This is a genomic window from Oceanobacter antarcticus, assembly GCF_044962685.1.
Lineage (GTDB): Bacteria > Pseudomonadota > Gammaproteobacteria > Pseudomonadales > Oceanobacteraceae > Oceanobacter > Oceanobacter antarcticus.
In genome coordinates, this window is the sequence record NZ_JBBKTX010000013.1 from 57,672 (window position 1) to 115,342 (window position 57,671).

General features: G+C 54.6%; 50 protein-coding genes and 1 riboswitch (2 of these 51 cut by a window edge). Of the genes, 27 read left to right on the forward strand and 23 right to left on the reverse strand.

Annotated features, from left to right (window positions below; all coding sequences use genetic code 11):
* Window positions 1–121, forward strand: a riboswitch (molybdenum cofactor riboswitch) (it extends 52 nt beyond the left edge of the window).
* The 8 genes from moaA (at window position 109) to WG929_RS11650 (ending at window position 5,076) form a co-directional block, all read left to right on the forward strand.
* Window positions 109–1,098, forward strand: coding sequence for a GTP 3',8-cyclase MoaA (gene moaA, locus WG929_RS11615; RefSeq protein WP_369855972.1), 990 nt, complete (start codon window positions 109–111; stop codon window positions 1,096–1,098). Its footprint overlaps the riboswitch before it by 13 nt.
* Window positions 1,099–1,130: 32 nt before the next feature.
* Window positions 1,131–1,748: a molybdenum cofactor guanylyltransferase gene (locus WG929_RS11620; protein ID WP_416206139.1), complete on the forward strand. Its 618-nt coding sequence runs from the start codon at window positions 1,131–1,133 to the stop codon at window positions 1,746–1,748.
* 5 nt (window positions 1,749–1,753) lie between these two features.
* Window positions 1,754–2,299: a molybdenum cofactor biosynthesis protein B gene (gene moaB, locus WG929_RS11625; RefSeq protein ID WP_369855974.1), complete on the forward strand. Its 546-nt coding sequence runs from the start codon at window positions 1,754–1,756 to the stop codon at window positions 2,297–2,299.
* Window positions 2,300–2,443: 144 nt separating this feature from the next.
* Window positions 2,444–2,902 (forward strand): cyclic pyranopterin monophosphate synthase MoaC, encoded by a 459-nt coding sequence (gene moaC, locus WG929_RS11630; RefSeq protein ID WP_369858087.1) that lies wholly within the window; start codon window positions 2,444–2,446, stop codon window positions 2,900–2,902.
* The gene (moaD, locus tag WG929_RS11635; protein ID WP_416206140.1) at window positions 2,899–3,150 is read left to right on the forward strand and encodes a molybdopterin converting factor subunit 1; all 252 of its coding nucleotides are present in this window, start codon (window positions 2,899–2,901) and stop codon (window positions 3,148–3,150) included. Before moaC ends, moaD begins: the two co-directional genes overlap by 4 nt.
* Window positions 3,151–3,152: 2 nt before the next feature.
* Complete coding sequence (gene moaE / locus WG929_RS11640) at window positions 3,153–3,650, forward strand: molybdopterin synthase catalytic subunit MoaE (RefSeq protein WP_416206141.1); 498 nt, start codon at window positions 3,153–3,155, stop codon at window positions 3,648–3,650.
* Window positions 3,651–3,726: 76 nt separating this feature from the next.
* Window positions 3,727–4,188, forward strand: a complete 462-nt coding sequence (locus WG929_RS11645) for a methyltransferase family protein (RefSeq protein ID WP_369855977.1) — start codon at window positions 3,727–3,729, stop codon at window positions 4,186–4,188.
* A 75-nt stretch (window positions 4,189–4,263) separates the two neighbouring features.
* Entirely contained in the window at window positions 4,264–5,076 is an 813-nt protein-coding gene (locus tag WG929_RS11650; protein WP_369855978.1) for a DODA-type extradiol aromatic ring-opening family dioxygenase, read from the forward strand.
* A gap of 728 nt (window positions 5,077–5,804) precedes the next feature.
* On the opposite strand, the gene WG929_RS11655 is transcribed toward WG929_RS11650, so the two are convergent.
* On the reverse strand, window positions 5,805–6,470 hold the full coding sequence (locus WG929_RS11655) for a YiaD family glycine zipper/OmpA-like lipoprotein (protein WP_369856061.1): 666 nt from the start codon (window positions 6,468–6,470) through the stop codon (window positions 5,805–5,807).
* Between the two features lie 227 nt (window positions 6,471–6,697).
* Window positions 6,698–7,465, reverse strand: a complete 768-nt coding sequence (locus tag WG929_RS11660) for an IclR family transcriptional regulator (protein ID WP_416206143.1) — start codon at window positions 7,463–7,465, stop codon at window positions 6,698–6,700.
* Between the two features lie 193 nt (window positions 7,466–7,658).
* Between WG929_RS11660 and WG929_RS11665 the strand changes: the two genes are divergently transcribed.
* From WG929_RS11665 to WG929_RS11700, 8 genes are all read left to right on the forward strand, one after another.
* A complete protein-coding gene (locus WG929_RS11665) occupies window positions 7,659–8,693 on the forward strand; it encodes a TRAP transporter substrate-binding protein (RefSeq protein ID WP_416206144.1) in 1,035 nt (344 codons plus the stop codon).
* Between the two features lie 24 nt (window positions 8,694–8,717).
* On the forward strand, window positions 8,718–9,206 hold the full coding sequence (locus tag WG929_RS11670; protein WP_369856064.1) for a TRAP transporter small permease: 489 nt from the start codon (window positions 8,718–8,720) through the stop codon (window positions 9,204–9,206).
* Between the two features lie 15 nt (window positions 9,207–9,221).
* Window positions 9,222–10,520, forward strand: a complete 1,299-nt coding sequence (locus tag WG929_RS11675; RefSeq protein ID WP_416206145.1) for a TRAP transporter large permease — start codon at window positions 9,222–9,224, stop codon at window positions 10,518–10,520.
* A 27-nt stretch (window positions 10,521–10,547) separates the two neighbouring features.
* Window positions 10,548–10,883 (forward strand): 2Fe-2S iron-sulfur cluster-binding family protein, encoded by a 336-nt coding sequence (locus tag WG929_RS11680; RefSeq protein ID WP_416206146.1) that lies wholly within the window; start codon window positions 10,548–10,550, stop codon window positions 10,881–10,883.
* Window positions 10,880–12,160 (forward strand): NAD(P)/FAD-dependent oxidoreductase, encoded by a 1,281-nt coding sequence (locus WG929_RS11685; protein WP_416206147.1) that lies wholly within the window; start codon window positions 10,880–10,882, stop codon window positions 12,158–12,160. The genes WG929_RS11680 and WG929_RS11685 overlap by 4 nt, the downstream gene beginning before the upstream one ends.
* Window positions 12,161–12,198: 38 nt before the next feature.
* Complete coding sequence (locus tag WG929_RS11690) at window positions 12,199–13,521, forward strand: Rieske 2Fe-2S domain-containing protein (RefSeq protein ID WP_416206148.1); 1,323 nt, start codon at window positions 12,199–12,201, stop codon at window positions 13,519–13,521.
* A gap of 81 nt (window positions 13,522–13,602) precedes the next feature.
* Window positions 13,603–15,060 (forward strand): glutamine synthetase family protein, encoded by a 1,458-nt coding sequence (locus tag WG929_RS11695; protein ID WP_416206149.1) that lies wholly within the window; start codon window positions 13,603–13,605, stop codon window positions 15,058–15,060.
* Between the two features lie 44 nt (window positions 15,061–15,104).
* Window positions 15,105–15,464, forward strand: coding sequence for a 5-carboxymethyl-2-hydroxymuconate Delta-isomerase (locus WG929_RS11700; protein ID WP_416206150.1), 360 nt, complete (start codon window positions 15,105–15,107; stop codon window positions 15,462–15,464).
* A 16-nt stretch (window positions 15,465–15,480) separates the two neighbouring features.
* Here the strand turns inward: WG929_RS11700 and WG929_RS11705 are convergent, their stop codons facing one another.
* From WG929_RS11705 to ectA, 11 genes are all read right to left on the reverse strand, one after another.
* The gene (locus tag WG929_RS11705; RefSeq protein ID WP_416206151.1) at window positions 15,481–19,224 is read right to left on the reverse strand and encodes an SbcC/MukB-like Walker B domain-containing protein; all 3,744 of its coding nucleotides are present in this window, start codon (window positions 19,222–19,224) and stop codon (window positions 15,481–15,483) included.
* Window positions 19,221–20,495, reverse strand: a complete 1,275-nt coding sequence (gene sbcD, locus WG929_RS11710; RefSeq protein ID WP_416206152.1) for an exonuclease subunit SbcD — start codon at window positions 20,493–20,495, stop codon at window positions 19,221–19,223. The genes WG929_RS11705 and sbcD overlap by 4 nt, the downstream gene beginning before the upstream one ends.
* Window positions 20,496–20,725: 230 nt before the next feature.
* On the reverse strand, window positions 20,726–21,676 hold the full coding sequence (gene tal, locus WG929_RS11715) for a transaldolase (protein ID WP_416206153.1): 951 nt from the start codon (window positions 21,674–21,676) through the stop codon (window positions 20,726–20,728).
* Between the two features lie 174 nt (window positions 21,677–21,850).
* Window positions 21,851–23,158 (reverse strand): ABC transporter substrate-binding protein, encoded by a 1,308-nt coding sequence (locus tag WG929_RS11720; RefSeq protein WP_416206154.1) that lies wholly within the window; start codon window positions 23,156–23,158, stop codon window positions 21,851–21,853.
* Between the two features lie 166 nt (window positions 23,159–23,324).
* Window positions 23,325–24,419, reverse strand: coding sequence for a hypothetical protein (locus WG929_RS11725; RefSeq protein ID WP_416206155.1), 1,095 nt, complete (start codon window positions 24,417–24,419; stop codon window positions 23,325–23,327).
* Between the two features lie 117 nt (window positions 24,420–24,536).
* The gene (locus WG929_RS11730; RefSeq protein WP_416206156.1) at window positions 24,537–27,968 is read right to left on the reverse strand and encodes an autotransporter outer membrane beta-barrel domain-containing protein; all 3,432 of its coding nucleotides are present in this window, start codon (window positions 27,966–27,968) and stop codon (window positions 24,537–24,539) included.
* 171 nt (window positions 27,969–28,139) lie between these two features.
* A complete protein-coding gene (locus WG929_RS11735) occupies window positions 28,140–29,084 on the reverse strand; it encodes a TPR end-of-group domain-containing protein (RefSeq protein WP_416206157.1) in 945 nt (314 codons plus the stop codon).
* Window positions 29,060–30,520 (reverse strand): aspartate kinase, encoded by a 1,461-nt coding sequence (locus tag WG929_RS11740; protein ID WP_416206158.1) that lies wholly within the window; start codon window positions 30,518–30,520, stop codon window positions 29,060–29,062. The genes WG929_RS11735 and WG929_RS11740 overlap by 25 nt, the downstream gene beginning before the upstream one ends.
* Before the next feature lie 53 nt (window positions 30,521–30,573).
* Window positions 30,574–30,975, reverse strand: coding sequence for an ectoine synthase (locus WG929_RS11745; protein WP_416206159.1), 402 nt, complete (start codon window positions 30,973–30,975; stop codon window positions 30,574–30,576).
* Window positions 30,976–31,053: 78 nt separating this feature from the next.
* Entirely contained in the window at window positions 31,054–32,325 is a 1,272-nt protein-coding gene (gene ectB / locus WG929_RS11750; RefSeq protein ID WP_416206160.1) for a diaminobutyrate--2-oxoglutarate transaminase, read from the reverse strand.
* Between the two features lie 13 nt (window positions 32,326–32,338).
* Window positions 32,339–32,884, reverse strand: coding sequence for a diaminobutyrate acetyltransferase (ectA, locus tag WG929_RS11755; protein WP_416206207.1), 546 nt, complete (start codon window positions 32,882–32,884; stop codon window positions 32,339–32,341).
* 319 nt (window positions 32,885–33,203) lie between these two features.
* On the opposite strand from ectA, the gene WG929_RS11760 reads away from it, so the two are divergent.
* Window positions 33,204–33,716 (forward strand): MarR family winged helix-turn-helix transcriptional regulator, encoded by a 513-nt coding sequence (locus WG929_RS11760; RefSeq protein ID WP_416206161.1) that lies wholly within the window; start codon window positions 33,204–33,206, stop codon window positions 33,714–33,716.
* A 136-nt stretch (window positions 33,717–33,852) separates the two neighbouring features.
* On the forward strand, window positions 33,853–35,031 hold the full coding sequence (locus WG929_RS11765) for an acetyl-CoA C-acetyltransferase (protein ID WP_416206162.1): 1,179 nt from the start codon (window positions 33,853–33,855) through the stop codon (window positions 35,029–35,031).
* Between the two features lie 188 nt (window positions 35,032–35,219).
* On the opposite strand, the gene WG929_RS11770 is transcribed toward WG929_RS11765, so the two are convergent.
* The gene (locus tag WG929_RS11770) at window positions 35,220–36,659 is read right to left on the reverse strand and encodes a polyhydroxyalkanoate depolymerase (protein ID WP_416206163.1); all 1,440 of its coding nucleotides are present in this window, start codon (window positions 36,657–36,659) and stop codon (window positions 35,220–35,222) included.
* A gap of 286 nt (window positions 36,660–36,945) precedes the next feature.
* On the opposite strand from WG929_RS11770, the gene WG929_RS11775 reads away from it, so the two are divergent.
* Entirely contained in the window at window positions 36,946–37,161 is a 216-nt protein-coding gene (locus WG929_RS11775) for a DUF2798 domain-containing protein (RefSeq protein ID WP_494517111.1), read from the forward strand.
* 136 nt (window positions 37,162–37,297) lie between these two features.
* Window positions 37,298–38,017, forward strand: coding sequence for a DUF481 domain-containing protein (locus WG929_RS11780; protein WP_416206164.1), 720 nt, complete (start codon window positions 37,298–37,300; stop codon window positions 38,015–38,017).
* 21 nt (window positions 38,018–38,038) lie between these two features.
* Here WG929_RS11780 and WG929_RS11785 read toward each other — a convergent pair whose 3' ends face one another.
* On the reverse strand, window positions 38,039–38,827 hold the full coding sequence (locus WG929_RS11785) for a hypothetical protein (protein WP_416206165.1): 789 nt from the start codon (window positions 38,825–38,827) through the stop codon (window positions 38,039–38,041).
* Between the two features lie 201 nt (window positions 38,828–39,028).
* Here WG929_RS11785 and smrA point away from each other — a divergent pair, with 201 nt between their 5' ends.
* From smrA to WG929_RS11800, 3 genes are all read left to right on the forward strand, one after another.
* Window positions 39,029–39,613: a DNA endonuclease SmrA gene (gene smrA / locus WG929_RS11790; protein ID WP_416206166.1), complete on the forward strand. Its 585-nt coding sequence runs from the start codon at window positions 39,029–39,031 to the stop codon at window positions 39,611–39,613.
* Window positions 39,614–39,803: 190 nt separating this feature from the next.
* Complete coding sequence (locus tag WG929_RS11795; protein WP_416206167.1) at window positions 39,804–40,370, forward strand: DJ-1/PfpI family protein; 567 nt, start codon at window positions 39,804–39,806, stop codon at window positions 40,368–40,370.
* A gap of 94 nt (window positions 40,371–40,464) precedes the next feature.
* Window positions 40,465–40,779: a ribbon-helix-helix domain-containing protein gene (locus tag WG929_RS11800; RefSeq protein WP_416206168.1), complete on the forward strand. Its 315-nt coding sequence runs from the start codon at window positions 40,465–40,467 to the stop codon at window positions 40,777–40,779.
* 8 nt (window positions 40,780–40,787) lie between these two features.
* Here the strand turns inward: WG929_RS11800 and ilvA are convergent, their stop codons facing one another.
* A complete protein-coding gene (gene ilvA, locus WG929_RS11805; protein WP_416206169.1) occupies window positions 40,788–42,305 on the reverse strand; it encodes a threonine ammonia-lyase, biosynthetic in 1,518 nt (505 codons plus the stop codon).
* Window positions 42,306–42,441: 136 nt separating this feature from the next.
* Here ilvA and rpiA point away from each other — a divergent pair, with 136 nt between their 5' ends.
* The 4 genes from rpiA (at window position 42,442) to ppk1 (ending at window position 49,180) form a co-directional block, all read left to right on the forward strand.
* The gene (gene rpiA, locus WG929_RS11810) at window positions 42,442–43,116 is read left to right on the forward strand and encodes a ribose-5-phosphate isomerase RpiA (RefSeq protein ID WP_416206170.1); all 675 of its coding nucleotides are present in this window, start codon (window positions 42,442–42,444) and stop codon (window positions 43,114–43,116) included.
* Window positions 43,116–45,896 carry an intermembrane phospholipid transport YdbH family protein gene (locus tag WG929_RS11815; RefSeq protein ID WP_416206171.1) on the forward strand — a complete coding sequence of 927 codons (2,781 nt, stop codon included), beginning with the start codon at window positions 43,116–43,118 and terminating at the stop codon, window positions 45,894–45,896. The genes rpiA and WG929_RS11815 overlap by 1 nt, the downstream gene beginning before the upstream one ends.
* Before the next feature lie 164 nt (window positions 45,897–46,060).
* Window positions 46,061–47,071: a porphobilinogen synthase gene (gene hemB / locus WG929_RS11820; RefSeq protein WP_416206172.1), complete on the forward strand. Its 1,011-nt coding sequence runs from the start codon at window positions 46,061–46,063 to the stop codon at window positions 47,069–47,071.
* 9 nt (window positions 47,072–47,080) lie between these two features.
* Entirely contained in the window at window positions 47,081–49,180 is a 2,100-nt protein-coding gene (gene ppk1 / locus WG929_RS11825) for a polyphosphate kinase 1 (protein WP_416206173.1), read from the forward strand.
* A gap of 284 nt (window positions 49,181–49,464) precedes the next feature.
* Here ppk1 and WG929_RS11830 read toward each other — a convergent pair whose 3' ends face one another.
* The 7 genes from WG929_RS11830 to WG929_RS11860 all read right to left on the reverse strand — a co-directional run.
* Entirely contained in the window at window positions 49,465–50,577 is a 1,113-nt protein-coding gene (locus WG929_RS11830; protein ID WP_416206174.1) for an extracellular catalytic domain type 2 short-chain-length polyhydroxyalkanoate depolymerase, read from the reverse strand.
* Between the two features lie 85 nt (window positions 50,578–50,662).
* A complete protein-coding gene (locus tag WG929_RS11835; RefSeq protein ID WP_416206175.1) occupies window positions 50,663–51,448 on the reverse strand; it encodes a metal-dependent hydrolase in 786 nt (261 codons plus the stop codon).
* 196 nt (window positions 51,449–51,644) lie between these two features.
* Window positions 51,645–53,069, reverse strand: coding sequence for an aspartate ammonia-lyase (locus WG929_RS11840; protein ID WP_416206176.1), 1,425 nt, complete (start codon window positions 53,067–53,069; stop codon window positions 51,645–51,647).
* Window positions 53,070–53,082: 13 nt separating this feature from the next.
* On the reverse strand, window positions 53,083–54,717 hold the full coding sequence (locus WG929_RS11845; protein ID WP_416206177.1) for a thiamine pyrophosphate-binding protein: 1,635 nt from the start codon (window positions 54,715–54,717) through the stop codon (window positions 53,083–53,085).
* A gap of 34 nt (window positions 54,718–54,751) precedes the next feature.
* Complete coding sequence (locus tag WG929_RS11850; RefSeq protein WP_416206178.1) at window positions 54,752–56,230, reverse strand: aldehyde dehydrogenase; 1,479 nt, start codon at window positions 56,228–56,230, stop codon at window positions 54,752–54,754.
* 108 nt (window positions 56,231–56,338) lie between these two features.
* Window positions 56,339–57,130: an aspartate dehydrogenase gene (locus tag WG929_RS11855; RefSeq protein WP_416206179.1), complete on the reverse strand. Its 792-nt coding sequence runs from the start codon at window positions 57,128–57,130 to the stop codon at window positions 56,339–56,341.
* Between the two features lie 19 nt (window positions 57,131–57,149).
* A protein-coding gene (locus tag WG929_RS11860; RefSeq protein ID WP_416206180.1) for an SDR family oxidoreductase crosses the window boundary here: on the reverse strand, window positions 57,150–57,671 show its 3' portion. Its footprint extends 276 nt past the window's final position; 522 of the gene's 798 nt are visible here — the last part of the coding sequence; its start codon lies off the right edge, out of view; the stop codon is at window positions 57,150–57,152.

Sequence of the window (57,671 nt, forward strand, 5' to 3'; positions counted from 1 at the left end):
ATGACGCTTCAGCCGTGGCACTGATCCCACAGGATCAGCGGGCATAACGCCCCTGCCACCAGGGTTCTGTGGGAAACCACCGGGCCTCCCGTATTTGGAAAGGTGTATATGACCCACTATGAACCCGGATTGAGCGACCGCTTTGGTCGCCGTTTCAGCTATCTGCGCCTGTCGGTTACCGATGTGTGCAATTTTCGTTGTCACTACTGTTTACCCGATGGCTATCAGAAAACTGATCAGCCAGAACCGCTGACGCTGGCAGAAATCGCCCCACTGCTGCAAACATTTGCCCAACTGGGAACACGCAAAGTGCGTATTACCGGTGGCGAACCCAGTGTGCGCAAGGATCTCACCGAGATCATTGACCTCACTGCCCGCACTCCTGGCATCGAGCAGGTCGCACTCACCACCAATGGCTACCGGCTGGCAGATCAGATTGATGACTGGCACCGTGCCGGACTGCAACGGCTGAACCTCAGCATCGACAGCCTCGACCCGGAGCAGTTTGGTGCCATTACCGGCTACCACCATCTCGATCGAATTCTGGCGGGTCTTGAGCGCGCTCTGACCCTGGGGCTGGACGTCAAGATCAATGCCGTGCTGTTGCGTGGATTCAATACCGAACGCTTGCAACAGTTCCTCGACTGGATCAAAGACACGCCAGTAACCCTGCGGTTTATCGAATTAATGGAAACCGGTAACAATCCGGTATTTTTCGCCGAGCACCATGTCAGCGGCGAAGCCATTCGACAACAGCTGCAGGCTTCAGGCTGGCAGGCCAAAACACGCGCCCAGCATGACGGCCCGGCACTGGAATTCACCCACTCCGCTTATCGTGGCAAACTGGGGCTGATCATGCCCTACAGCAAAGACTTCTGTGCCAGCTGTAATCGCCTGCGCATATCGTCACTGGGGAAATTGCATCTCTGCCTGTTTGGCGAACAAGGTTATGACGTACGACCGTTACTGCAGCCCGGCATCGCACCAGCGCAACTGGTGGCCGAACTGGAACAGTTGTTAGGGCTGAAACACGAAACCCATTACCTGCAAAGTGGCAATACCGGCGCGACCCGCCATTTTGCCATGCTGGGTGGCTAACACCGGGGTAAACCCCCGACTGCGGAGGCGATATGACAGCGAGAGTAACAACCGGGGTGATTCTGGCAGGAGGCGCCTCCCGTCGAATGGGACAAGACAAGGCGATGCTACCCGCCAGGGGCCACACCAGTTTGCTACACCACCAGGTTGCCCTGATGCAGCAACTCGGGCTGGAGCAGCTGTTTATCAGCCGCCATATCACCCTGCAAACACCCGCTGACCTGCAGCATTTGGTCATTAGCGACATCAATGACGAGTATCACGATGGCCCGCTGGCGGGCATTTTCAGCATTGCCAAAGCCTGCCCGCAAGCAGAGGCCTTACTGGTCATGCCGGTCGACTTGCCACTGATGGATCTGGCCACCCTGCGCTACCTGCTGAATATTGGCGACGCCGACGATCGCGCCGTCTACTTCCTGCAGGAATATCTGCCGCTCTACCTGCCGTTATCAACCCGAATCCGGCAGTATCTGGAAGATCAACTGACACTGGCAACCGCCGATAAATCCATTCGAGGACTACTGAGCTATTGCCAGGCCTTATCGCTCCAGCCCGCCAATTCCACAGCACTGACCAATACCAATACCCATGAAGAATGGCTCGCCAGCCAGCAATCCAGTGCCAACCACCCTGTTATCGAACGCGAGTAACCCTTATGTCCAAGACCTTTACTGATCAATTTATAGCACTGAATATTGCCGTACTGACGGTTTCCGACAGCCGCACAGAAGAGAACGACACCAGCGGCCAACTGCTGGTCAGCCAACTGACCGAAGCTGGCCACCAGCTGGCGGACAAGCGTATTGTTATCGACGACAAGTACCAGCTACGAGCCACCGTCTCAGGCTGGATTGCGGATACCACGACCCAGGTGGTGCTGATAACTGGCGGCACCGGCTTCACCGAGCGCGACACCACACCAGACGCCATGATCCCGTTGTTTGACCAGACCATCGACGGCTTTGGGGAATTGTTCCGGCATATTTCCTACCAGCAAATCGGCACCTCCACGATCCAGAGCCGTGCCGTTGCCGGACTGGCCAACGGTACACTGATTTTCTGTATGCCCGGTTCCACCAACGCCTGCCGTACTGCCTGGGACGAGATCATTGCCAGCCAGTTGGACAGCCGCTTCAAGCCCTGCAATTTTGTACTGCGGCTGAAAAATACCGCCAATCAGCTGTGCGATAGTCGCGGCTGATACGTTTGAGGCCATCACTCCATGTCTAACGCTACGCCTGGGACTATGTCTGGAACTACCTCTGGAACTACGTCTGAAACAATATCTGACCCGTCGGAACACTCGGAAGAGTTTTCCCACGTTAACGCGCGCGGCGAAGCCAATATGGTCGATGTCAGCAACAAACTGCCGACCACCCGTGAAGCCCGCGCCGAGGGTTTCGTCAACATGTTGCCGGCCACCCTGGCCAAGATCCTGGCAGGAGACCACCACAAGGGCGACGTGTTCGCCGTTGCCCGTATCGCCGGGATCCAGGCAGCCAAACAAACCAGCCAGCTGATTCCCCTTTGCCACCCCTTAATGCTGAGCAAGGTCGCCGTTGAATTTGAACCACAGCCCGATCATACCCGGATTCGTATCACCAGCTACTGCAAACTCAGCGGCCAAACCGGTGTGGAAATGGAAGCCCTGACCGCCGTGACGGTAGCAGCCCTGACGCTGTTTGATATGTGTAAGGCCGTCGACCCAGGCATGACACTTGGCGGTATCCGGGTGCTGGAAAAACTTGGCGGTAAAACCGGCCACTGGCAAGCCGACACTACCGCAGCGCCGGAGGCATCATGATTCAAGTGTTGTTATTCGCCCGCTTGCGCGATCAGCTCGGCGCACCGGTCGTCAACCTGACGCTGTCAACGCCTGCCACCGTGCAGGACCTGCGACAGGCGTTGCAACAACAGTTTGCCGAGCACGCAGACTCTCTGGCAGCCGGACAGGCCCTGGTCGCCATCAATCAGTCCTTAATCAATGATGAAACCGCCGTTATTCACAACGGTGACGAAGTGGCGCTGTTTCCACCCATGACGGGAGGTTGAGCATGGACGTGATCAAGGTACAAACTGACGACTTTACCGTTGCCGAAGAATACCAGCAGCTCTGCCAGACTAATCGCAACGACGGTGCCGTGGTCTTTTTTGTTGGCCGGGTACGCGAGCTGAATCAGCACGATTCCATATCCCGCCTGTTTCTGGAGCACTATCCCGGCATGACTGAACGCGCCTTGTCCGACATCGTCAGCGCTGCCCGAGCGCGTTGGTCATTGGGGCGTGTGCGACTGATTCACCGGATTGGCGCGCTGGATATCGAAGACCAGATCGTTTTTGTCGGCGTCTCCAGTCCGCATCGTCAAAACGCCTTTGATGCTGCCGCTTTTATTATGGATTTTCTCAAAAGCCAGGCTCCCTTCTGGAAAAAGGAAACCCTCACCGCCGCAAGCGGAGCAGACGTATCGGAACGCTGGGTCGAAGCCCGCCACAGCGACACGCAAGCCCTACAGAAGTGGAATGACCTTGAGATGCCGGATTCGTTACCATAACCCGTCACGTTAATTCGTCACAATACATTGCGGTCAGCCTGACGCACCCTTGCCCTGACCAAAAGGACGACAACGCTTGAAACGACTGGAATTACTGATTCCCCCGCCACTGGTGGCCATGCTCATCGGACTGCTTATGTGGCTGATTTCCCCGAACCTGCCCACTCTGGCCCAGCTTGGCCTGATGGACAAAATTCTGGTGGGATGCTGTGTGACTGCCGGGCTGGGGTTGGATCTGATGGCACTGACCAGTTTTATCCGCCGCCGCACCACTATCAACCCGATGACGCCGGAAAAAACTTCCCGTCTGGTCAAAACCGGCATTTACCGCCATACCCGTAACCCCATGTACGTTGGTCTGCTGCTCAACCTCGCAGGCTGGGCGATTTACCTCACCCACGTACTGCCGCTGCTGCTGCTGCCGATATTTGTTTATTACCTCAATCGCTTCCAGATCGAACCGGAAGAACAGCGACTGGCAGAGCGTTTTGGAACAGAGTTCACCAGCTATCGGGATTCTGTCCCACGCTGGCTATGAGTAAACTGACAGGACTTTCGGGCCACTGCTTTCGCACTACCCGCTTTTCCTCAGAATTATTCGCTGGAGCTCAGTATGTCGCCGGTCAAAATGCCCACGGTTTTTATTCCCCATGGCGGAGGCCCATGGCCATTTGTGGATCTGCACGGGCGATTCGGCGACGATGAAATGCGCGCCCTGAGCCAGTTTCTGCGGCGCTACCCCGATACCCTGCCCCAACGGCCCAAAGCCTTGCTGGTCATTTCTGCACACTGGGAAGCACCGGTTATCACCTTGGGAACGTCACCTCATCCCCCCATGCTGTATGACTATTACAATTTTCCACCCGAATCCTACGACATCCAGTGGCCAGCCCCCGGTTATCCACAGCTCGCCCCACGGGTTGCCGAATTGCTCCATAAAGCGGGCTTTGCCACCGATGCCGACGACCAGCGCGGTTATGATCACGGTACTTTTGTACCACTGAAAGTGATGTTTCCAGATGCGGACATTCCAGTGCTGCAAATGTCGATGCTGCGTAGCATGAACCCGGCCCAGCACATTCAAATTGGCCAGGCGTTGCAGCCCTTACGAGAGGAAGGGATTCTGATCATTGGCAGCGGCATGTCGTTCCACAATCTGCGTCAGCTGCGCACACCGGCCTGCAAACAACTGTCCAAACCGTTTGACGAATGGCTGCAAGAAATCGCGCTGAAAACCCCTGAGGAACGAGAGCGCAAACTGTCAGACTGGGTCTCGGCACCCAACGCACGTCTGGTTCATCCGCGTGAAGAACACCTGATACCAATGATGGTGATTGCCGGAGCGGCGGGACAGGATCCTGGCCGTATTGTATTTAACGGCCTGTTTGGCGGTGCCTGGGTATCCGGTATCGAATACAGCCAATAATCCACACTTCTCTCCGGAACACCACGATCTATCGTGACGGCGAATGCCTTGCCTGGCGAAATTCTTCCTCCTGACAGGCCGTGGTAATCATTGAGGGCGAACGGTTGTTAAGGGACACGGAAAGTCCATGTTAGCGGTAATCGAACATCCGGAGACAAACGTCTTGGCTGCTCCCGACGACCAGCACACAATCAGTATATTGCGTTGTACTTTCCGGAAGCGCAGTCAGGAATCTCAATTTTCTCTGATGCAAACAAACTCCTGTTGAATCTGAACAGATCGCTATTATAACGATCTTGATCTGCCAGATAGGCAACCTTACGACCGGAGAGGGAGAGAGGCTTGCTTTGCCACCTGCCTTCATATCACCAGACAGCCCGGGTAAAAGAACCATCTTCGACATTTACTCGATATATTTCCTGCTGATCGCCGTCACTGCTTTCCAAACGAACGAGCAGGTCATCACCGAATATTCCGCCATCCTGAAAAAAGTTTCACATCATTGGAGTCTGACTCACTGTCAGGGTCACGCCAGAGTCATTAAGCACCGGATTAAATAGATGTTCCCTAAACATTATTGCATGGGTGATTGAGTGAAAAACGGCATCGTCACATTTCCTTATTAGTTCCCAAACAGCCCCTGGAATATAAAAAAAGCCGCCTGAATCAGGCGGCTTTTTGGTACGTCACAGCCAGTCACGGCAGTCATCACATACCGCCAGATACCACTATTTTGTGATTGGCAGCAGTGTGATCTCGACACGACGGTTCAACTCTTTGCCTGCCGCCGTGCTGTTTGTCGCAACCGGCTGACTCTCGCCAAAGCCGACCGCATCCAGACGCACGGAGTTAATCCCCTGAGATTGCAGGTAATTGGAGACCGACCTGGCACGCTGTTCCGATAAGGCCTGATTAAAGCCTTCGGAGCCATCACTGTCAGTATGGCCAGACACCACAACCAACGTTGAATCATATTCTTTCAGCACCACCACCACAGAATTCAGCACATCGTAAAAGTCGGATGCTATCGCCGCACGGCCAGAGGAGAAAGTGATATTGCCCGGCATAATCAAGTTAATGTTGTCGCCAACCCGCTCAACACTGACACCCGACCCCCGCAATTGCTTACGCAATTTCGCTTCTTGAGCATCCATGTAATACCCGATACTGCCACCGACCAGACCGCCACCAGCAGCAGCAGCCAGAATACGGCGATTACGGGTGCCGCTTTTTTCATCTTTGTTGGTCGCGTACGCAACCACAGCGCCAACACTGGCACCAATACCCGCTCCTATCGCGGTTTTGGATGTTTTTTCTTCGCCAGTGTAGGCATCAAACGTGGTACAACCGCTGGTCAACATCATTATTGAAACAACTGCAGCAATCCTTTTCATACTAACTCTAGCTCCTGAAAACATTAGCATTAAAAAACCAAAACAAGCCGCCATAGTACGGCTTTGTGCTGCTTTTTATCACATTTTCAGCAGGCACTTCGGTAAGCAATACGCCGTTCGCCTGGCAAAGCCATCCTCCAGGCTGAGTCATCAACGCCAGACGGCTGATGCTCACCACAGGGCCTGCTGGATTATTGTGATTTCAGCATACCAATCAGCGGCTGTACTCAGGCAAACACGGCGATCGACTCGGCGCATTCACGCAGCATCAGCACCCGCTCGAAGAGGGCATTGGTATCTTCAAAACGGGGGGTTGGGCCAACAATCCCCAGTGCCCCGACCAGCACCTGACCCGAGCGCATCACAGGTACTGCCAGCGATGTGACGCCCTGCTCAAATTCATTGCTCACCAGCGCATAACCGTTCATACGGGTCTTTTTCAGATCGGCACGCAGGTCATCGACACGGGTTCTGGTGGCTTCCGTATAGGCCGTACGCGGAGCCTGCTGCAACAGCTGATCTTGTCTGTCGACGGGCGAAAACGCCACCAGCACACGACCAATACCGGTCGCGTGTAATGGCAGCCGATAGCCGACGGTAAAGCCCTGGGTAATCATGCCCGGATCCCCCGGAGAATGGGCGACATAGATGGCTTCAACCCCGTCCAGCATGGCGAATGAAATACTGTCGCCCAGCGTCTGCGAGTACGATCGTAAAATCGGCGTGACATGCTTGCCAATGTCCCGGCCTTGCAGAAATTCGCCAGCCAATCCCAGAATTTTGGGCGTCAACTTGTACACCCGGTTATTGCACTCCAGATAACCCAAGTATTGCAGTGTCAGTACCAGCCTGCGCGCCACCGTTCGGTTGAGCCCGGTCTTGGTCGCAATGTCGGGAATGGTCATTGCGCGATCGCGGCCATTAAACGCAGCCAGGACTTCCAGACCTTTCACAAAGGTCATCGAGATGTCTTTTTCATTGTAGTTTTCAAACATATTGAGTCACCCGTCCCAGGCTATCCCTCACTCACGCTGCTGGCTTCCGAGCGTTGCTGATTTGTTTTCTTTGTAATTCGATCATTTGGAAAGAATTTGACTTGGCTCAAGACCAAGACCTATAAGATTTGATCGATATTCAAACATAGGTTCGATTATCGATCAAATCTTATAAGCCGCCGTGGAGCCATTGATGAAAGCCGTGAAAAAAAATCTGTCGAGATTTGCCCTGTCCAGCCTGCTGGTGATCAGTTCCGCCTCAACCTTGGCTGCCGAAGCCAATCTGCGTTTTGCCCATTTCATGCCGAAAAACAGTTGGCAAAGCGAACGCATGTTCGACTCCTGGAAAAAAGCCGTCGAAGAACAATCCGCTGGCCGTATTCAGGTCACGGTATTCCCGGCACAAACGCTCGGCAAGGCCCCTGCCGGATATGACAACGCCAAAAATGGCATTGCCGATATTGCCTGGACAGTTCAGGGCTATACCGCCGGTCGCTTCCCGCTCAGCCAGATTATGGAATTGCCGGGCCTGTTCAAAACCGGGGCGGTTGGTTCCTGTGCTTTCCAAAAACTGTATGACAGTGGCGTACTCGACAAGGAATACGAAGAAACCAAGGTGTTGTACGTCCACACCCACAGCCCCGGCCACCTGCACACCAAAGATCAGGTTGTGACCTCACTGGAGGATCTGAAGGGCCTGAAAATTCGCCGCCCAACCGATCTGATTGGCGAGCTGATTTCCGAGCTGGGTGCCGAGCCGGTCGGTATGCCGGCACCCTCGATTTATCAGAGCATGCAGCGTGGCGTAATCGACGGCTACATGTTGCCCTGGTCTGCGGTCAACAGCTTTCGGGCGTATGAAGTTTCCAAGCAACACCTCGACTTCGGTTTCTACTCTCTGGCCTTTGTCACCACCATGAACAAACGCGCTTACGACAAACTGCCCGCCGACCTGAAGAAAGTGATCGACAACAATTCCGGCATGGACTGGGCAGTTAACGCCGGTCAGGGTTATGACGATGCAGATATTGTTGGTCTCGCCAAGATCAAGGAAGAAGGCGGCACTATTAACGAACTCTCTGCCGAAGAACGCGCCCAGTGGCAAACCATTGCCGATGGCGTCACGAAGAAGTACATCGCCAAGCTGGACAGTGAAGGCCTGCCCGGTACGACGACCTACCATAGTGTGAAAGGCTATATCGGCGAGTGTGAAACCGAGCTGAATTAAAGCCGTTGAGCAGGGAGAAATAACGTGGAAGCAGTGATCCGATTTTTCGACAAAGTGGCCTTCGTCGCCCTGGTGTGCATGCTGTTTGTGGTAGTTGCCAGTGTCCTTGGACGGCTGGTGTTCGATCTCAGTGGTGGTGAACTGCAATGGGTCATACCCGGCTCGGTCGAGCTGGCCAGTTACTCCCTGCTCATGATGGTATTTGCCTCGCTGCCGCGTGCAGCGACTCACGGACTGGTGAGCGTCGAGCTGTTGATCGACAAATTTCCCGACTGCGTCAAACGCGGACTTGAGCGTGTCTGGCACCTGCTACTGGCGGCTTTCGCCGCCGTTGTTGGCTGGCTGTTTTTCGGCACCATGGAGGAAATGATCGATCGCGGCGATCGCTCCCAGGATTTGGGCATTCCGCTGTACCTGTTTTATGGCGCCCTGGCGGTATGTTGCGGTGCCATTGTGCTTACCGGACTCTGGCTCGCGCTGCGCCCGCAACGCCCTGTTTCCCATCACGACTAACCGGAAGGTAATACGATGGATCCTCTTGTAATTGGTCTGGCTGGCATGGTGGTCATTCTGCTATTGCTGGCATTGGGCTGCCCGGTCGGGCTGGCGATGATTCTGGTCGGGGCGTCAGGGTTCGCACTGATTGTCGGGGTTGAACCCGCCTTAAACGTACTGGAAACGGCCGCGTTTGAAACCGCGTCTAACTACTCGTTTACTCTTATCCCCTTGTTCCTGCTGATGGGCAGCCTGGCCGCCCGCGCCGGGTTTTCCAAAGATCTGTTTGAGTCCGCCCGCTATTTCACCAAAGGCTGGAACGGCAGCCTGGCCTTGGCGGCCGTCAGTGGCAGTGCGGCGTTCTCGGCCATTTCCGGTTCATCGCTGGCGACCGCCTCGACCATGACTCGGGTGGCCTACCCGGAAATGATGAAACAGGGTTATCACCCTCGCCTGGCGGCTGGATCGCTGGCCGCCGGTGGCACGCTGGGCATCATGATTCCGCCGTCGGTCGCGCTGTTGCTGTACGCGCTGATTACCGAACAATCGGTCGGCGATATGTTTCTGGCCGGATTCCTGCCGGGCTTGCTGGCTTATGCGCTTTATCTGGCTACCGTCACCGTGATGGTGCGGAAATGGAAACCCTCCGGTGAACAAGCACCCGACGAGAACAGTTCACTACGTAAAGCCTTGCTGCAATTTGCGCCGGTAGGATTGTTATTTGGTCTGGTGATGGGCGGTTTGTACGGCGGTTTGTTTTCCCCCACCGAAGCCGGTGGTGTTGGTGCCGGATTAGCATTGGTGTTCGCCCTGTTTCGCGGCTTGGGCTGGGATGATTTCCGCGAGGCCGTTACCGAAGCCGTGGCCGTCACATCAACCATCTTTGTGATTCTGATTGGTGCGGAGGTGTTTGGTTTTCTGTTGTCGGTCAGCCAGGTGTCGTTCGCCATGGTCGATATGATTGACGCCTACCAGCTGTCGCCCTGGATGGTGATGGCACTGATTGTCGGTTTCTACATTGTCATGGGCTGCTTCCTCGAAAGCCTGGCCATGATCCTGCTGACCGTCCCCATCTTCTACCCAGTAATTGTTGCCAGCGGCTTCGACCCGATCTGGTTCGGCATTATTGCCGTCGTCACGGTAGAAACCGGTCTGATTTCTCCACCCGTGGGCATGAACCTGTTTGTGGTACAGGGGGCGACCAAAAACCTCCATATCAACGATGTCATGGTCGGGGTCATTCCCTTCGTCCTGGCCGATTTTGTGCGGCTGGCCATTTTGATGGCTTTTCCCGCTATTTCACTTTTTTTACCCGAGCTGCTGGGCAACTGACACGCCGTTTTCACAGGGGATAACACTATGAGCAACATAACGATCAACATCGGTTTCAAACTCCCGGACGGCGACATCCAGCACATTGACGCGCCCCTGGGCCAGAGCATCATGCAGGCCGCTATTGTTAACAATATTGACGGTATCGAAGCGGAGTGTGGCGGCAGCTGTATGTGTGCCACCTGTCACCTGTATGTACCCGACAGCCTGCTGAACAGCCTGATGCCAGCCAACGATGAAGAAGCGGAAATGCTGGAAGAAACCGCCGCCGAGCGGCGGCCAAGCAGCCGTCTGGGCTGCCAACTGCTGGTCACCGACGCCATGGCGGGGCATATCTTCGAATTGCCGGAATGCCAGTCATGACTTCCGTCTCACGGCCGCCAGCCAACCGACGACAGGCCGCAGAGACAGGCACCGTGATTATTGGTGCCTCCCATGCCGGGGTACAGGTCGCGGCCTCATTACGAGACCAGGGCTACCGCTTACCGATTACCCTGCTGGAAGCCGGAGCACACCTGCCGTACCAACGCCCACCGCTGTCGAAGACATACCTGAAAGACGGTCTCGACAACAGCCAGCTGGCGTTACGGGGCGCTGCCTTCTATCAACAGAAACACATCACTTTGCTGTGTAACCACCGGGTCAGTCAGATTGACCGCGCCAACCAATTCATAACCGCACAGCATGGCAGTCGCCGCGTCACCTTCGACTACGACCGGCTGGTGATCGCCACCGGTGCTGCAGCCCGCCAACTGCCGCTGGCGTCCGGAGTAACAGGCGTCAGGGTGCTGCGAGGCATGGACGATGCCATCGCCCTTAAAGCCGATTTCGATAACGCTCAAACCGTCGTCATCATCGGCGCCGGATTTATTGGTCTGGAAGTCGCGTCAACGGCCGTCACACTGGGTAAGCAGGTGACCGTTGTCGAACACGGCGGTCGTATTCTGCAACGCCTGTTGCCCTCACAGCTGTCCGCGTTTCTGCTACAGATTCACCAGCACAACGGCGTCAATTTTTGCTTCAACACGGCGGTTGAGGCTCTCGCTCCTGCCGACAGCGGCCAGACCCATCTGCGGCTGAGTAATGGCCAAACACTCAGTGCCGACCTGGTTGTCGTCGGTATTGGTGCCACCATCAATGACCAGCTCGCGCAAGCGGCAGGAATCGTCTGTGACAACGGTATTCTGGTCGATCTGAACGGCCAAACCTCAGATCCGGCGGTGTACGCCTGCGGTGACTGCACCACCACTATTGCCCCAGACCCAACAGAGAGCCAGCGTCACCCGCCAAGCCATATCGAATCGATACAAAACGCCGTAGACCAAGCCAAAACCGTCGCCGCCGTCATTACCGGCCAACCGGCTCCCGCACGTGTCGCACCCTGGTTCTGGTCAGACCAGCAAGGCATCAAGCTGCAAATGGTCGGCACAGCACTGGATTACGACGACCTGATTGTTCGTGGCGAGCTGGAGACCGGCAAATTCTCGCTGCTGTATTACCAGCACAACCGCTTGTGCCGGGTGGATTCAGTGAATTCACCCGCCGACCACCTTGCGGCGCGCAAGCTGGTCAGCCAACGCTACCCATTGCCCAAAGATGCTGCCGCCGACACCACGGTGCGTCTGAAAAGCTTTACCTAATTCGCTGATGACTGCCTGACAGCAGGAGATACTTACTAATGATGAGCCAGGAAAAAAACGACGAACTCAGCCTTGTAAAGGCATCCGACCCGGCGGGCAAACTGTTGCGCCAATACTGGATGCCTGCCGCCTTGTCGGAAGAACTGGAAAGCGATCGCCCGGTGGTGCCGGTCAACCTGTTGGGCGAAGAACTGGCGCTCTTCCGCAACGAAAACAACGAGCTGGTGCTGATGGATCGTCATTGCCCGCACCGGGGTGCCGACATGTGTTTTGGCCGCAAAGAAGACGGCGGTATTCGCTGCCCATTCCATGGCTGGAAGTTCGACTCCAGCGGCCAATGCCTGGATCAGCCAGCCGAGCCGGAAGGCTCAAAATTCCACGAAAAAATCCGTATCAACACCTACCCGTTGCACGAAGTGAACGGCATTATTTTCGCCTTTATGGGCAGCGGAGAGCCACCCGCCTTCCCGGACTTCGACTGCTTCAAGGCACCGGACAGCCATGTCTTTGCCTTTAAAGGCCTGTGGGAATGCAACTGGCTGCAAGCGCTGGAAGTCGGTATCGATCCGGCCCACGCCTCGTTCCTGCACCGCTTTCTGCTGGACGAAGACCCTGAAGACAGCTACGGCAAGCAGTTCCGCGATACCGCCGCCGATACCAACATCCCCATGACCCAGGTATTACGCGAGTTTGATCGCCCCGATATTATCGTCAAGGACACCGACTACGGCCTGCGCATCATCGCCCTGCGCGACCTGCAAAACGGCACCAGCCATGTACGCCTGACCAACCAGGTTTTCCCTTGCGCCATTACGATTCCGATGTCGAACGAAATGACCATCACCCAATGGCACGTCCCTATCGACGACGAAAACTGCTACTGGTTCTCGATGTTCACCAGCTTCGGCAAACCAGTCGACAAAGCCACCATGCGTGCACAACGACTGCTGGAACACACCCTGCCCGACTACGCCCCGATCCGTAACAAACGCAACCACTATGGTTATAACCGGGAAGAACAGGAAACCCTGACCTGGACCGGCATGGGACTGGATATCAACGTCCACGACCAGTGGGCGTGTGAATCCATGGGCAAGATTCAGGATCGCACCAACGAACATCTGGGCACCACCGACAAAGCCATCATCCAGCATCGGCGCAAACTGCGTAAGGCCATCAAGATTGTCAGCGAAGGCGGCGACCTGAGCGAGTTGCCACTGCAAGTTAACGCGGCCCAGGCACGCGACATCAAAGGCCCTGTCGCCATTGACGCCATCGCCCCGACCCAGGACTGGGAAACCGTATGGCGAACCAGTGACCAGCAGCGCCGTGCCGCCTGCGACTGGGATGCTGAACGGTAAGCGCAAACTCACTTTAACGCGTCAGGATCCACGCCTTGCCCATTACTAACGGCTGGCAGACAGACCTGCGAGGAGAACACCATGACTGCGGTATTCGACCATGAGAACAGCTTTTCCGGTAAACACAGCCTCTGGAGCGCGGAGCAGGTATCGGCCTGCACAACCCTGCTCGGCACCATGCAAACCAACAACCTCGAAGTAATCCGGGTGTCATTTGTTGACCAGCACGGCGTGCTGCGTGGCAAGACCATCGTTGCCAGCGGCCTGGCTTCAGCCTTGAACAAAGGCATCACCATGAGCTCGACCATGCTGCTGAAAGACACCTCACACCGCACCGTGTTTTCCGTCTGGCAAGACGATGCCGGGTTTGGTGAAGGGCAAATGACCGGAGCCAGCGACGTGCTGATGTTGCCCGACCCTACCACCTTCAAGATATTGCCGTGGTCTCCTCACACCGGCTGGATACTGGCCGATCTGTATCAAACCGATGGCACACCGGTTGAACTGTCGACCCGCGCCATGCTGAAACAAGCCCAGCAACAGCTCAACGCCACGGGTTATGAATTTATTGCCGGGCTGGAAGTGGAATTTCATGTTTTTCGCACCCTCGACAAACCACGGAACCACAATGATGCCGGTCAGCCAGGAACACCGCCCACCACCGAACTGCTGAATCAGGGTTACCAATATCTGACCGAAGAACGTTACGACGAAATGGAAGACGTCTTCGACCTGATCCGCCGTAACGCCCAGGGTCTGGATTTACCGGTACGCTCACTGGAAGTGGAATTTGGCCCCAGCCAGTTCGAAGTCACCTTTGACCCGGCTCCGGCGCTGCAACAAGCCGACAACATGGTGCTGTTCCGCTCCATGGTCAAACAGGTGTGCCAGCGCAACGGCCTGCATGCCACTTTTATGTGTCGGCCACGCTTTGAAGACTCCATGGCCAGTGGCTGGCACCTGCATCAGTCCATTGTGGCGCTGGACAGCGGCAAAAACTGCTTTGAACCCGCCGTGGGCGAACCCATATCCCGCCTCGGCCAACACTGGATTGCCGGTATTCTGGCCCACGCCAAAGCCAGCTGTGTGTTATCCACGCCGACCATTAACGGCTACAAACGCTATCGACCGTTTACCCTGGCACCGGATCGTATTCAATGGGGCAAAGACAATCGCGGCGCCATGGTACGTTGCCTCGCCAACCCCGGAGACAACGCCAGCCGCATTGAAAACCGCGTCGGCGAACCGGCCGCCAACCCTTACCTGTATCTCGCCTCCCAGATCATCAGTGGTATGGATGGCGTCAAGCGCCAACTGGAACCACCGGAGCCGGTTTCCAATCCCTACGACAGCAGTGCCGAAACCCTGCCGCAATGCCTGATGGATGCCGTGACACTGTTCGAAACCAGCGAGCTGTACCGCCAGTCATTCGGCACCACTTTCGTGAATTATTACAGCCGTATCAAAAAAGCAGAATGGAACCGCTATCTGACGACCGTTTCAGAGTGGGAAGAGCGGGAATACTTTAATTTGTTCTAACCGGCAATGAATACCGCATAATACATACACAGGCAGAGGTCTATATGCCCCATCTGGTCATTGAATACGCTCGTAAAATAGAGCATCAAACAGCGCTCCAGCCACTGCTGCAACAGCTGTTCGAGGCCGCCTGCAAGGGTGGCATTATCCAGCCGCAAGACCTCAAGCTACGGGCGCTACCCTACGACCAGTTTTTGCTGCGAACACCGGACGAAACCTTCCTGCACATCACCCTGTCGCTCCTGGAAGGACGCACCGACACACAAAAAGAACAACTCGCCATCAGCCTCCGGCAGGTGCTGACAGAGCAATTACCCAACGTCACCAGTCTGAGTATCGACATTCGGGATATGAATGCCATCGCCTACAAAAAACGGCTGCTACCGTTACATAACCCGGAATAATTACCCGGTTGCTCACTCATCCAGACACGCGATAGCCTGAGTCCAGCTCGCTGATTCCCAGTCCGCTCTTTTTGATCACCCGAAGCTGGGTTGGAATACGTTCTTTCATGGCTTCAATATGGCTGATCACGCCAATCATTTTGCCGGAGGCGTTGAGGTTATCCAACGCGTCGAGGGCGATATCCAGCGTTTCGCTGTCCAGCGTGCCAAAGCCTTCATCCAGAAACAGCGAGTCGATGCTGGTTTTGTGGCTCACCAGATCAGCAAGCGCCAGTGCCAGTGCCAGACTCACCAAAAAGCTTTCGCCGCCAGACAGGGTCTTGGTGTCCCGTTCGCTATCTCCCTGCCAGGTGTCCAGTACGGCTAGTTCCAGACTGGCGTTTTGCTTGCGCCGCAGCAGGTAACGACCGTGCAGCCGTTGCAGCTGTTGGTTCGCCAGATAAACCAGATTATCCAGTGTGAGCCCTTGGGCAAACTTGCGGAATTTATCGCCGTTTTGCGAACCAATCAGCGAATGCAGCGAGTGAATATCATCGTAGTGGCGGGTGTATTCGGCAATTTTTTCGAACAGCGCTTGCTGGCCCAGGCGGCGGGACTGATCCGAAGTGAGTTCGTGACTGATTTCGCCATCGCGTTTGGCCAGCTGCTCGGACACCCCGTTCAGCGCTGTCAGTTGCGCTTCAACGTCTGCTGGCGGCATTGACTGGTAGTCAGCGGCCCGTGGGTTTTCCAGAACTGCCTTCAACGCTTGTTCAGCATGATCGAGCAAGGCCTTGGCGCGTTCGAGTTCGCTGTCCAGTTGCTGCTTTTGTGCCGTCAGTAACTGGCGTTCCAGTTCAGACAACAGTGCTTGCTGAAAAGCCGCTTCGTTATCAAACGGGCTGGCCGTCAACAGCGACAGCCAGTTCGCTTGCTGTGCTTGCAGCCGGATTTGCAACCCATTGAGGCTGTGTTGCTGGTTGTTCAACTCAGCCACCAGCGCTTGATGGTGGCTGGATAATGCGTGGTGCTTACTCTGTGCGGTGTTGTAGTCGGACTCGGTTCCCTGAAGGCGTTGCAGGCTCTTTTCCCGCTCTTCCCGCACAATGTTGTCGCCAAACAGGTCATGACGTCGAGCTCGAAGTAACTGCAACGACTGGCTCAGCTGCGTCTGCTCTTGCTGCAGCTGAGCCAGTTGCTGGCTGCCTTCATTCAGCTGCTGCTGGCTGTGCTTCTGATCAGTGTCCAGACGGTTCAGACTGACCTTGAGCTGTTCTTTTTCCTGGCTATAAGCATCCCATTGCCCGGCATCCTGCTGCCTGGCGGCCAGCCACGACTGTAACGGTTCCGGCCCGGATTCTGGCGCTAATACCAACGGCGGCAGCTGATAACCCTGCTCTCTCAGTTGCGCGGTAAAGGTCTGCCGCAGCGAGGTCAGTTGCTCTGTTGTCTTGGCCTGTTGCTGCTGGCTGTCGGCCAGATTCTGGCGGGTGTTAGCAATAGATTGTTCGGTCAGTTTCAGCGCTGCACGCCATTGTTCCGCCTGCCGTTGTGCAGTATCACGTTGCTGTTTGCTGTCATCGTACTGCTGGCGCAGGGCTTTCAGTTGCTGAATGGCGTTGGTGTAGTATTGCTGCTTGGCTTTTTCGTTGTCTTCGTACTGCTGCAATGCCACGGCATCGGTAATGGAGCCGTCGAAATTCAGGCTTGCCGCCCCCTGTAACCATTGTTGTTCCAAACTGGCGTGCTCGGTCTGGATCGTCGTCAGGCGTTGTGTCACGTCTTGCAGATAACGCTCGATGGACTTGAGCGCCTCTTTGGCTTCCAGCCCCTGCTCTCTGATCACGCTGAGCGCTTGTTCGGCGGCCTCTTTGTTTTGGATGTTGTGCGACGCGCTGTTTTGCCCGCCGGTTAACCCATCGGTGGGCAGCCTTGGATGCAACGTTAGATGCAACGCTGGATGCTCATGGGAGCCACATAAAGGACATGCCTCTCCTGCCTGTAACGCCGTTCGGTAATGAGCCAACTGTTCATCCTGAGTCACCAGCTTGCTCAATGCCTTTACCAGCTGTTCTTGCTGTTGAAACCGTTGTAGCAGCTGGGTACGCGTCTGCTCAACCATGGCGTAACGGCCCCGTTCGACTTGTTCCGTTGTTTGCTTGTCTTGCCGCTCCTTTGCAAGCTGTTGCCACTGACGGCGGATTTGCTGCATTTTCAACAGCACCGCATAGTGAGCCGTCAGCTGATCACGCTGTTGCTCCAGTGCATCCAGATGGCCATGTTCACTGGTGGCACCCATCAGCCGGTGATTGGCCTGTTGCCAGGCCTGTTCTTTATTCAGTGCGTCGGCCTGAGCCGCCAGATAGTGCTGTTCGTCCTGAGCCTGTGTGTTTTGCTGTTGGGCCAGCTGTTGCAGCACGCTGGATTCTTTTTCGGCCAACTGACTCAGCAGCTGCTGTGCGTCCTGAATCTGTCGCGCCTGCAACTGCCATTGGCCCAGATGCTGTTTTAACGACTGGTCAGCCGGATGCTGCTGTAAATAGTGTTCAACGGTTTTGAGCTGCTGCGTCTGGCGCTGAATCTGCTCATGCAGTAATGCCAGTTGCTGTTGGCACGTCTCTTTTTTATCACTGAACGCTTTGATACGACTGTTTCTGTCGTGCAGTTTTTCCTGCTCGGCAGCGATCTGCTGATCCAGCGGCACAACGTGATCATTTAGCAGTCGCTCTTGCTGTTCATGGCGCGCTTTTGCCGCCTGCAGCAGCACGCTCTGCTGCGCAAACTGCGCCGCTGCGGTTGTCATTTGCGTTGTCAGGGTTTGTTCTTGTGCCTGTTTTTCACGGCAGAGTGCCTGACTCTGCTCGGCTTGCTCGCGAGTGGCGCTTAACAGAGTGAACGGGGTATTCAACTGCACCGCCGGTTCACTTTGCTGCAAGCGTTGCATCTCTGGCTCAGCGGCAGCCTGTTGGGCTTTCGCGGCCTGCAAGCGTTCGGTATTGGTGGTTTTATGCTGTTGGGCCAAATCGTGCTGTTGCCACCAGTCACGGTGAGCGGTCGCAGCAACCAGCTTGCGTTGGTGCTCCTCTTGTTGTTGCTGCAGCCGGATTAACTCCTCCTGTAACTGCTGTTGCTGGTCTGCGGTCAGCAGTTGCACACCGTTGGCTTGTGACTCCAACTCGGCCAGTGTTTGCCTGGCCTGTGAATACTGTTCATGCACTCGCACGGAAATCTGGCCATAGATTTCCGTGCCGGTCAGTTCTTCCAGCAGCTCTGCTCGCTCACCTTCTTTGGCATTCAGAAAGGCCGCAAACTGCCCCTGGGACAACAACATGGATTTGGTAAAACGGGAGAAATCCAGCCCGGTAATGGCCTCAATCATCTCGCCTTTAGGGCGTACCTGAGTCGCCAGCACCTTGCCGCTGGCCACTTCTGCCAACTCGACATCGGCCTGTTGCAGATTGCCATCGGCCTTGCCACGCGAACGGCGCATGCTCCAGTGCGCCCGATAAGCCGTACCTTTTACCTCAAACTGCACTTCCGCCGAACACTCTGCGGTACCTCGCGTCATGATCTCGTTGGAGGACGACGTAACTTGCCCCAGCCTGGGCGTCTGATGGTAGAGCGCCAGACAGATGGCATCGAGCAAGGTGGTTTTACCGGCCCCGGTGGGGCCGGTGATGGCAAACAAGCCGTTATCAACAAATGGCGGTTGGGTGAAGTCGATTTTCCACGCGCCTTTGAGCGAATTCAGATTCTTGAACTGGAGACTTAAAATCTTCATGGCGTGTGCTCCGGATTCTCGATTTCCGCGAGGATCTGCCGAAACTGCGCTTCGATTCTTGTCCGTCGGGCTTGCTCCGTTTCGCTGTCAAAGGTTTCCAGTGCCAATCGTTTGGCAAAGACATCGGCAGGGGTTAACTCCGCCAGCGTTTCTCGCACCTGCTGAGTTAACCCCTGCCGGGCGGTATTACGTGCACGACGCAGCTGCAACACCTCCACCGCCAGGCCATCGGTCAAGACTTGGATACGTTGCGGCAAATCGGCGAGGTAGTCCTGCCCCTCTACCTCAATACACAGCCAGACTGGTTCTGTTGGCGGTACATGAGCGTAGGTTTTTAGCGCTGCTTCGATCGCGACAAGATCCCCTTTGATCACTGCCAGTGCCTGAAAGACAGGGACTTCCAGCGGCGTGATCGCTACGGTTTTAGCCGCTGCAAACTCCACCATCAATACCTGTTTGGTGGTTTTCAGCTCGTCAAAACTGAGCGGAATAGGCGAACCGCTATAACGAATATGCTCGGTTTTGGCGACCCGCTGAGGCCGGTGAATATGCCCCAGGGCAATGTAATCCGCCGGCGGGAAACCATCCGCCGCAAAGCCATCCAGCGAACCGATGTAAATATCTCGCACCGAATCCGACTGACTGACCCCGAGTGCGGTCAAATGACCGGTAGCAATCACCGGCACGTCGAGTTGTTTGGCCGTTTTGAGCGCCAGCGCCGCCTGATACAACTGATGATAGTGCTGCTTGATCGCCTCGCCCAACGCCTGACGCTTCTCCAGCCCGGACTCCCCCGCGCTGCTCTGCAACACATCCCGAGGGCGGATAAACGGAATCGCACACACGATCGCGCCCGTATTGCCGTGGCGGTCGTTAAGCTCAATAATTTGATCATGGGCTTGAGCCTGGCTTTGGGTGCCGTGCTCCTGGCTGTGTGCTAACGCCTGTACGCTGGCAACGACATAGGTATTCAGGCATGCCACCAACTGTTTTGATTCGTTCAGGGTCGATACCGAATCGTGATTGCCACCCAACACCACCAAGGTACAGCGGCACTGACTGATCGCGACGATAAAGCGGTTGTACATTTCTCGTGCATAACTCGGTGGCGTGCCGGTATCGAAAATATCCCCCGCCACAATCACTGCGTCGATTTCCTCGACCCGCACCTGCTCCAGCAACCAATTCAAAAACGCCTGATGCTCGGCCTTACGACTCTTGGTAAAAAAGCTCTGACCCAGGTGCCAGTCAGACGTATGCAGAATTTTCATGCCGCTTATCCGTAACCATGAATGAATGGCGGATAGACTATCACAGAGAGGTGGAACGGATGGTCAGGCGAGGGGGCATCTATTGCTTTACGAAGCGCACGGGCCGCTGGCCCGCATCGACAACGATTGATACGATTCTGTATGGCCGACGACACTCACTGAACAGCTGCAGGCCAGTATTAGAAAGACGAAAAAAGCGGAAATGATGTATTCCCGATCAATTCGGATCATTAACCCAGCTTGTCAGTCAGTAAGCCTTCCAGAATTTTCTGGTCTTTCTCAAAACCACGAATCCCTTCAGCCAGTTTCTCCGTCGCCATGGCGTCCTGGTTCAGATCCCAGCGATATTCTGCTTCCGTCATGATAGCTGGACGCTCAATCACATCGCCTGCGTAGCTCAGAGCACGGTTCAGCTCACCCTTGGTTTCCGACAGTTCGGTCAGTAATGCCGGGCTGATGGTCAGGCGGTCACAACCGGCCAGGGCCAGAATTTCACCGCTATTACGGAAACTGGCACCCATCACGACCGTTTGATAGCCGTGCTGTTTGAAGTATTGATAAATGCCTGCAACAGAAAGTACGCCGGGTTCTTCCGCCGGAGCGTAGTCGACGCCCGGATTGGCTTTTTTGAACCAGTCCAGAATGCGACCCACGAAGGGTGAGATCAGGAAGACGCCAGCTTCGGCACAGGCGCGGGCCTGGGTAAAACTGAAAATCAGCGTCAGGTTGCACTGGATGCCTTCTTTTTCCAGGATTTCAGCGGCTTTGATGCCCTCCCAGGTAGCCGCCAGTTTGATCAGGATACGGTCACGACCAACGCCTTGTTCTTCATACAACGCCACCAGCCGGCGAGCCTTGTCGATACTGGCAGCGCTGTTGAATGACAGGCGGGCATTCACTTCGGTCGAAATGCGACCGGGAATGTGTTGCAGAATCGCAGCGCCCATGGCAACCGACAGCCGGTCACAGGCATCATCGATTCGAGTAGCCATGCTGTCTCCTTCTGCCGCTGCCAGTGAGGCATCGACGGTGGCATCGTACTGGCCGGACTGAACAGCTTTTAACACCAGTGAGGGGTTGGTCGTGGCATCTTCCGGTTTCAGAGTCTGAATGGCAGCCAGGTCGCCAGTGTCGGCAACCAGTGTGCTGTAGTGTTTCAGTTGCTCAAACAGGCTTGGCATAACAGGTTCCTTTTGATCGTATTGGTGCGGGGTTAGCAGCGGTCGCATTAAACACCAGTGGATGCTGGCACGACAGGTTGAATTGGGCTGGCCGCAAGCGGTAACAATTGATAACAAATAGTACCCATATACTGTTTATTTGCCAGTGTAATTCGGATCCGGGTTGGTGGCTGATCAGTAATAACGGCCTTTACGCATTTCGCGGTCGGCAAAACTCTGGCTCGCCCTTAGCGCATCCTCGACACTACGCTTGCCCGCCAATGCAGCGCTGATCTGTTGGCCAACCACAATGCCTATCGTCTGAAATTCAGGAATGGCGGCAAATTGAATACCGATATAAGGCGACGGATGCAGGGTACTGTTTGCTGGATTGGCACTGCTAATGGCCTGCAACTCGGCGCCGGCAAAGGTGGCGGCTTGAATAAACTGCTCATTCTCATAAGTAGAGTGGCGGGTGCCTGTTGGTACGCGAGCCCAGCCAGAGTCTTTACCCACCAGTTGAATATATGCTCTGGATGTGGCCCATGAAATAAACCGGAGGGCCTCATCCGGGTGCCCCGCCGATACCGGTATCGCCAACGCCCAGGCCCATAGCCAATGGGAGCCTTTGGGGGTCAGTTTGGTCGGTGCCTGGGCATAAGCCACCTTGTCCGCAACCCTGGACAAGGCCGGGTCGGAGATAAAGGACGCAGCAATGGTGGCATCGACCCACATACCGCACTTGCCTGCGTTAAACAGTGCAAGGATTTCGTTAAAGCTGTTGGCAGACGAATCGGGCGGCCCGTATTGGCGCATCAAGTCAACGTAAAAGCGGATTGCATCGTGCCAGGGCTGGGTATTGAGTTGCGGCTTCCAGTCCATATCAAACCACTGGCCGCCCCAGGTATTGACCATCGTCGTCAGAAAAGCCATGTTATCCCCCCAGCCTGGCTTGCCACGCAGGCAGATACCGTATACGCCGTTGCCCTCATCATGAATGGCTGCCGCAACCTTGGCGATATAGTCCCAGGTCGGACGTGGCGGTATTGTGAATCCAGCCTTTTCGACCAGGTCAGCACGGTACATCAACATCGAGCTTTCACCGTAGAAAGGTGCCGCCACCAGCTTGCCTTTGTTTGACAGACCGCTGCGAATCGCGGGCAGTAGGTCATCAACATCGTACTCCGGGCCAAATTCCAGTGTTTTCAGCCAGCCTCGCCCGCCCCAGATCGGGGCTTCGTACATACCAATGGTCATCACATCAAACTGGCCATTTCTGGTGGCAATGTCGGTCGTTATGCGCTGACGTAGCACACTTTCTTCGAGAGTGACCCACTTTACCTTGATATCCGGGTTGGCTTTTTCAAACTGTGGCGTCAGTTTTTGCATTTCGATCATATGACCGTTATTCACGGTCGCAATCACCAGTTCGGTAGCGGCCTGCGCAGCGACAGACAGCGCCATCATGGCACCGAGTACGGCAGTAGCTAACTTGAATGGCATATGGGACTCCTGACGACTTGTTATTCTTGTGAGGCCTGGGCTGTTGACGCTAGGCAACGTGACCTCACATTACCATTATTTTAGCTGCGAACGTGGATATCACACGGACGTTTCGCCAGATTCAGCGGTTAAGGGATTACTCCTATCGCACAGGGATCGTGTCTCTTTAAAACACCAGTACGACCCCGAATTGCAAGGCCAGCAAGCGGCTGCGCGAGATATTCAGACTGTCGCTCAGTAGCTCGATCTGCACCCGGCGATGGTGCATGCCCACCCGGAAGGCTTCGCCTTTGGAATCCAGCGCCAGTGTCCAGGCAAAGGTATCTGGCTGCCAGCGGAGACCCAATTCATGGCCATTGCGGATCCGGTTCAGATAGCTACTGAGGGTGACGTTCAGCTCACTGGTGAGCGCGTATTGCTGGCGCAGGGTATGCACCCGTGGCGGGCGCAGTACACGGTTTTCATAAAACTCGTAACCATAGACAAAATAATCACTATCCGTCGTCAGGGCACCACTATCATACTGCCAGTTTTTGTTGGCTATCGTCCCTGGCATATCCGGCCAGTCGATCCTGGCCAACAGATTGTAGCCCTGATAATCGATCTGATAATTCTGCCAACGCCAATGAAACGCCAGATCAAGGCTGTAAAGGTCACCGTACGAGCGCCCATCCAGCGCTCGGGCAGGCGGGATTTTATCTTCGGTATAGCCATAATCCACATCCAGATCACCACCCCAGTGATCAGCATCCAGATAGTTCATGGTGCCACTCACTTCCCCCCAAATCAGCCGATACAAACGCAACCAGGTAATCGACGGGGTGATCGACCACTGATTGGCTCGTGCAGATTCAAAGTCCCAGGACAGGCTCAGGCCTTCACCCTGATAGTGCCTGGCACGTACTTCAGCCTCAACTTCGTACCTATCATCCAGCGCAACATCGTTGGCCTCATAATAAAAACCGCGCGCCAGCGCATTGGGGAATTCGTACTCGGCATGATGGCGAGAAACGTAGCCAATGGAGAAAGGGCCATAGCCGACCGCTGCCACTTCCTGCATCCACAGAAAGCCGTCATCGCCATCTTTCAGGGTGCCGTTCCAGTCGTTGGTGATTTCCGCCACCGCCATAGCACCAGACCAGGCGTAAATATCCTGGCGGTAGGCGACACGCCAGTCCTCAGCCTGAACCGGCCCAATAAGGGTCGCTCCGGCCAGCATCAGTAGCGGGCATAACAACCACCGGCGGTTCCTTATCGTCATAGATCTTTCCTTGGGGGTTGCTGATTCCAGCAATAACAAAAAAACAAACCAATAAAAAAAAAAACAGGCAAAAAAACAGGGAGCCGTTGGCTCCCTGTTTTTACACCTAGCGGACAGTTACTGGCCGGTTGCCAGTTCCACCATAAAGGCGGGAGTTACCACCAGATTGTATTGGCTGCCATCGTCGAACACGAATACCGGCAAGCCACTACGGACTTCCAGCGTACCCACATCATAGCCGCCGGAGGTGATGTTGCCAGCAAACTCCAGATCACCGTCACAGGCCGCAATACCCTGAGCCGTGACATCGCCAGAGGCACAGGTGGCGGCGATGGTCATGGTGACATCACCATTGCTGATTTTCAGGTTAGTAACGGACGCTGTAGTTAACTGTTCAGAATCCAGGTTGATGGTGATCGAGTTGCTGCCATATTTCAGTCGTAGCAAGCCGATGCCGTCTTCCAGGCCAGTGCGTTCACCGACCAGGCGGATACTGGCATCGTCCATACCCATGGCGGCTGCATCAACTTCCAGAGCAACGGAGTATTCGAGGTAAGCCTCGGCGGTTTCAGCATCCAGAATGCGGCCCTCAGCACTGGCGTCATAGAGATCGACCCCTTCAACATAAATCTCCAGCGTAACGGCATTACCCGCTAACAGGTCTTCCAGATAAACGTACTCAGAGCCGTATAACCAGGCTTGTGCACCATTCTGATCGGCAACAGTTAAAGAGGCTGACGCATATTCATAATAAGAAAGACTGTCGGACACTGCTGCCCACCAGTCAGTCGCATCATCAATATCGACACTACCGTCCAGATGGACATCCTGAGCACTGATACCAGCAATATAGATGTCACAATCGTAGCCAGCGGTTGTGTCACCAACGCAATTTTCAAGCGTAATCTGCGTCTCGGATGGAATATAGGCACTGCCGTCAGACACATACCCAGTCCAGCCATACCCGGTCATATTGGTTAACAGACTGGCAAACGATGGGTCGTAGTTACTTTCAAACGTCAGGCTGACAGAGTTATCGTCGTGATAGTTTACCGTCACTCCGGTGATGGTAATGCTGTCGATCACCGTGCCATAACCAGGATCAACCGGGCCATTACCAAAGCCCGCCAACGCCGCCACTTCCTGCAGGTTGTTGGCACCGATATAGCCGGACAGATGCAAGCGGGTGGTACCGGCCGTATTAATCACTTCCAGATCACCCGACAGCGATGCTGCGGTGAGCACATAGATCGGAGAGTCATAACCATCTTTTATGATCGAGCCATTGGCCGCGAGAATAGCTTCGTCGCGGATGCCGATAGCACCAGCAAAGGCGCTTGAATATCCACTCGCCTTGACCAGCTTGGCGGCACCGTCGAAGTTCAGATCCACTCCGGCATCTTCACCATCAGCCAGCGTCGGTACGATGCCGATACTGCCGTCGAAGGTGAGCACGTTACCGTCAGTATCCGTTGCCTGTAGCGCACCAACAAAAGTGATGGCGGCAGTGTCAGCCACAAACCAGCTCTCAAGGTCATTGATGTCGTCTGAAGAGCCACCGATAGTAGCCGTCAGGGTGCCTTCAATCTTGTCCTCGTTGCCAGCATCATTTTGCAGTAATACGCCCATTGCCAGTGAACCTTGCAGATCACCCGTGTAGTCACCACTGCCATCGACCGCACGGCTGACTGCCAGATCAATGGTCAGGTCAGCACTGGCCTGGGCAAAATCGGTGTCGTCCGCCAATTCACTGATGCCGTCAATGCTGCTGTCGAGCTGGATGCTCATGTCTTTCAGGCCATCGATCGCTTCGGTTTCAACAAAGGCTGTCAGGCTGTCGAGAGAATCAAAAGTCAGGCCGAGGCTACCGCTGGCGGAGAAGGATTCGCCATCCTCCAGACCCGTCATATTAAAAGCAGTGATGTTCGCCGTCAGGGCACCGCTCAAGCCGATACTCACGGTCATCGCAGAACCATCATCAATCGTGGCACCAACACCTTCACCGGAGAAGCTAAGGGCATCAACATAGGTGGCACCAAATAGCGTGGTGGTGGTATAGGTGACGCTGACGTCTTTGCCATCGTCTGGCTGGCCATCCTCGTCGGCATCCAGAAAATCAACAATGGGCAGAGCAACACCGCTGGCTAACAACCCGGTTGCCGTAATGGTGAAACTGCCATCACCGTTATCGGTGCTATCCAAATCGTTATAGTTCTGCACGATATAGGCACCCAAGGCAACGTTCTGCAGCATGATGCCGGTTGCCTGGAATACCACCCCCGGATGAGTTTCTTCGTAGGTATCGTACTCCAGGCAGTTGTCGCTGCTATCCCACCAGGAACAGTCTTCATACAGCTCACTTTCAACCACCAGCTCTTGAAAACCACGGAAGATATCTGCCTTGCTTGCCATTGCACTCACCAGTGCATCAGTTTCTGCCGCTTCGGTATCCAGAGCGGTCACCAGAGTGTCGGTATCCACGCTCTGGATCGCATCATTCCAGTTGTTCAGATCCTCAATCAGGCTGATCGAAGCGGCCACCGCCTGCGCTTTGAGTTCCTCTTCGGTTGGCTCGGTGGTGGTTTCGTCTTCAACCACCACCTCAGCCACTTCTTCTTCGTCTGCTGCTGCGACACTGGCTTCCAGTTCATCCAGATGGTATTCGGTAGCAATCGCCACACCGGTAGCACCCAGATTAGTCCCCGCTTCTTCCGCCGCGTCGGCGGCACCAGCAAAGACATCTTCCAGATCAACAGCATTTTCATCGCTGGAATTAATCACCACTCCGCCATCGCTGTAGTCTGCTGCCAGGCTATTCACGACGTTGGCAATATCGGTATTTTTCCGGCTGGCAACAGTGGCAATGGCCGCCACGATAGCACCGTACTTCTGGCTATCAATATTGGCACTGGCAGAGTCTGAACTGGTGATGTCGGCAGGAGAGGTATTGGTGATATCAACGTTATCCAGGCCCAGCAAAGTCGCGGTTGCCTTGTTCACCGCCGTTACTTCTGCCGCAGTCGCGCCACTGGGATAAGCCGCTGCCGCACGGGTCGCCGCCAGGTGAGTGACCGGGGTTACCATCAGGGTCTTGGCCGTTTCGGAGCCATAAGACGGTAAAATGGCGGTCAATTTGAAATCGGCATTGTCGTAGTCATAGAACTGGCCGAAGGTGTAGCTGTTGCCTCCCCAGGTACATCCCCCTGCGGCGTCACACTTGACCTGGGTAGAGGAATTGGTGGTCATGGTGACCTTGACGGGCACCTCGGATGGAATATCCATCTCTGCCAGAGTATAGCGGCCGGTCGTATCCGTCGTCGTCGTGCCATACTCGGTGCTGCCATTGAGGCTGGTCACCGTGATGTCAGCGCCCGTCAGAATGCCCTTGACTGCCAGACCGGTCAGGCTGACCCGGGTAACCGTACCTGTATCCGTACCTGTATCCGTGCCAGCATCACTGCCACTATCGCTATCACTACTGCCGCCGCCACATGCGGTGAGAGCCAGCGCCATGGCGAATGCCAGTGGCGTTAAGGAAAACCGTATCATATTCACTGTCCGTGTTGGTTGGATTGTCAGGCATCCAACGCAACAGCGTATCTGTCAGATCAGATGCAACTGTACTAATAATGGCTGAAAATCGCTCAAAGGAAAACCGTTCTCCCCCTTTAAGAGCACCAAAATCTGCCAACCTTCGGTCTGCTACAATAGCAACAGAAACTACTCTTCGGGCGCCAAGCCAGACACCAGCATCAAGAACTGCTCATGTTCCGCCATCGCCGCAAAACTGCTGTCGTCGCGGGCCTGCAAACGCAGGGTTTCGGATTGATTGATGGCCTGCTCCAGATCTTGTAATGCTTCGTCGATGTAACCCGATTCGGCGTGCGCACAGGCACGCTGATACATGGCGTGACTGTTTTCCGGATCAATATCCAGTGCCTTGTTCGCCAGACGGCTGGCCCACTGCGCTTGCCCCAGCAAGAGTGCGGCATCGGCCTTGTAGGTTAATGCTTCAACATCATCCGGGCGTAATAACAAAATCTGATCATAGATGGTTATCTTGCTTTGCGGGCTGCTTTCCTGTGATGCTTTGAGCCAGAGCGAATGTATTTCGTTGGTCAGTTCGATCTCTTCCTGGGTAGCAGCAATATGCTTCGACTTGCTGTGTAATTCGAGTTCCAGCTTGTCCAGTCGGGCTTCGTAGGAGTCGGTAATCCGTTTGACTTCATCGTTGGCGTAGGCGCCCACGCGCTCTTTGATGTCGCGCAGGGAGTTCCAGCCAACCAGCACCAATAAGGTTGAGGCTCCGGCAATCAGGTAGAAAAAATAGGTCACCGTATCAGTTGCGTAGGTCAGTGCCCGATCAGCTACCTGAAACTCGCGTTCCACCACTTTTTCAGTAAATTCGACCCGTGCATCGGCGAGCATCTGGCGCAGGTTTTTCACTTCATCAAGGATATAGCGTTCAGTGAAGGCGGTATAAAGCGGTGCTTGCAGGTGGTTTATGGTGGTTGCTGCTTTTTCGTCTGCGGATATTGAGACATCCTCGGCGGCAGGTTCGGGTGCGGCAAAGCAAAACGCAGCAACCAGCCAGAGGCCGGTTGCTGCGCCAAGCCGAAGCAGCAATCTCGTCGTATGCGTTATGCTGTTTGCTGCTGTTGCCATATATCTGCCTGCTCGACCAACCGGGAATGGAGTGCCTTGACGGCCGTAGCGTAGTCCGCATCACTGACCAGAAACATCATATCCACCTGACGCATCGCCTGATGCACTGAATGAATATTAACTCCCGCATCAGACAAGGCACCCGCCGCACTTTGCAGCAAGCCAGGCACTTTCATATCACTGCCAATCGCACTGACCATCGCCAGTTTCTCAACCCGAATATCGGCATCGGCGTAAACCTGCTGGAGGCGATCCATCAACCAGTTAATACGACGCTTGTTACCTTTCAGGTAAAAAGTCACGGTATTGGCGTTAAAATCCTTGGTCAGTACCCGTACGCCGGATTCAAATACCAGATCGGCCATCTTCTGCCCGTGGGTAGCATCACCGACCATGTCCTGATCAAACACTTCCAGCGCCCAGACGTTACGGGTTCCGGCGATGATTTCGACTTTTGGCGTACTGCTGCAATAGTCGCGGCGTATCTCGGTGCCCTGGTGATCCGGCTCAAAGGTGTTGCGTACAATCAGGCGAATATTCTTTTTACGCAAACCGGCGGCAGCCCGAGGATGAATCGCTTCCATACCCAGGTTCGCCAGCTGATCAGCAACATCGTAATTGGTCATGCCGATCGGCTTGACGTTGTCTGCACCCACCAGCAGCGGGTCGGCCGTACTGAAGTGGTATTCCTTGTGAATAACCGCTTCGCAGGCATCCGTCATGGTCGCGATCTTGCTGAAGGTCATCTCGCTGTAGCCACGATCATAGGTACGCATCAAGCCTTCGCGACACTGGGTATAACCCGTGACAATGGGCATTTCCTTATCAAGATCGACACCCTGAAACGCCTTCAGAATATGATCTGAAAAACTCATCTGGGTATCTGAACGCCAGTTGGTAAGATCAATAAACCGGGCATTGATATCGTGTTGACGCAACAACAGCACCGAGTTGTAGGCACTGTGGGCTTCACCCATGGCACTGAGCATTTCACGGACACGATGCAAGTGGTCGTCGAGCTGGAAATGACCAAAGCTGCACACTGCTTCCAGATGCTCGAGACAATCCCGCACATCGGCCATGCGGCTGGAGATAAACTGGTCGGCACGCTTGCGCACCATATCGTTGTTAAGACCTTCAGTACCGAACATGCCCATGTTCACTGCCAGCATGGCATTCAGTACATCTTGCAAGCGCGACTGCCAAGAGCGGCCATCATCCATTTCGGCAAACAAGGCGTAGACACCGGCTTCACCGGTTTTCTTGTGCTCCAGCAAGCCATTGGTGATCCCGCCGTAAGCGGACACCACGAAGATCCGTCGATACAGGCTTGTTTCTGCACCGTTCACCGAACGCGGACGCATCCAGATATTTTCCAGTACATGTTGATATTGACTCATCGACGTGCCGCCGATTTTTTCGACACTGTGTGTCATGTAAAAACGATCTCCTGATAGATTCTGACTGAACGTAATGCCATATCCCCGATTTACAGCGAGAGAGGTTCATCGTTCAGTTTGTAGGAACCATCATCATCATGAATTTCCTTGCCGTTTAATGGCGGGTTAAACACGCACGCCATCTGCATATCCTCGGTGGTGGCACGCAACAAGTGCTTGTCGTTCTGATCGAGCACATAGAGAGTGCCAGCCTTGATAGGATACACCTTGCCATCGGCACAGGTTTCAATCTCGCCTTCACCACTCATGCAATACACCGACTCCAGATGGTTCTTGTACCAGATAGGAGTTTCGGTGCCCTTGAAAATCGTCGTGATATGGAATGAAAAGCCCATGTTATCGTCAGCCAATAGCATGCGGACGCTTTTCCAGGTGCCGCCATCAATCGCGCGTTCAGAGTTGTCACAGTCCTGCAGAGTACGAACAATCATGGATATAACCTTGAATTTTTTGAAATAGGGAGGGTGCGGAGGTGGGCGGCCACGAGATCGGGCCACCCATGAGAGGGGTCAGGAAGCGTTGGCAACCCGGAGTCGCTCAGCCAACACCTCGTCAATACAGGATTCCAGAATATCCAGACCTTTATTGAGATTGGCCTCTTCAATGGTTAATGGCGTCAAAATCTTGACCACCTGATCATCGGAGCCGCTGGTTTCGATAATAAGACCCCGGCTGAATGCCAGTTCGGTAATCTCGGATGCTACTTCGCCGGAAGCAAACTCCAGACCTTGCATAATGCCTCGACCCTTATGTTTGCAATCGCCAGCATGTCGTGCCTGGATACTCTTCAGACGGTTTTTCAGCAAAAATGCCTTATGTTTGACCTCTGTCGCAAAACGATCATCACTCCAGTAGGTTTCCAGCGCCCGGCGAGCCGTAACAAAGGCATGGTTATTCCCCCGGAATGTGCCGTTGTGTTCACCCGGCTTCCAGGTGTCGTATTTTTCTTTCAGCAACACCACGGCCATCGGCAGACCATAACCACCAAGAGACTTGGACAGGGTAATAATATCGGGCTGAATATCAAATTCTTCAAAGCTGAAGAAGGTGCCACTGCGGCCACAACCCGCCTGAATATCATCGACAATCAGCAGCATGTCATGGCGACGACACAGTGCCTGCAAGCCGCGCATCCATTCAGCACTGGCGACATTCAGACCGCCTTCACCCTGGATACATTCCACAATCACTGCGGCGGGATGGCCAAGACCAGAAGAGCCGTCTTCCAGTGCTTTTTCAAAATACTTGAGCGTATCGAAATCGCCGAGATAACCATCAAACGGCATAAACTGCACACCCGTCGTTGGCATGCCGTTGGCCTTTTTGTAATAGCCGTTAGCGGTAACTGCTGCCGCTCCCTGAGTGACACCGTGAAAACCATTGGTGAACGACACAATGGTCTGACGACCGGTATTCATCCGGGCAATTTTTAACGCCGCTTCCACCGCATTGGTGCCGGTCGGGCCGGTAAACTGCACCTTGTAGTCCATGCCACGAGGTTCAAGGATATGACTCTGGAACGTCTCGAGAAAATCCCGCTTGGCTTCGGTATGCATATCCAGACCATGCGTAATGCCATCAGACTCGATGTAATCAATCAGCGCCTGCTTGAATTCAGGGTTATTATGGCCGTAGTTCAGCGTCCCTGCACCACCCAGAAAATCGACATACTCTTTACCCTGATCATCCACCAGAGTCGCGTTATGTGCTTTGCGGAACACCACCGGAAAGGCACGGCAGTAACCACGAACGTTTGATTCAATGTCTTTAAAAATACCCATAATCCAGTGCTCCTTATTGCTTTTCCAGTGGTTCAAGTGAAGGCGTAGCCGTCTTGGCAAATGGCCCGATCGAGACCAGGGTCTCGGTAGCGTGCGCGCCACCAAAATGCTGTTGCTGATCAAACATCACCTCAGTAGCCAGCTCTGCGCCCAGATCCCGTGCCAGACGGCGGAAGGTACTCCAGGATGCTTCATTGGTAGCGGTGATGCTGGTGTGAACAAAACGAATGAGAGGCCCTTGCTGCTCGATCAGTCGTGTCAGCATCTGGCTGGCCAGTCCCTGGCCACGGGCATGAGGCGCAACAGCAACCTGCCAGACAAACAGCACATCCGGCTGATCCGGCACCCGGTAGCCAGAGACAAACCCGGCCAGTTGACCCTGTGATTCAGCCAGGATAGCGGTATCCCGGAAGTGGGTGCATTGCAGAAGGTTGCAATACATTGAATTGACATCTAAGGGCTTGCATTCATTGATAAGCTTGAAAACCCGATTCCCATCAGTGGAATTTGGTTTCCGGAAGAGAATATTGTTTTGATCTGTATTGGTAATTTCGGACATTTCCGACAATATATCAGTCACACATTTTCTAGAACCGCCTACTGAAGCCAAAATATGCTTCATTACGGCTCAACCATTTATTTAGTACACGAAGCATTTTAGCCGCTCACCAAGATACTTACAACCCTAAGCAATATTTAGATCGAAATTTGATCAGCCAAGTCTTTTATTGACTCGTTCTTTTACTCACCACCTGTGTCAGCGCCATTGATAGCCGCGTCGGTAAGATCCGCCACAATCGGGCAACAACTATTTTCTTCATACTCTAATCATTGTCAGCAAGGTAGAATCATCCGATCTCTCCACAGTTGTGCTGCTCATGAAACGTTATGATGAAGTCCTGGTCGCCTTGCGACGTATTATTCGTGCCACTGATCTGCATTCGAAACAACTGAGCAAAACGTCAGGGCTAACCGCGCCCCAACTCCTGATTCTGCAGACCCTGCGCCACAACGATGACATGACAGTGGGCGAAGTAGCGCGCAAGGTCAGCCTGTCCCAGGCCACCGTCACGACGATCATTGATCGCCTGGAAAAGCGTGGATACGCTGTCCGGGAGCGCGGCAGCAGTGACAAACGCAAGGTTTACGTTCACCTGACGGAAGAGGCACACAAAGCACTGATGAATGCACCACGGCCACTGCAGGAAAGCTTCATCCGACAATTCCAGGATTTGCAAGAATGGGAGCAGACCATGATCCTCAGCTCTCTGGAGCGAGTGGCCTACATGATGGATGCGCAACACATCGACGCCTCCCCGGTACTGGATGTTGGCGCCCTCGACCGAATAGGAAATAATTCCCCGACAGAGCACTCATCAGGGAACCCCTGAGCATCCGCTACATCTCAGGACAACCCCCGCAGTGATTGTCCGACTTAGGCGGGTAACTGACGTTGGTCATACACTTGTCACGCCGGCTGTGATACTCAATAGCACAGCCCCTATCAACCCAGGACGGAGAGAGTCCATGACAGACGTAGTAATAGTTGCAGCAACCCGCACCGCCATCGGCAGCTTTGGCGGCTCCTTGGCCAGCCTGTCTGCTGTCGAGCTCGGCGCACAGGTCATCAAGTCATTAATGAACAAGACTGGCGTTGCTGACGATCAAATCGACGAAGTAATCATGGGTCATGTACTGACCGCTGGCTGCGGACAAAACCCGGCCCGCCAAAGTGCGATCAAGGCAGGTCTGGCAGAAACGACCTCGGCCATGACCATCAACAAAGTCTGTGGTTCAGGTCTCAAAGCACTGCATCTGGCAGCACAATCCATCGCTTGCGGTGACGCCGATTTGGTGATCGCAGGCGGGCAAGAGTCCATGTCCAACGCTCCCCACGCATTGCCAAACTCCCGCAATGGTCAACGCATGGGTGACTGGAACATGGTAGATACCATGATTTCCGACGGCCTGTGGGATGCATTTAATGGCTACCACATGGGTGTTACTGCCGAAAATATCGCCGACGAATACAACATCGCACGAGAAGAGCAGGATGCCTTTGCCGCCGCTTCCCAGGCCAAGGCTATTGCTGCCATTGAGGCTGGCAAGTTCAAAGATGAAATTACCGCCGTTGAGATTCCGCAGCGCAAAGGTGATCCAATCATTTTTGATACTGACGAAGGCCCTCGCGCTGGCGTGACGGCGGAAAAACTGGCAGGTATGCGCGCGGCATTCAAGCGTGATGGTTCCGTCACCGCTGGCAACGCATCCTCCCTGAATGACGGTGCCGCCGCTGTCATGCTGGCCAGCAAGGAAAAGGCCGACGCTCTGGGCTTGCCTGTTCTGGCCACCATCAAAGCCTACTCCAACGCTGGTGTGAGCCCCAAAATCATGGGTACTGGACCGATCCCTGCGACCAAGAAATGTCTGGAAAAAGCGGGTTGGGAAATTTCAGATCTGGATCTGATTGAAGCCAACGAAGCCTTTGCCGTACAGGCTCTCTCCGTCAACAAGGGGCTGGGCTGGGATGTCGAGAAAATCAACGTCAATGGCGGTGCGATTGCATTGGGCCACCCGATCGGCGCTTCTGGCTGCCGCATCCTGGTTACCCTGCTGCATGAAATGATTCGTCAGGATGCCAAAAAAGGCTTGGCCACCCTATGTATCGGTGGCGGCATGGGTGTCGCTCTGGCTATCGAACGCTAGTCAGTCAGATCTGGCGATAGCCGCATGACAGCTATCGCCCAGACGATGCAAGACAAAAAAGGCCAGCGACTGCTCCAGTCGCTGGCCTTTTTTGTCTTTTATAACAATTGGTAGCAAGGATGCTGCCGTTGCCCTCCCTGGCGTCAAGAAGCCGCTATTCGGCAAGAGCCGTCCAGCGGCAACGTCACTTACTCTGGAGTTTCAGTCTTTGGCTTGCTCGGAGCAGGCTTTCTTGGCGCACGGGGCTTACGAGCCGGAGGTGGTGATATGGCGCTTGCGGGTTCTGGCGCACTGGCACTGGGCGACGATTTACTGATGGCAGCAACAGGCGCTGGCTGCGGCGTAGCTTCTTCAACAACCGGCTCTACCGCCTCAACAACCGCAAGATCTTTATGTTCACTGGCTCTTTTTGGCTGCTCCGCAATAAATGCCTTCACTTTCGGTGCAATCATCTCCCTGAACCGACGGCCATTAAAAATGCCGTAGTGGCCCACACCTTCCGCTTCCAAATGTTGCTTGCGATCCTCTGCAATCTCGGAACACAGATCCAGCGCACACGATGTCTGGCCACGACCAGTGATATCGTCCAGTTCACCTTCAACCGTCATCATCGCCATATCAGTGATGTCAGCCAGATCAATCCTGCTGCCACGGTAATCCATTTCACCTTTGGGTAACGCCTGATCCAGGAACACCCGACGAATGGTATCCAGATAATAATGCGCTGGCATATCCATTACAGACAGATACTCATTGTAAAACAGCCGATGCCCTTCGGCGCTTTCACCATCGCCCTTGACCAGATCGGCAAAGAACTTGAAGTGTTTACTGACGTGAGAGTCCATATTCATGGACATAAAACCGGAGAGCTGAATAAACCCTGGATACACCAACTGACCACGGCCGGTAAAGCCACGGGGCACCCGACAAATGACGTTATCTTCAAACCACTCAAGATCCTTGCCCGAGGCGTAATCATTCACTTCGGTCGGATTGATACGGACATCGATAGGCCCACCCATCAGCGTCATACTGGCTGGCAAACAAGGGTCGTTATCCTTCGACATCAGACTGGCAGCCACCAGAGCTGGTACACACGGCTGGCACACCGCTATCACGTGAACGTCTGGCCCCAGGGCACGACAGAATTCAATCAGGTAGTCGACATAATCATCAAAATGAAAAGCGCCATCTGCCATGGGGACATCACGGGCATTTTTCCAGTCGGTGATGTACACTTCGTGATCAGGTAAAAATTCCCGTACCGTCCCCCGCAACAAGGTCGCATAATGGCCCGACAAAGGCGCGATCATCATTACCTTGGGTTGATTTTCGGGCGCTTTTTCGCGACGAAAATGCAGCAGGTTGCAATACGGTCGATCAACGATCACATCGTATTCTATGGCAACTTCGCGACCACCAATCTCGGTTGTATCCAATCCCCAGGCCGGAGTTTCATAACAATCGGTCAGTCGCTCAACGGTTTCCAGCCAGGCTCGCATGGTACGAAAAGTCCAGCCGTAATTAAGAGGGTTAACAGGCTGATACAGGAACTGCCTGGTCATTCGAGACAGAATGTGGATGGGCCGCATGGCGTCCATCATTTGAGCATTCATGTTATAGAGCATGATCTGTTTCCCTCGCTTCCGCCTGACACACAGGCCTGATAAGTAGCCAAAATCGTAACAGAAATCGGTTGATCCGTATGATGAAGGATTAGGTCGAAATCATCTATAAACTGCACATCCAATAACCAATATGGACTTTTGTAATATTTGTCCTGTATTACCCCATCCCTTTGTGCAATAGGCAGGATCACGCAACAGTGTTTACAACTGCGGCCCCGTCATGGCGGCATAATGACGGTTTACAATTGCCAGTGACACATTCTCCTAACGTTACGGAAACCTATCGATGCACCTGAAACTAAGACTGATACACAGCACCATGATGTCCGGCGTACTCAGCCTGCTGATGAGCTGCTGGATTCTATATATCAACCTCGGCTACTCCAGTCATTTTTTTGCACTCTGGATGAAAGCCTGGGGGCTGGCGTGGCCGCCCGCATTGGTCATTTCGTTTCTTGCAGGCCCAAGCCTTCTCCACTTAGCGCAAAAGCTGTCGAAATAAGCCTGGTCAATATGCCCCCTCCCGTAAAATCACCCCGTCAGCACCCATGACGAAAACGCCGTTTCTGAGGTTGAATTGTCAAACATGCGCCGTTACCCTGCCGCATTAAATTGCTACGCCTCTTACGGAGATATCCATGATCAAACAGGCCCTGGCGCTGACTTTACTGGCTCTCGCCGCACACTCCCAGGCATCAGACGCAGAAAAGACGCCACCCTTTTGGGGAGGAGCTGCCGAGCTGGGCAGTATTACTACCTCCGGCAATACCGAGACCAGCAGTTTGAATGGCAAGTTCGCCTTGTGGCGCAAAGGTATCGACTGGGATACCAACTATCGCCTTGAGGCTCTGACCAGCGAGGAAGATGGCACCGTCTCCAAGGAAACCTACTACGGCTCGGTGCAGTTTGATCGTAACTTCGGCGAACACTCCTACCTGGCCATTCACGCCGATCAGGAACGGGCGCGTTTTTCCGGTTTTACCTATCAAAGTACCGTCTCGATTGGCTACGGTTACCGGGTCATCGAATTGGACACCATGAAACTGGATCTCGAAGCTGGCCCCGGTTACAACCGTGACAAGCTGGAAAACTCTGGCGAGATTAAAGATCAGGGTATTGCCCGGCTGGTACTGAAATATGGCTGGAAAATCAACAAGGGCACCGTCTTTACCCAAACCGCCAGCGCGGAAATGGGTGGTGACAACAGCACCTATAAAAGCGAAACCGGCCTGAAAAGCCAGATCAATGGCTCACTGGCCACCAAGCTGACTTATAAAATAAAATACGTTGATCAGGTTCCCGAAGAAAACAAGAATCTGGACAAGGAATTCGGCGTTACCCTCGTATACAGCTTCTGAGGATACGCCGGAGCCAGACCATCATGACCGGTCTGGCTCCCAGGCGGGCCATTCCGGATAGTCGCTCCCGGATTGCTGGCAGAACTTGCTATTGCCTGCCGGTTCGTCAAAGCATCGATCCGGTTTGGCTGAGGGTTCAGGCGGCGAAGGTAAATTCCAAGGCAATCTTGCACCACCTTTTCCAGGGCCATCCCGAAAATCTTCCGGTTTCGGCCAGCGCTTCCTTTTCTCACGCCGTCGTTGTTGTTGCTGAACCTCCGCCAGCTGCTCTGGCGTCAGAACATTACTCAACAGCTTTTCTATTCCAATCCGAGCGGCTTCCATCTGACTATGATCCATCGGCCAATCAAAATCAGCCGTAATGGCAGCCTGCGAGTGTTCCAGTCGTTGCCACTGAGCCGGAGAAAGCGCCAACTCTTGCACCATACGCTCCAGCATTTCTGCGGTCGCTTTGCGGTGAAAGCGCTGCACAATGGTATCCGCTTGCAAACGCTGAGCCTCAGTCAGTACCTGCTGCAACTGCTTTCGCATCCCGACTTCCAATTCACGCTCTTGCGCCCGTTGCTTGAGCCATTGCTGCTCGTCAAACCCCTGCCCCCAGCGTGGAATAGATTCGTCACGCAGTTGCTGAAAGTGCTGTCGAAAGCCGGTTTCAATACGTGCTATTTCAGCCTGCTGTTTGCTGTTGAGATCAAGCAACTCCGACCAGTCCATCACCCGATGAGGCCCTTCAAACGCACAAACTTCCATACCAAAGCCCAGCACGGGCAGCAGACTGATCAGAAGCAACCATTGTCGTAAAATTCTCATGTCATGCCTTCTGCAATCTTATTTATAAGCCGCTCAACGATATATCACATTGAGACATCTCACCGTCCTGGATGTGTGAGCCTGAGCAAAGAATTGTCACAGTTCATCTGCAAGTATCCATACCTGAATCCGTCCACCCGGTTACCGCCCAGCACCAATACTGGTTATTATAGGTGGGAACATTCGTTAGAGCGCAGCCCCATGACCGATCACGACGATACGTTTTTCCAGGAGATGCAAGACGTCAAACCCCTGCAAACCCAAGCCAAAGTCGCTCTGCGAAAGGGGGATATTACACTGGCCTCACAACAGGCACGCCGCCTTGCAGCCATTGATGACAGCCCCAAACGCGACCCCAATTATTTACAGACAAGCAACATCAAACGTATTGGCCCACACGATGTCGTTGGCTTTAAACGTCCAGGGATTCAGGATGGCGTATTTCGCAAGTTACGTCTGGGAAAATATGAAAGCGAGGCACGTCTCGACCTGCATCGCCGCACGGTAGAAGAGGCCCGCCGGCAGCTATTCCGCTTCCTGCAGGACTGCATGGAACACGACATTCGCAGTGTGATTGTGTTACCCGGTAAAGGTGAACGCAGTGAAGGTGATTCCGCAATATTAAAAAGCTACCTGGTGCATTGGCTGGAGCAGATTGATGACGTCCAGGCTTACCATACCGCCCAACCGCAGCACGGCGGAGCCGGGGTGTTTTATGTATTACTGCGAAAAAGCGAACGCAAGAAACAGCAAGCCAGAGAACTGTACAGCAAGGGACGGCTGTAATATCAGCCAGCGGCAAACCGACTCCGACTACCGCTATTGCCGCATCCGGGATGTCGGCCATCCAGCATGGCATCATCATGTAGTACTCCGCTGTTACCCACCGCCGTTAACCAGCCCTTAAAGTAAAAGCCCGTCGTCGTTGTGACGACAGTCCAGATAACAATTCCAGATAACAATAAGGAACTGACTCATGGCCAAGGTACTGTTTATTGCCGGTGATTTTGTTGAAGACTACGAACTGATGGTGCCCTTTCAGGCATTGCAGATGGTAGGTCACGAAGTGCATGTAATCTGCCCGGATAAAGCCGCAGGCGACATCATCAAAACGGCCATTCACGACTTTGAAGGCGACCAGACCTATACGGAGAAACCAGGCCATAATTTTGCGCTGAACGCTGATTTTGCGGGCCTCAACCCGGCGGATTACGACGCCCTGCTACTGCCCGGTGGTCGCGCCCCGGAATATCTGCGCTTGAACAGCGACGTGATCACCATGGTCAAACACTTTGCAGATTCCAACAAGCCGATTGCGGCCGTTTGCCACGGCGCCCAGATTCTGACCACGGCAGATGTTATTCGTGAGCGTACGATTTCCGCCTACCCCGCCTGCGCGCCAGAAGTTACGATGGCCGGTGGTATTTACGCCAATATCGCGGTGACCGAAGCCGTTACCGACGGCAATCTGGTGACCGCTCCGGCCTGGCCTGCTCATCCGTCATGGTTGGCTCAATTTAATCAGCTACTAATGGCGTTGTGAGTTTCCCTTCTGGCCAAACCCGCTAGAATCGTCCAGATACGCCCTGCCATATCCGCAGGGCATTCTGAATTTGGCCGGTGCCAGAGGAGGCGATATGTGTGAAATTTATTCCGCTGCCGAACCTGAGTTGTTTGAATTAAAAACCCGTTCCATCCGCCTGGATGGTGTTGTCACCAGTATTCGGCTGGAGGCGGTTTTCTGGCATTTGCTGGAAGACATCGCCAGTGATGCGGAGCTGTCACTGGGTACGTTTCTAAGCCGCATTCACCGCGAAGTGATTACACGGCGAGGCGAGGTCGGTAACTTTGCCTCACTGCTGCGAGTCGCCTGCACCACGCACCTCAACCAGGGCCAGCGCCTGACAGTACCACCAGACCGGGCCCGCTTGAGCCCGGATATTCAGCACTGACCACTGAATCAGCGCAAAAACAACTGGTAGGCCATATTGTCGCTCTCGTCCCAGTAGGGGTAACCAAGTTCATCCAGATAACCGTGCAACTGGGCCAGCTTTTCTTCCGGCACCTGCAACCCCACCAGCGTCCGGCCACTGGCCGCGCCGTGGTTACGGTAGTGGAACAACGAAATATTAAAGCGCTTGCCCAGGGTTTTCAGAAACAGCAACAACGCCCCCGGACGCTCGGGAAACTCAAATCGATACAGGCGTTCGTCATAAACCGCAGCGGGCGCATGACCCCCGACCATATGACGAATATGGTATTTGGCCATTTCATCATCGGTCAGATCCAGTACCGGGTAACCGTCCGCCTGCAACTCCGCCAGCAGGGCCTGCCGCGCACCTGGCTCAGGGCCAACCTTGACGCCAACATAAATACGCGCCTTGTCATCATCACCGTAACGGTAGTTAAACTCGGTGATCGGACGCTTTCCCAGTAACGAGCAAAAGCGCTGGAAGCTGCCAGGCTGTTCGGCAATGGTGACCGCCAGAATGATCTCACGACCTTCGCCGATTTCTGCCACTTCCGAGATATAGCGCAAGCGATCGAAGTTGACGTTAGCGCCACTCAGAATGGTCACCAGATTCTGGCCTTCGCAGCCTTCGCGCTCAACGTACTTTTTCACCCCGGCAATCGCCAGTGCCCCGGCGGGTTCACAGACGGCTCGGGTGTCATCAAAGACATCCTTGATCGCGGCACAAATTTCATCTGGCGTACAGGTAATCACCTCATCAACACAATCCTTGGCAATCGCCCAGGTATGCTCACCAATGGTGGCCACAGCAACGCCATCAGCAAAAATCCCCACTTCCGGCAAGGTGACACGCTTGCCCGCCGCCAGCGCGGCCGCCAGACAGGCAGACTCGGTACTTTCGACTCCGATGACACGAACTTCCGGCTTGAGCGCCTTGATGTAAGCGGCCACACCGGCCACCAGACCACCACCGCCAACCGGAATAAACACCGCATCCACGGGTTGTTGCATCTGTCGCAGAATTTCCATACCGATGGTGCCTTGTCCGGCAATCACATCCGGGTCATCGTACGGATGGATATACGTCATGCCTTTCTCAGCAACCAGCTTTTGCGAATAGGCAAAGGCATCGTCAAAGGCATCCCCATGCAGCACCACTTTGGCCCCCTTGGCCTTGACCGAGCGCACCTTGATTTCCGGCGTGGTGCGGGGCATCACAATCACGGCTTTCAACCCCAGATCACGGGCTGCTAATGCCAGTCCCTGGGCGTGGTTACCCGCCGAAGCCGTCACCACACCACGGGCTTTTTCTTCTTCGGTCAGCTGTGCCGCTTTGTTGTAGGCACCACGAATCTTGAAGGAATACACACCTTGCTGGTCTTCACGTTTGATCCAGATCTGATTACCCAGTCGCTCTGACAAAAATGGGGCAATATGCAGCGCCGTCTCGATGGCAACATCGTAAACCCGCGAGGTAAGGATTTTTTTCAGATACTCGTTCAACATGAAGTGGCCAATCCTGAAGCAAGGCCAGACCGGATTGCCTGGCAAGGAAGAATGAAGCCAGGCATTGTAACGCACAGCGCTCTATAATGGGTGCCGTTTAAGCACGACCCGCACCACTTGGACATACGGAATCAACATGACTCAAGACGAACTCAAACAAGCCGTCGGTGACGCCGCAGCACAATATCTTCTGCCTCACCTTGAAGAACGCACCATTGTCGGCGTTGGCACCGGCTCTACCGCCAACTGCTTTATTGATGCCCTGGCCCGGCACAAACATCTGTTTGATGGCACCGTCGCCAGCTCTGAAGCCTCCGCCCAACGCCTGCGCGAGCATGGCATTCCGGTTTACGATCTGAACGCCGTTGATAGCATCGACTACTACATTGATGGCGCCGATGAGATTAACCACCGGCTGGAGATGATCAAGGGCGGCGGCGCGGCGCTGACCCGTGAAAAAATCGTCGCCGCCGTCGCCCGCCACTTCATCTGCATTGCCGACCAAAGCAAGCTGGTCGATACCCTGGGCAGCTTCCCGCTACCGGTTGAGGTGATTCCCATGGCCCGCTCCCATGTGGCACGGGAAATCGTCAAACTCGGTGGCGATCCGGTCTATCGCGATGGTGTAATCACCGACAACGGCGGTCAAATTCTGGATGTCTACAACCTCCGTATTGATGCCGCCATCACGCTGGAAAAACAGCTGAACCAGATCACCGGCGTGATCACCAACGGTCTGTTCGCCATGCGTCCGGCCAACACCCTGTTGCTAGGCACCGATGAGGGCGTTAAAACCCTGACCGCGCAGTAATGAGTACCCGGCCCCCGAGCGGCTGGCGGATCACGCTTACCTGGCTCAGCCGGGGCCTGGCGGCATTCGGGCTGCTGATCGTGTGCCTGCTGCTTGTTGTTCTGGTGTCGCTGCCAACCCTGGTGAAATCCGCTGCCAACCAGTGGCTTCCGGCGTTGGTGCAACAAATCACCGGAATCGAAGTCAGCTGGCAGATAAAAACCCTGCAATGGCATCAACTCGAACTGGATTACCTCACTGCCCGGCTGGCTGACGGCACCACTCTTGCGCTGCTGGATGGCTCGCTGCAATACGATTCCTTGGGCTTGCTCGGCGGTCAGCTGGAGCAACTGCGTATCCGCGAGCTGCACATTGTGTTTGGCAGTACCAGTACCCGCCTCGCTGCCGCCCAAGCCAACAGCACCGAAGCCGCCGCCCGCGCACAGCTGGACAATGAATGGATCGAGTTGCCAGCACTGAACCAGCTACTGACAAATCTGCCGATCAAAGACATCAGCATTGAGACACTGCAACTCGATCACCCCCTGCTGCAGGCCAGATTAGCTGTCGAGTTGAATGCGCAACACTGGCAGTTGCTCGGTCAGTTGACGCCGTTCCCGGCTACCCAGATCACCGCCGACGTACCACCCGCGCCACCCTGGAACCTCAATCTGCAGCTGCTGGCCAATGGCCAGATACTGGCGCAGATATCCGATCAGTCCACCCTGCTGGCGCACTGGTTTATCCAACTGCAACAGGATGCAACCACCACTCGAGCCGAGTTACGACAAGTACTGATACTGCCCGAGCTGTCCCGTCAGGCCTATCGCCTGCCGCCAGAAATACGCCAGATGTTCACCGCTCACCCGGTGCTGGCGACCCTTGATACACTGGAATCCACCGCGACCCTGACCGTTAACAATCGTTTTCGCTTGCCACAAGACCTGCAACTGGAAGCGGTCACCCGGTTAACCATGGCACCCGGCAAGCACCTGATCCGTCGTGATCTGCCAGAGCTGCAAATCGAAACCCAAGCCACCGCCAACACCCTCTCCAGGCAATGGCAGCTCAAGCTACAACATCAGCAAGATGCCTGGCACAGCCAACTGAGTGGCCCCGCCATCCGGCTTCAGCTACCAAACCAGACCCTGGATATCGGCCCCTGGGAAGCAGAGATACAGTGCAACCCGTTACTGTCTCAGTGCCATGCCAGTGCCAGCCCCACCTTGCGTTTTCAGCAAGATCAGGATCAACAACACCTGGATGGCACCGCCAATCTGCCTTTGCAACTGGACTGGAATCGCGTCAGCACGACCGACCAGCCCATGCTAACCGCACAGATTCAGCTGGCCGCCCAGGGCAACCTGCGCAGCGCTGCCATTACCAGTGCCTGGGATATGACCAGTCACTTGCAACTCACACTCAATCGTACCGGCCCACTGACCCTTCACCTCGACGACACCGCCTTCAACGCCAGTCCGCAACCGATTGAACAGTGGCGCGTCGCCGCCTTACACATCCGCCAAAGCGGCCGTTTTGGCGCGACCTGGGACAGCAATCAACTCGAGACACCTTTTACGCCGCTCTCCGAGCTGGCATTTGACCTCGATCCGCTGACACTGCAACAACCAGAGCGGATTATTCGTACCGGCGCCTCACAACTACGCTGCACCGTCGATCTGGTACAACCCTTGTGCCATCTGCGGCTATTACTTCGGCCATCACAGTGGCAGCAATGGCCGCTGCCAGATGCTCGACTGAGCGCCGATATTCGTTACAACGTCGCCACTACGCAGCTCACTGCCAATCCCGAGATTCGCCTGGGCAACGGCGAGTTGCAGCTGCGTAGCCAACTCCAGCACCAACTCGAATCCGGTGCCGGTTCCTGGCAATTTCAGCTCCTCAACAGCAGTATTGTCTGGAACAAACTGGGGCTGAACAGCATGCCCGACCTGACCGGCGTCGATATTCTCAGCGGCGAATTGTCGGGTCAGGGCTGGGTTGACTGGAACCTTGAGCAGCAACGTTTCCAGCCCGACATCATGCTACGTGGCGACAATATCAGCCTGGTCTACGACAACCGCATCACCCTGGACAACTGGCAGTTTTTAATGGCGATGCGGCCGGGCAGTGAGGGTAATTATCAGATCAACAGCCAGGTGGGAGGCGACACTCTCAACACCGGGGTCGAAATGACCGACCTGCTGGCCAGAGCAGACGTCACCCTCGCCCACGACTTCAGCTGGGCCAGCGCCGACATCCGCGAGCTGCATACCCGCCTGCTGGGGGGTCGTATTTACATTCCGGCGGTCATGTACGACAGCCGCAAGGAAATCAACTCTTTCGGCATTGCGATTGACCAATTACAGCTGGCCAGCCTGGCGCAGCTGGAACCCAGCGCCGAACTGGAAGCCGATGGCCTGCTCGATGGCGTACTGCCAATTGTATTGACTCAACAAGGCCCCAGTATTCCGGGAGGCAATCTGTTTGCCCGCGCCCCCGGCGGCACTATCCGCTATCAAACCGATGCCAGTGAAGCCCTCAAACAAAGTGACCCCAGTGTCGCCCTGGCAATGCAATTACTGGAAAATTTTCATTTCAAAGAGCTCAGCTCCGGCGTGCGTTACCAACCCGATGGTTCACTTAACCTCAGCCTCAAATTTGAAGGCAACAACCCCGATTTCTTCAACGGCCAGGCCACTCACCTCAACGTCAATCTGGAATACAACCTGCTCGACCTGCTGTCCAGCCTGCGGGTGGCCGACGACGTGATCAATCGGCTGGAACAGAAATACCAATAACAACCTTTCTGATTGCCGCAAAACCGTCATGTTTTTGATCTAGGCTGCCCGTCTTTTGATTCAGGTTCGGAATTCGGCGCTATCCTCCAGGATAAAGTCACCAGCCCCGGCCAAAGCGAGCTACAATCCGGGTTGTTTTTTCACGGGTAACTCAGGAGCACATCATGGCCTTCACTGACTCTCAACGCATGTTTCCAGAAACTCGACTGCGTCGTATGCGCCGCAATGATTTTTCCCGTCGGTTGATGCGCGAAACCCAGCTGACGACCGATAGCCTGATTTACCCGATGTTTGTGCTCGAAGGCCATCAGGAACGTGAAGCGATTGCTTCCATGCCAGGTATCGAACGCCTGTCCGTTGATTTGCTGGTCGCCGAGGTCAAGCACCTGTACCAGCTCGGTATCCCGGCGGTTGCCCTGTTCCCGGTAACGCCGAACAGTGCCAAGTCCGAATTGGCGGAAGAAGCATTTAATCCTAATGGTCTGGCTCAACGCGCTGTGCGGGCGATCAAGGATGCCGTGCCCGAGATGGGTGTGATTACCGACGTTGCCCTGGATCCGTTCACCACCCATGGCCAGGATGGCATCATTGATCAGGATGGCTATGTACTGAATGACCGCACCGTCGATACGCTGGTGAAACAGGCTTTGTCTCATGCCGAAGCTGGCGCCGACGTTGTCGCTCCTTCCGATATGATGGACGGCCGCATTGGTGATATCCGCGTTGCGCTGGAAGAAGATCGTTTTGTAAACACCCGCATCATGGCCTATTCCGCCAAATATGCATCGGCCTACTATGGCCCTTTCCGCGATGCTGTCGGTTCTTCCGCCAACCTCGGCAAAGCCGACAAGAAAACCTATCAGATGGATCCGGCCAACAGCGATGAAGCGCTACACGAAGTGGCCATGGATCTGGCTGAAGGTGCCGACATGGTGATGATCAAGCCGGGCATGCCGTATCTGGATATCGTTCGCCGCATCAAGGATGAATTCCGCGCCCCAACTTTCGTTTATCAGGTCAGCGGTGAGTACGCCATGCACAAAGCGGCAGTGGCGAATGGCTGGCTGGATGATCACGCCGTTATGGTCGAATCCCTCACCGCCATGAAACGTGCCGGTGCCGATGGCATTCTTACCTATTACGCCAAACAATACGCAGAGTGGATCAATGCTTAAGGAAGCAGAATGAGCGACGTACAGACAACCGAAGCAAGTATCGACCTGAGTAGCAGTGAGTATTACTTCAATCGTGAGCTGAGCCATTTACAGTTCAATATCCGGGTGCTGGAGCAGGCACTGGATGAAAGCCACCCACTGCTTGATCGGCTGTTTTTCCTGTGTATTTTCAGCCGCAATCTGGACGAGTTTTACGAAGTCCGAGTCGCCAACCTGACCCAGCAGCTGACCTTCGCCCGCGAACAGGCAGGGGCTGACGGTATGCACCCACAACAGGTGCTGAGCGCTATTCATACCCTCTGCAGCGACACCGTTGAACGTCAGTATCGGATTCTCAATGAAACCATTCTGCCAGCGCTGGAACAGGAAAATATCCACTTCCAACGCCGCCGTGACTGGACCGAAGAGCAACGGCTCTGGGTGGAAGGCTATTTCCGCGACAGTATCCAGCCGCTGATCAGTCCGATCGGGCTGGATCCTTCCCATCCGTTCCCGCGTCTGGTGAACAAGAGTCTGAACTTTATTGTTGAGCTGGATGGCAAGGATGCCTTTGGTCGTGAAACCGGGCTGGCGATTATTCCGGCACCGCGCTCGCTGCCGCGTATTATTCGTATTCCAGATCATCTGACGAATGGCGGTGATCATTTTATTTTCCTGTCGTCCATGATTCACGAACATGCCGATGAGCTGTTCCCTGGCATGGAAGTCAAGGGCTGTTACCAGTTCCGGGTTACCCGCAACGCCGATCTGGAGATTGACGAAGACGGCACCAACGACCTCGCCTCTGCCCTTGAAGATGAGCTGCACTCACGCAACTTTGGCGAAGAGATGCGTCTGGAAGTGGCGGATAACTGCCCGTCCGAGCTGGTGAACTTCCTGTTACACAAATTCAGCCTGGAGGCCAACGACCTGTACATGGTCAATGGCCCGGTGAATCTGGGCCGGATGATGGAAGTGATTGGCCAGATCAATCGCCCAGATTTGCAGTACACGCCTTTTACGCCTGGGCTGCCCAAGAACATCAAGTTCAAGAAGAGTATTTTCGAAAGCATGCGCGAGCGCGATACGCTGCTGCTACATCCGTTTGAATCCTTTACACCCGTCGTTGACCTACTGCGCGAAGCCGCCAAAGACCCCGCAGTGCGAGCGATCAAACAGACGCTGTACCGCACGGGTGCCAAATCTGAAATTGTTAATGCACTGGTGGATGCCGCCCGCAATGGCAAGGAAGTCACGGTTGTTATTGAACTGCGTGCGCGCTTTGATGAGGAAGAAAACCTCTACCTCGCCAACCGCCTGCAGGAAGCCGGTGCCGTGGTGGTGTATGGCGTGGTCGGCTACAAGACTCACGCCAAAATGATGCTGATTGTGCGTAAAGAAGAAGACCGCTACAAACGTTACGTGCACCTCGGCACCGGCAACTACCACGCTGGCAACGCACGGGCGTACACCGACTACAGCTTCCTGACCAGCAATGATGTCATGGGTGAAGACGTCGCCGCCGTGTTCCAGCAACTGACCGGCATGGGCGCCGCATTAAAAATAAAGAAGCTGTTTCATGCACCGTTCACACTGCACAAAAAACTGATCGAACTGGTTGAACGGGAACGGGCTCATGCAGAAGCAGGCCATCCGGCACTGATCCGCCTGAAAGCCAATGGCTTGACCGAACCAAAACTGATCCGGGCGCTTTACAAGGCCTCGCAGGCTGGCGTGAAGGTAGAGTTGATCATTCGCGGCATGTGCTGTCTCAAACCAGGGATTCCCGGTGTTTCTGAGAACATTGAAGTGCGCTCGATTATTGGCCGCTTCCTGGAGCACACCCGGGTGTATTACTTCCTCAATAACGGCAAGGACGAAGTGTATGCCGCCAGTGCCGACCTGATGGAACGTAACCTGTTGAATCGGGTGGAAACCGCCTTCCCGATCGAAAGCAACAAACTGAAAGATCGGGTCAAATCGGAGCTGGAAGCCTATATGCTGGACAACAGCCAGGCCTGGGTGCTGCAGTCGGATGGCCGCTATGTTCGTCTCCAACCCGTCGAGGGTGAAGAAACCATCCGCGCCCAGAGTATTTTGCTGGCCACGCTCGCAACCACATCCAGCTGATTGGTATCACCGGGGTTAAGTAGCCGCACGACATCGCGGAATACGCCGTGCCAGTCAGTTGGATACAGTCAGTTCCTATCAATCAGGCATTCACAGTAACCGGCCTGGTTGGTAATCAGAACTCTGTTTGCAAACCAACCACCAGCACGGTTTGTTCAACGGCTGAAAACGGTCTCGCAGGTTGAGTAGCTACAATAAGAGGCCTTGCACCCACAGATAAATCGGGGCTGTTATTTCGCAGCTGCCCGACACACAAGCACCCGCTACCCTGTCACAACTTCCGGCTACTCTTCTTGCTCCTCGGCCAGCCGCTGGATCATGGCGTAGATCGATTTTATTTGTGGCGCGTCGCGGCTATAGAAATCCGGCTGAAAAATATCCACCGAGGAATAGCCCCAAAAATCCCAACAGCCGAGCGGATTCAGTGGTGCCAAATCTGAGACGTTCACCTGCGGATAAAGCACGATCAATCGGTTGGTATCGGCCATAGGGTTGTAGCCAGTAGTACGAATATAGGCATCGCCAATTTCTTCATAAGACTGCTTACAGCCGTGAACCGCAACATGAATGCGGCAATTGCTGTGCTGTTGGCAATATTCCGGCACGTAGACATAGCCGGTATCCGCCATGCTGGTCAGCTCTCCCACCAGAAATGGCCGCTGGTCAAACGCAATCAGCTCACCGCTGGCTGTCGGGGCGGGCGGATTGGCGTCCATGTACAGATACGACAGAATGCGGGTGGCCTGCATAAATTGGCAGTTGTTGATAAACGGTGATTGCGTGATGGCGCAGTCGGTATCGTCGTCATTATTGGTAATGATGGCGTGCCCAGCGTTAATCTGGTTGCTGTAGAGAATTTGCTGGGCAGGCACGCCCAGCTGCAGGAAGTAGTCACGGGTGGCATCAACCACCTGACTGACCACCGTGTCATCGCTGAGGCCACTGAACAGATAAAAACGATCATCCTTCAGATTGGCCAGCGGGTCGATACTCTCTTCCTCGGCCAGTTCTCGGGTAAGCGTGAGCAATCGCGCCAGATTTGGCCCCAACGACTCAGAGGGCGGATTCATGCAGGTGGTGGTCGCCGTCAGTGCCGGAGCCGCCATTGGCCAGGAGCGAGAACAGAGGTAAGGGCCACCAGCAATCACCCCTGCTCCGACCATGATGTCGGAGTGAGCCATATAAAGCTGGGACGTCATAAAGGCGCCAGACGACAGCCCGGATACCGAGGTTTGCTGAAGGTCGGCGCTGTAATTGGCCAAGGCGGCCGCGCCGCTAGCAGTTGGCTTATCCGACGAGGCGGTCGATTGAGCCGGTGCTTCCTCTTGCGAACAGGCGCCAATAAACAGCACCAGACACAATACAGATACACGGCGGAGTATTACTAACGGGAACACAGTGGCCTCCTTGCCCAGGGCAGTTGACGTTGATGACATCCATGAATATAACCGGCGTCTGAGTAGTTGATCCGCGAATCGCTTCTCAGTCGCGAGGAAAGTACAATACGCCAGTTTCTGTCTGCGACTGTAGACGTTGTGGTAACCGTCCGACTAACGGTAGCTGACTCAGCAGATTCCCCATAAGGTATTGGACGGGTAACGCCAGCCGCAACGGAGCAGGCGTTCCCTGATACAGCACACTACAGGCGATCACCAGTATCATCGTACCCTGCCAGTTATCCAGACTGACCGGCTTGATGGCTGTACCAAAGGATTTTTTCAACCGCATGCCGTTGAAATCCACGGCATAAAGTTCATCCAGCAGTAAGTGCACAATAAAGCCGCCAGTGACAAAGCCGCCACCAAACCAGCAAAAATCGGCACTGCGCTCAAACAATTGATCGATCACCACAACCGCCAGCAAACCGCAAAAGACAGCAGCCAACAACGAGTGAATAACCCCTCGGTGCACGGTGTAGCGAAAAAACACCTGCATTGCGACTGGCCCAGCCAGGGAGTAGGACAGCGCCATTCCTGCCCAAACACCCGCCAATGACGTCCAGCTGGATGAGACATGAGGAAGCAAAAGCCACAGGGTCAGTCCAGCGGCCAACGATCCAAGGCAGTTAAATACCCACACAACCGGCCGGGAAGAATCGGAATCGATGTCCGGTAAAATGCCGCCAAACATCCCCAGCAGAAACAAGACAAGAGCTTCAGGAAAAGAAACCCAGTTGGCAATCACCAACAAGGAAGAGGCCATCGCGCTGACGGTTGCAGCCCCACCGAGATGGGTCGAGAAGCTGGCCATAAATACCTGGTCATCCATACATAAAAACTGCAGGATAACAGAATATCTTCTTGTTTATTAATTAGTTACAAAACACATTGAAGCACGATGACATTCAGGATCGGTTCCTTCGGGAAGACATCTGGCAATATCACGAACAATGAGAGGACGATTATTAATCGCCGTCATAGTGAGCGCAGCCGTTGTTGGATCTCCCCTGAGCATACCTGGTCACTCACCAGGCCCCGGTGTCCGGTATTGCATTAACCAAACGTCGCGGCTCCAGAATACGTCGCAATTCATCTGCGGGCAGCAGACCTTCTTCTTCCACCAAGTCAATCACACTGCGATTTTCCTTCAGTGCCCTGCTGGCAATGCGCGTAGCATTTTCATAACCGATATAAGGATTCAGTGCTGTCACCAAACCGATGGAGCGGTGAACCATATCGGCACATGCATCGCGATTGGCCGTGATGCCCCGGATGCAACGCTCGTCCAGCATCATCATGGCGCGCTTGAGTAAGCGCATGGATTCCAGAATGTTGTAAATAATCAATGGCTCCATGGCGTTCAGTTGCAACTGGCCCGCTTCCGCCGCCATACAAATCGCCAGATCGTGCCCCATCACCTGATACGCCACCTGATTGACGGCTTCCGGGATCACCGGATTAACCTTACCCGGCATTATCGAGCTGCCCGGCTGTTGCGCTGGCAGGTTGATTTCGTTGATGCCCGCTCGCGGCCCCATGCTCAACAGTCGCAGATCATTGGAAATTTTTGACAGTTTGATCGCCAGTCGCTTTAACATGGAGGAAAACAGCACAAACGCCCCCATGTCAGATGAGGCCTCAATCAGGTCTTCCGACTGGATCAGGGTAAAACCACTGATTCTGGACAGGTGTTCAATCGCGAGCTTGCCGTAACACGGATCCGCATTGATACCCGTACCAATGGCTGTCCCGCCAAGGTTCACTTCTTTGAGTAACTCGGAAAGAGAGGCGAGCACCCGAATATCTTCACCCAGAGTCGACGCCCAGGCTCCAAATTCTTGCCCCAGTGTCATCGGTACTGCGTCTTGCAATTGAGTGCGACCCATTTTGATCACATCTGCAAACTCGTGACTCTTGTTCCGTAGCGCAGTCTGTAAACGGCTAAGTGCCGCCAACAAATCGCTGTGACTCAGTAGAATCGCCAGCCGCACAGCGGTGGGATACACATCGTTGGTTGACTGTGCCCGATTCACATCGTTGTTGGGATGCAGATGCTGATACTGGCCACGCTCATAGCCCATCAGCTCCAGACCAATGTTGGCGATGACCTCATTGGCATTCATATTAGTGGAGGTGCCAGCGCCGCCCTGAATCATGTCAACGACAAACTGCTGATGAAACTGCCCCTGCAAGAGCACATGGCTGGCGGCTACAATGGCATCACCGCGTTTCTGATCCAGCAACCCCAGTTCGGTATTAGCCAGTGCGCAGGCCTGTTTCACCATCGCCAGAGCGTTAATCAACTGGGGAAAATGCGCCAGCGTCACCCCACTCAGGTTAAAGTTGTCACAAGCACGCCGGGTCTGTACGCCGTAGTAGGCACTAGCGGGAACTGCCAACGGCCCCAGCAAGTCTGTTTCAATACGCACGTCGGCAACGACAGGTTCCATGATGACGTCTCTCTCAATACAGGGTTTTCTGCGGTGGGCCAGAAAATTCCAGCGGACCGACCCGTACCATATCCACCTCGATCAGCGCCGGGCCCTTCAAGCGCATGGCTTCACCGATCGCACTGGCAAATTCTTCTGCGGAACCGACTTGCCAGCTGGGCATCGCCATGGCTTTACCCACGTCACAGTAATTCGGTGTATGTAACTCGTTGTAGTACTGACGGCCTTCAAAGTAGCTGTTCTGAATACCCCGCATGACGCCATAACCTCCGTCATTCATTACGATCAGTACCATGTCGATATTTTCTTGCACCATGGTGGCCATTTCACCGATACCGAGCATCAAGCCACCATCGCCAACAATGGTCGCTATCTTCTTGCCTGGGTTGGCAATTGCAGCCCCAATACCTTGGGCCAGACCTAGGCCAATGGCACCTGCCAGCGAGTGTATGTTCTGATTTGGGTGTTGGAATGACAGCAAACGACTCCCCCAGGTAGAACCCGAGACAGTAATATCGCGGACAAAAATACCGTCTTGAGGCAGCGCATCTCGTAGCGCCTGACAGAGATTGGCGTAGTTGCCAACCTGTTCGATCAGACTGCTCTCAGCCTGCACCACCGCCCGTTTGATCGTACGATCGTATTCGCTGTCAATTCGATCAGGCAGATGTTCGGCCAAATACGCCAGAACCGGTTGGCAGTCAGCACAGATAAACTGATCCACCCGATAGTTACGATTCTGAGCACCGGGGTACGCATCAATCTGAATCAGGGGATGGCCAAACGAGGTTGAGTAACTGGTCGTTTCGTTACTGCGCAAACGGGAACCGGCAACCAGCACCAGATCCGCCTCTTCTAGCAGTTGTTTGACGGATGGGCTGTTATGAAAAGCACGCAGACTGCGTGGATGCGCATCAGGCAACAGACCACGCGCATGAGTCGTCGATAACACCGGAATGCCTTTGTCCGCCAAAGCAGTGATTGCAGCAACAGATGCAATCGCTCCACCGCCAACCCAGATCACCGGACGGCGGGCCTGTTGTATTTGGTGCAGTAAACCACTCAGTTCTTCCTGGCTGGCCACGGGCATCGCCGGTACAGCAATCGGCCCCAGATCGGCAGGCAGTGCAATTGTTGTGGCTTGCACATCAATCGGTATTTCCACACTGACCGGCCCCATTGGTACCGTACGCGCAACCCGAATGGCTTCACACAGAATGCCAACCACCTGATCCGGATGGGTGATGCGGTAGGCTGCCTTGCTGGCGGCACGTAAAAAGGTCAGCTGGTCTTTGGCTTCGTGGATAAAACTGGCATCCCTGTCCAGATAAGCAGATTCCACCTGACCGGTAATATGCAACATTGGGCTAGCGGCGTTACAGGCTTCTATCAGCGAGCCAACCGCATTACCCGCACCCGCACCGGTACTGGTCAGACAGACGCCCAGACCTTTAAAACGGCCATGGCTATCTGCCATGGTAGCGGCTCCGGCTTCTCCCCGGGCACACACAAAATGTATTTTTTCACGACGACCAATAGCATCGGCAATCGGCAAATTATGAATGGATATCACGCCATAAATATCAGCGACCCCATGGGCTTCCAGCACACGAGCGACGACTTCACCGACGGTTACTTGTTCTTTCATTACATCAACTCCAACAGTTGCGGTTCGTCGCCAATCAGGCTGACCAGTTGTTTGGCTCATCGCTCAAGCCCACATAAATACTTTTCTGTTGCATGTATTCCCGCACACCAGCACGGCCTTTTTCACGGCCCAAACCACTCTCTTTAAAGCCACCAAATGGCGCCGATACAGAGAATTTTTTATAGGTATTCAGCCATACCGTACCGGTGTCCAAGGTACGTGCCAGCCGCCAACCGCGCCGAAAATTTTCAGTCCAGATACCGGCCGCCAAACCAAACATACTGTCATTCGCCTGGGCAACCAGGTCGGCCTCGTTGTCAAACGGCAGTACCACCAGCACCGGGCCAAAAATTTCTTCCTGGCAGACATAGCTGCTATTACTCAAACCACTGATGATCGTCGGTGCATAAAAGCAACCAGCGTCGTAATCACAGGTTTCCGTTTTGCCGGTCAGGCGTTTGCCACCACACAGAATCGTTCCGCCATCAGCGCCGGCGCGCTCAACAAATCCCGCGACACTTTCCAGGTGGGCCATATTGATCAGTGACCCCATATGGATGCCGGGCTGTTCCGGATGACCGACACGCAAGCCTCGGGTCAATTCCAGTAAGCGCGCCATAAATGGCTCATAAATATTGTGATGCACAAACAGCCGCGCACCCGCGATACAGGCCTGGCCTGCTGAGCTGAAAATGCCGTAGCACACGCCCCGCGCAGCCATTTCAATATCGGCATCTTCCAGCACGATGGTGGGGGATTTTCCACCCAGCTCCAGTGAAATCGGAATCAGTTTCTCCGCAGCAATACCAGCCAGACGACGGCCTGTAGAGGTACCTCCGGTAAAGGCAATTTTGCGCACCTTCGGGTGTCTGGCGAGCGCTTCACCAACCACAGATCCTCGCCCAGGCAGTACACTCAGCAGACCTTTTGGCAAGCCCGCTTCTTCAAACAACCGCGCCAGTTCCAGTGCCGCCAGCGGCGTGGCTTCGGCGGGTTTCACAATCACGGCATTTCCCGCAGCCAGCGCCGGAGCAATCTTCTGCATCTCGCTGGCGATCGGTGAGTTCCACGGTGTAATCGCCACCACCACTCCCAGTGGTTCGTACACACTGGCCGTGATGTAATCATGGGAGCGCTGACTGGGAAGGCTTTCGTCCAGTGTTTCGCAAGCGGCAGCAAAATACCGTGCGGTACCCGCTGCGCTCATCACCAGTGCCATGGTTTCAGTCAGCGGCTTGCCGTTATCACGGGTTTGCAATGCGGCCAGTGTGGTTGCCCGGGCAGCCACCAGATCCGCTACTTTATAAAGAATCGCGGCGCGTTCATGGGGCAGGCGATGACGCCAGGATGGATCACGCCAGGCCTTGTCGGCGGCTTGTACGGCCTCTTCAACGTCGTCGGCATTGGCTGTGGCGATGTCAGCATTGATGCTGCCATCGGCCGGAAAGGTGGTGGCACGAAGCCCCCCACGTCCATTTTTCCACTCGCCTGCGATGTATATTGGCTTGACCATAATCAGCCTCCTCATCTGTAATTTACTGTCGAACGGCAAAGGGACACCCTTCCCATCCGGGAATATTTTTTGAACATCGGGTTTATCCGCTCAGGGCTGGATCACGAACTAGATCACCAGGGTCGACACACTCTGGCGACAGGCGCGCACCACACTCAGCGCTGCCAACGTTGAGGTTTTCGGATTATTGTCGAGCGGCTTGCCACACAGCTGGATACTCATTTCACCAAAACGCCCATATGCCTCTATCTGGTGCTGATTGGTCGTTGTAAACGGGTCAACCACCAACTGCACGCGAATGCCATCGAGGCCAAGGCTGGCCAAGGCAATGGTGGCGGCAACATTGGCATTGGCCGGAAAGGTCAGTGCTGCTTGTCGTGCCGTGCCTTCAAAAAATACCTGTGGCTGTTTAATGGTGGCCAAGTCAATCATGCTTTCGGCCGGACTGCCGCGCCAACTCTGCGGATTTTTGCGACATGTGTACGTCACCTGATGCAAGCCTCCCTCACGTGCAGCGGCCAAACCGTCGATACCGGCAATGGCGCCGGGCAAGGCATGTAAGCGCGCCTTACCGATTGCTGCTGCGGCATAGAGTTGATCAGCCAACTGGCGATCGGCCAGCGCACCGATGGAAATCATCATCAGATCCCAACCGCGCTGAAGCACCGCAGCACCATGGGCTCTTACTCCAGCCTGGCCTGCGCATTCAAGTACCAGGTCGGGCCGACCATCACATGCCGCCACCGCAGTAATCACCTGCACCTGATTACCCACTTGGCGCGCAATCCGGTCACGGCTGCGCTCTGTGGCGACGACCCAGCCCAGCACCATGCCTTCCGGTAACAGCTTCAGAACTTCTTCTGCCATGGCACCAAAGCCAATCATCATCAGTCGTTTCATGGATCGATTCCCGATCTGGTTATAGTTGCTTGCCAAAGCCACCGGAGACATCCAGCGTAGACCCGGTGGTGTACGAGGCTAATGGTGAAGCCAGAAACACCAGTGCTCGTGCTGGCTCTTCAGGACGTCCGAGGCGGGCCATCGGAATGCCACGCTGACTGGCAATGCCTGCGGTCCATTCTTCCCAGCTACTGTTCTGATCGGAGCGTTCCTGATAACGACGACGCCACTGCCCTGACTCCACCATACCGAGCAAAATTGAATTTACCCTTACACCTTTGGCGGCATACTCATGGGCCAGGGTGTGGGTAAAATTAAGCAAGGCGGCACGCGCTGCCGACGTCGCCATCATGTGCGGCTCTGGCTGTTTGGCCAGCAAGGAGTTCACGTTGGTAATGGATCCGATATTCGAGGCCAGTAACTGGTCGATAAAGGCACGTACCGGGCGAATCACCCCAAAAAGCTTCAAGCCTGTTTCAGCCAGCCAATCCTCATCGCAGGTATTGGCAAAGTTGGACACCCGCCCCTGACCAGCGTTGTT

Coding starts and splice junctions, on each gene's coding strand:
- ppk1 (WP_416206173.1), top strand. CDS start 47,081: ATGAGCGACGTACAGACAACCGAAGCAAGTATCGACCTGAGTAGCAGT.
- moaB (WP_369855974.1), top strand. CDS start 1,754: ATGTCCAAGACCTTTACTGATCAATTTATAGCACTGAATATTGCCGTA.
- WG929_RS11850 (WP_416206178.1), bottom strand. CDS start 56,230: ATGGTCAAGCCAATATACATCGCAGGCGAGTGGAAAAATGGACGTGGG.
- WG929_RS11855 (WP_416206179.1), bottom strand. CDS start 57,130: ATGAAACGACTGATGATGATTGGCTTTGGTGCCATGGCAGAAGAAGTT.
- sbcD (WP_416206152.1), bottom strand. CDS start 20,495: ATGAAAATTCTGCATACGTCTGACTGGCACCTGGGTCAGAGCTTTTTT.
- WG929_RS11745 (WP_416206159.1), bottom strand. CDS start 30,975: ATGATTGTTCGTACTCTGCAGGACTGTGACAACTCTGAACGCGCGATT.
- WG929_RS11785 (WP_416206165.1), bottom strand. CDS start 38,827: ATGAGAATTTTACGACAATGGTTGCTTCTGATCAGTCTGCTGCCCGTG.
- moaE (WP_416206141.1), top strand. CDS start 3,153: ATGGACGTGATCAAGGTACAAACTGACGACTTTACCGTTGCCGAAGAA.
- WG929_RS11695 (WP_416206149.1), top strand. CDS start 13,603: ATGACTGCGGTATTCGACCATGAGAACAGCTTTTCCGGTAAACACAGC.
- WG929_RS11780 (WP_416206164.1), top strand. CDS start 37,298: ATGATCAAACAGGCCCTGGCGCTGACTTTACTGGCTCTCGCCGCACAC.
- WG929_RS11770 (WP_416206163.1), bottom strand. CDS start 36,659: ATGCTCTATAACATGAATGCTCAAATGATGGACGCCATGCGGCCCATC.
- WG929_RS11650 (WP_369855978.1), top strand. CDS start 4,264: ATGTCGCCGGTCAAAATGCCCACGGTTTTTATTCCCCATGGCGGAGGC.
- moaA (WP_369855972.1), top strand. CDS start 109: ATGACCCACTATGAACCCGGATTGAGCGACCGCTTTGGTCGCCGTTTC.
- WG929_RS11800 (WP_416206168.1), top strand. CDS start 40,465: ATGTGTGAAATTTATTCCGCTGCCGAACCTGAGTTGTTTGAATTAAAA.
- WG929_RS11685 (WP_416206147.1), top strand. CDS start 10,880: ATGACTTCCGTCTCACGGCCGCCAGCCAACCGACGACAGGCCGCAGAG.
- WG929_RS11835 (WP_416206175.1), bottom strand. CDS start 51,448: ATGGATGACCAGGTATTTATGGCCAGCTTCTCGACCCATCTCGGTGGG.
- WG929_RS11660 (WP_416206143.1), bottom strand. CDS start 7,465: ATGTTTGAAAACTACAATGAAAAAGACATCTCGATGACCTTTGTGAAA.
- smrA (WP_416206166.1), top strand. CDS start 39,029: ATGACCGATCACGACGATACGTTTTTCCAGGAGATGCAAGACGTCAAA.
- WG929_RS11840 (WP_416206176.1), bottom strand. CDS start 53,069: ATGGAACCTGTCGTTGCCGACGTGCGTATTGAAACAGACTTGCTGGGG.
- ectA (WP_416206207.1), bottom strand. CDS start 32,884: ATGTCCGAAATTACCAATACAGATCAAAACAATATTCTCTTCCGGAAA.
- moaD (WP_416206140.1), top strand. CDS start 2,899: ATGATTCAAGTGTTGTTATTCGCCCGCTTGCGCGATCAGCTCGGCGCA.
- WG929_RS11760 (WP_416206161.1), top strand. CDS start 33,204: ATGAAACGTTATGATGAAGTCCTGGTCGCCTTGCGACGTATTATTCGT.
- hemB (WP_416206172.1), top strand. CDS start 46,061: ATGGCCTTCACTGACTCTCAACGCATGTTTCCAGAAACTCGACTGCGT.
- rpiA (WP_416206170.1), top strand. CDS start 42,442: ATGACTCAAGACGAACTCAAACAAGCCGTCGGTGACGCCGCAGCACAA.
- WG929_RS11680 (WP_416206146.1), top strand. CDS start 10,548: ATGAGCAACATAACGATCAACATCGGTTTCAAACTCCCGGACGGCGAC.
- WG929_RS11705 (WP_416206151.1), bottom strand. CDS start 19,224: ATGAAGATTTTAAGTCTCCAGTTCAAGAATCTGAATTCGCTCAAAGGC.
- ilvA (WP_416206169.1), bottom strand. CDS start 42,305: ATGTTGAACGAGTATCTGAAAAAAATCCTTACCTCGCGGGTTTACGAT.
- WG929_RS11690 (WP_416206148.1), top strand. CDS start 12,199: ATGATGAGCCAGGAAAAAAACGACGAACTCAGCCTTGTAAAGGCATCC.
- WG929_RS11845 (WP_416206177.1), bottom strand. CDS start 54,717: ATGAAAGAACAAGTAACCGTCGGTGAAGTCGTCGCTCGTGTGCTGGAA.
- WG929_RS11765 (WP_416206162.1), top strand. CDS start 33,853: ATGACAGACGTAGTAATAGTTGCAGCAACCCGCACCGCCATCGGCAGC.
- WG929_RS11740 (WP_416206158.1), bottom strand. CDS start 30,520: ATGACACACAGTGTCGAAAAAATCGGCGGCACGTCGATGAGTCAATAT.
- WG929_RS11815 (WP_416206171.1), top strand. CDS start 43,116: ATGAGTACCCGGCCCCCGAGCGGCTGGCGGATCACGCTTACCTGGCTC.
- WG929_RS11775 (WP_494517111.1), top strand. CDS start 36,946: ATGCACCTGAAACTAAGACTGATACACAGCACCATGATGTCCGGCGTA.
- WG929_RS11700 (WP_416206150.1), top strand. CDS start 15,105: ATGCCCCATCTGGTCATTGAATACGCTCGTAAAATAGAGCATCAAACA.
- moaC (WP_369858087.1), top strand. CDS start 2,444: ATGGTCGATGTCAGCAACAAACTGCCGACCACCCGTGAAGCCCGCGCC.
- tal (WP_416206153.1), bottom strand. CDS start 21,676: ATGCCAAGCCTGTTTGAGCAACTGAAACACTACAGCACACTGGTTGCC.
- WG929_RS11725 (WP_416206155.1), bottom strand. CDS start 24,419: ATGACGATAAGGAACCGCCGGTGGTTGTTATGCCCGCTACTGATGCTG.
- WG929_RS11620 (WP_416206139.1), top strand. CDS start 1,131: ATGACAGCGAGAGTAACAACCGGGGTGATTCTGGCAGGAGGCGCCTCC.
- WG929_RS11655 (WP_369856061.1), bottom strand. CDS start 6,470: ATGAAAAGGATTGCTGCAGTTGTTTCAATAATGATGTTGACCAGCGGT.
- WG929_RS11735 (WP_416206157.1), bottom strand. CDS start 29,084: ATGGCAACAGCAGCAAACAGCATAACGCATACGACGAGATTGCTGCTT.
- WG929_RS11720 (WP_416206154.1), bottom strand. CDS start 23,158: ATGCCATTCAAGTTAGCTACTGCCGTACTCGGTGCCATGATGGCGCTG.
- WG929_RS11795 (WP_416206167.1), top strand. CDS start 39,804: ATGGCCAAGGTACTGTTTATTGCCGGTGATTTTGTTGAAGACTACGAA.
- WG929_RS11665 (WP_416206144.1), top strand. CDS start 7,659: ATGAAAGCCGTGAAAAAAAATCTGTCGAGATTTGCCCTGTCCAGCCTG.
- ectB (WP_416206160.1), bottom strand. CDS start 32,325: ATGGGTATTTTTAAAGACATTGAATCAAACGTTCGTGGTTACTGCCGT.
- WG929_RS11730 (WP_416206156.1), bottom strand. CDS start 27,968: ATGATACGGTTTTCCTTAACGCCACTGGCATTCGCCATGGCGCTGGCT.
- WG929_RS11675 (WP_416206145.1), top strand. CDS start 9,222: ATGGATCCTCTTGTAATTGGTCTGGCTGGCATGGTGGTCATTCTGCTA.